The following is a 55,809-nucleotide window of genomic DNA, read 5'->3' on the forward strand; positions in this document are numbered from 1 at the left end:
CTTGGCGTCGGCCGCCTTTGCGTACGGGGCGATGGTTGCCACGCACCGCCGCCAGGGGCTTGAAACGATCCGCCCGGGCTTCCACGCCTGCAGGAGCCGCCCCACCGACTGCGCCTGCCGCATGCCGGTAGCAGCCAGCGGGCGGTCACCCTCGGCCTTGGACCACGAAGAGCGGGGCTTGGCCTTCGCATGGCGCACGATCAGCAGCGGCCAGGTCTCCAGTTCCCCGCGGTCGTGGGCGTTCACGAGGTGCTGGAGTGGTTCGATGTCGCCCGGGTTGCTCAGGAGGCGGGCGGCTTTCTCGGGCGGGCACCACATGACGCTGTCGACTTCAGTGCCGTCCGGCAACAAGGCAGCGCCGTCGACGTCGACCGCCCAGTAGTGGACCACCTTCAGCCCGGCCGGCACATGGTAGTGGATGGGCGGAAGCGGGATCCCCAGGGGCGCGATGAGCCCGATCTCCTCCTCCACCTCGCGGACGGCGCACTCCGGGATGGTCTCGCCCGGGTCGATCTTGCCCTTCGGCCAGGACCAGTCGTCATACCGCGGGCGGTGAATCAGCAGGACCTCGAGCTGGTCCTTGGTTGCCGAATTGAGGCGCCACGGGATGGCGCCTGCCGCCGTGACGGCAACCTCTTCGCCGGGCTGGTCGGCCTGGTCCTCAACCAGTTCATCGCTGCTCACACTCACGGTCCCTACCGCAGGCTGGTCGAGCGCTGGCGGGAGCGGGAAGCGAGCAGCCAGGACTGGACGTCCTTGAGGTTCTCGCCGTCTTCTGCCAGGTGGTGGCGGGTCCATTCGCCCTGCTTGTCCAGGTGCCAGCTGGCGGTTTCGGGCACCATGTAGCGGTTGAGCAGGTCCAGGACATAGCTCGTGTCGTCGCCGCTGGTCAGCTGTACCAGGGCCTCCACCCGGCGGTCGAGGTTGCGGTGCATCATGTCGGCAGAGCCGATGTAGACCACCGGGTCGCCGGCATTGGCGAAGGCGAAGACGCGGGAGTGCTCCAGGAAACGGCCCAGCACGGAGCGGACCGTGATGTTCTCGCTCAGGCCGGGAACGCCGGGCCGCAGGGAGCAGATGCCGCGGACAATGACGTCCACCTGCACCCCGGCCTGGGACGCGCGGTACAGGGAATCGATGATGGCCTCGTCCACCATCGAATTGACCTTGATCTGGACGCGGGCGGCGATGCCGGCCCGGGCGTTCCTGATCTCGGTTTCGATCCTGTCGATCAGACCGGACCGGACCGAGCGCGGCGCTACGAGCAGCCTCTTGAACGTGGACTTCGGTGCGTAGCCGGAGAGCTGGTTGAACAGCTTCGAAAGGTCTTCGCCGACCTGTTCGTTCGCCGTCAGCAGGCCCAGGTCCTCGTAGTAGCGGGCCGTGCGCGGGTGGTAGTTGCCGGTGCCGATGTGGCAGTAGCGGCGCAGGCCGTCCACTTCCTGGCGGACCACGAGGGAGAGCTTGCAGTGGGTCTTGAGGCCCACGATGCCGTACACCACATGGACCCCGGCCTGTTCCAGTTTCCGGGCCCAGGAGATGTTGGCCTGCTCGTCGAAGCGGGCCTTGATCTCCACGAGGGCCAGGACCTGCTTGCCGGCCTCAGCGGCGTCGATCAGTGCATCGACAATCGGGGAGTCCCCGGAGGTGCGGTACAGGGTCTGCTTGATGGCCTGGACTTTGGGGTCCGCGGCCGCCTGTTCCAGGAACGCCTGGACGGACGTGGAGAAGGAATCATACGGGTGGTGCAGGAGGATGTCCCGTCGCCGCATGGCGGCAAAGACGTTGGCCGCCTTGGAGGTTTCCGATTCGTTGAGGTACCGCGAGGTGTGCGGGACGTGCTTGGGGTAGTGCAGGTCTGCCCGGTCGATCCCGGCAATCACCGAGAGCCCGCGCAGGTCCAGCGGTGCCGGAACGGAGTAGACCTCGGATTCCTCGACGCCGAGCTCGCGGATCAGCAGGGCACGGATGTTCGGGTTGATGTCGTTGGTGACCTCCAGCCGGACCGGCGGGCCGAACCGGCGGCGCAGGAGTTCCTTCTCCAACGCCTGCAGGAGGTTCTCGGCGTCGTCCTCTTCGACCTCGACGTCCTCGTTGCGGGTCACGCGGAAAGTGTGGTGCTCCAGGACCTCCATGCCGGCGAACAGCTGGTCCAGGTGCACGGCGATGACTTCTTCGAGCGCGATGAACCGGGCCACACGCCCTGGGACGGAGCCGGCGCGGGCGCCGTCGATGGAGATCAGGCGGGGGAGCTGGTCAGGGACCTTGACACGGGCGAAGAGTTCCTTGTCGCTGACCGGGTTGCGGACCACCACGGCGAGGTTCAGGGACAGCCCGGAAATGTAGGGGAACGGGTGCGCCGGATCCACGGCCAGCGGCGTCAGGATCGGGAAGACCTTTTCCGCGAACATGGCGCTGAGCTGGTCCTTGGCCTGCGAGTCGAGTTCCTCCCAGTGCATGAGGTGGATGTGCTCGTACGCCAGGGCGGGACGGATCTGCTCGGCGTAGACGCGGGCGTGGCGCTGCTGGAGCCGGTGGGCCTCCTCGCCGATCTGCTCCAACACCTGCATGGGGCTTAGCCCGGCGGGGGAGGGGACCGCGAGGCCTGTGGCGATCCGTCGCTTCAGGCCGGCCACCCGGACCATGAAGAACTCGTCCAGGTTGGAGGCGAAGATGGACAGGAAGCTGACCCGCTCCAGCAGGTACAGGTTGGGGTCCTCGGCCAGTTCCAGGACCCTGGCGTTGAAGGATAGCCAGCTCAGCTCACGGTCCAGGAACCGGTCGGGGCGGATGTCGCCTTCAGGTTCCAGGTTCGGCGCGAACTCCGGAATGTCGATCCGGTCCTGGGTGGCGCGTGAGGCCGGCACTTCGGAGGAGCCAAAGCGGGCTCGTACCGGACGCGCCCCCTTTTCCGACGTAGCTGGTTCAGACGTGGATGTCCGGGCAGTATCCCGTGGCATGGGGTCTCCTCAATGCTGGCGCGATGTAGCTTCAACCTTACAAGCAATCATGGCCGGATGACCCCAGATTTCGGCCCGGCCGCGGTGGTCATCCGCCGACTTGACTAACGCCGTCCGGCGCGGGAGTCACGGCCGGTGGTTGCTGCTGCGCCAGCGGCGCGTACATGACATCGACATCCCAGCGCGTGAATCCGAGGCGGCGGTAGAGGGCGACGGCGGGCGCGTTGTCGGCATCGACGTAGAGCATCACGGCGCGGAGCCCGAGGTCCTGCAGGTGCCTGATGCCGGCGACCGTGAGGACCTTGCCCAGCCCGGCGCCCTGGGCATCCGGGGTCACGCCCACCACGTAGACCTCGCCGATCGCGGGGTGATCGCCGTGCCGGGGGTGCACCTTGGTCCAATGGAACCCCAGGAGCCGGTCCGCCGGGTCCACGGCCAGCAGGAAACCCGCAGGATCAAACCAGGGTTCGGCCATCCGGGCGTCCAGATCGGCGCGCGTCATGTTGCCCTGTTCCGGGTGGTGGGCGAAGGCGGCCTTGTTTGCGGCCAGCCAGGCGTCCTCGTCCCGGCCCGCCACGAAAGTGCGGAGCTGTACGCCCTCCGGGAGTTGGACCTCCGGCAATGCCGCTGCCGCCGTCATCAGCCGCATCTTCCACAACTCGCGGACGGCGCCGTAGCCGTAGCGGGCCGCGAGGTCCGCCGCGGCCTCGTGGTTTCCGTGGGACCAGGCTTTCAGGCCTGTAAAGCCGCGGACGCTTTTAAGTTCGCTCACCAGGCGGTCGCCCACGCCCTGGTTGCGGTAGCTGGGGTGGACGGCAATCTCAAGGACCCCTGTGCCGTCGGGCTCCTCGATGACGACGGCGACGCCGGCGAGGTCCTGCGCCGTCGCGGGATCCAACTTGTCGTCCGGGGCGTAGAGGGCCAGGGCCAATACCGAATGCTCGCCCGCGTCGGCGGCGCGCAGCGTGACAAGGGTCTGTTCGGACAGCGGCGGATTGCCGTCGGACTCCTCCGCCGCGGCGACCAGGGCGGCGACGTCCCGCAGCAGCCTGCCGCCCACGGTTCCTTTGACGGCAAGTACGGGCCAGTTTTCCGGGTGCGCAGGGCTCATGGTGCAAGGCTATCGGGTGCATGGCTGTCAGCGGCCGATTTTGTTGAACTCCGGACGGCGGCGTATAGTCGTTATCTCGTCCGGCGTTGAGCCAGATGCGAGGGGGATCCACCGCTGGGGTGGCCTCGATACGTTCGACCCGTATGTCCTCCACTGAGAATATTTACTGAGAGTATTTGCGCCGATGGATTGGTGCACCACGAAGGCCCCGGACTCCAGAGTCCGGGGCCTTCTGTGTTTAGTGCTATTTGGGTTTCAGTGCTGCTGGGTTCGGGCGGCCTTGGTGCTCAGGCCTCGGTGAGTTCGTCCTCGGGCTGGCGGACCAGGGTCAGGCGGTAGCCGACGTTGCGGACGGTGCTGATCAGGTTCTCGTGGTCGGCGCCCAGTTTGGCGCGCAGCCGCCGGACGTGGACGTCCACGGTGCGGGTGCCGCCGTAGTAGTCGTAGCCCCAGACTTCGGTCAGCAGCTGCTGGCGGGTGAAGACCCGGCCGGGGTGCTGGGCGAGGTATTTCAGCAGTTCAAATTCCTTGAAGGTCAGGTTGAGCGCGGCGCCGTTGACCCGTGCGGTGTAGCTGGCCTCGTCAATTACGACGCCGGCGGCCCGGATTTCGGTCGGCACGTCCTCCTTCTCCGGAACGGCGCGCGCGACGCCGAGGCGGATCCTGGCTTCGACTTCTGCCGGGCCCGCGGATTCCAGGAGGATGTCGTCGACGGCCCACGCCGAGGAGACGGCGGCCATGCCGCCTTCGGTGAGGATGAGCATCAAGGGGGCGCTGAGGCCGGTGGCCTTGAGCAGCTGGGTGAGGGAACGTGCGCCGACCAGGTCCTTGCGGGCATCCAGCAGGACGATGTCGCAGGGGTCGGTCTCGAGCAGTGCGGTGGGCTCGGCCGGCAGGATATGCACCCGGTGGTTCAGCAGTTCCAGAGCAGGCAGGACGTCCACGGATGTTCCGGTGCTGTTCGTCAATAGCAGGATGTGCGACATTGTTCCTCCAAGGGGTGTCCGCGCATCGTTGGGCGTCTTGTTGCTGATCCCGAGTATACCTAAAGGCCCCATTCCGGCCATGGTCCCGTCACCTCCGCCCACTGCTTTTGCGACACAAATCGTTCATATAAGGCAGGATTGAACCGTCAGGGCCCGCGGCCCGTTGAAATTGAGCCGAGTCGAATTGGGGTCCGCAGTGAGCGAAGATACGGCCATGGTGGGTCTGCCGATGGCGAGTAGACCGTGAAGCCGTGGAGCGTCGGGATCATTGGCCTGGCCGGCCTGGCGGCCATTGTTGCCGGCGCCTATTCCTCGCCCGAGGTCCTCCTGGCCGTCGCGGCCCTCTTCGCGGCCGGCATCGGCATCGGCTGGCCCTACTTTCTCGGCATCCCCGCCAAGAAGACCCTCGCAGCCTTGATTGGCCTGCCAGGTGTGGGGTCGGCGGTGGCCGCAACCTATCTTCCGGCTCCCGGCTTCCTGGACTGGACGCCGTCGTTCATGGCGGTCGGGGTCATGGCCATCTTCGTCATGCAGCTGATCCGGGGCACCGGGCAGGCCCAGCGCCTCGAATCCACCCTGGGCTCCTGCGCGGGTGTCCTGCTGTCCTGCCTGGGCGCCGGCTGGATTGCGAGCTCGCGCTTCAACGGAGTCCGCGAAATGATCCTCGTGGCCGCCGTCAGTGCAGCCATCGCCCTGATGGCGGGGCTGATCCGTTTACCTGACCGGATCGTTGCGCCGCTGGGCATCGTCAGCGCGGGGCTCGCCGGGCCGCTCGCCGGCCTGGTGTTCTCCGACATTGCCGTGCTTCCGGCCGCCCTCGCCGGCGTCGTAGTGGGGGCGGTGCTGGTGAGTTTCCGCCGCCTCGTCATCCTCAGCGGTGAGAGCCTGAACGTTTTGGCGGCCGTGGGCATGGGGCTGGGGCCGGTGTCGGCGGTCGGTTCCCTGGCCTACTTCATAGACAAACTACTCATCTACTAAGGGTTAGGATGGCATCATGTCCGTACTTGCATATGAGATCTTTTTCCTTGTCCTGCTTGGCGTGGCCAGCCTGTCCATGGCGTGGTTTGCCGGCTTTGTCGTGTACCGCCTCTTCAAAGGCCAGAAGTAACACGTTCCAGACCCCGTAGCTTCCAGAGGTAGATGCTGTGCCGATTGAAATCCCTACTGATCTGACCCCCGAAATCGTTCCGCTGTCCTGGCTCATTGGTGAGTGGGAGGGCAGCGGCCGGTTGGGGGCCGGGGACGAGGACTCCGAGCACTTCCTGCAGCACGTGTCGTTTACGCACAACGGCCTGCCGTACCTGCAGTACCGTGCCGAGAGCTGGCTGACGGACGACGAGGGCACCAAGCTGCGTCCCCTGACCGTCGAGACCGGCTTCTGGGCCCTCGAGCGCAAGCAGCGCGAGGAGGACGGTGGCCCCGGCCTGATCCCGGCGGACATCGTCCCCGTGCTTAGGAGCGCCGACGAGGTGGAGGCCCTGCGTAACAGCGACGGCGGCTTCGACATCTCGGTCTCCATTGCCCACCCCGGCGGGATCTCGGAGCTGTACTACGGTCAGATCAAGGGACCCCAGATCCAGCTCAGCACCGACATGGTGATGCGCGGCAGCCACTCCAAGGAGTACACGGCGGCCACCCGGATCTTCGGACTCGTGGAAGGGAACCTGCTGTGGCGCTGGGACGTGGCCACCGGCAAGGATTCGGCGTCCGGGGGCGGCCTGGAAGCCCACGCATCGGCCATCCTCGCCAAAGTAGGCTAAAGGCGCGGTCTCACTGATTTTTTCCGTTGTCAGCATCGACCTAGGAGAAACGCCGTGACCGACGAAGTCAGCTCAGCCCCCAGCCAAGCCCCCGGTAGCACCAGCTACGCCGACCTCAAGGCCGTGTACTTCAACGGCACCCTCAAGAAGTCCCCGGACGTGTCCAACACCCAGGGCTTGATCGAGGTCAGCCGCCGGATCATGGAAAAGCAGGGCGTCACCACCCGCGTGATCCGCACGGTGGACCACGACATCGCCAGCGGCGTCTACCCGGACATGCGCGACCACGGCTGGGCGACCGATGAATGGCCGGAAATCTACCCGGTCGTCCAGGAAGCGGACATCGTCGTCGTCGCCGGGCCCATCTGGCTGGGGGACAACTCCTCGCAGACCAAGAAGCTCATCGAGCGCCTCTATGCCCACTCCGGGCAGCTGAACGCGAAGGGCCAGTGGGCTTACTATCCCAAGGTGGGCGGCTGCCTCATCACCGGCAATGAGGACGGGATCAAGCATTGCGCCATGAACGTCCTGTACAGCCTCCAGCACGTCGGCTTCACCATCCCGCCGCAGGCCGACGCCGGATGGATCGGCCCCGTGGGTCCCGGGCCGAGCTATCTCGACGAGGGGTCCGGGGGTCCGGACAGTGATTTCACCAACCGCAACACAACCTTCATGACCTGGAACATGCTGCACCTGGCCCGGATGCTCAAGGACTCCGGCGGCATTCCCGCCTACGGAAACCTCCCCGACGCCTGGAAAGCGGGCACCCGCTTCGATTTTGAAAATCCGGAATACCGCTAGGGCCGGCCGGCCCCACGGTCCGACAAAGGCCGGCCGGCACCGGCACTCGATGCCGGGGCCGGAATACGCGCAGAGCTAAGGACGTTCCTTTCAATATGACTATCAAAAGCCCCCTGTTGTCGCGCCCGGCCGCGGTTGAGGCCAGCGGTGCCGACGCCGGCGTCGCCGCCCACTACGGCGAGCCGCTTCGGGAGCAGCGGGCGCTGGCCGCAGGCACCGCCGTCGTCGATCTCTCAAACCGCGGCGTGGTCACGGTCAGCGGACCGGACCGCCTCAGCTGGCTGAACACCCTGTCCTCCCAGCAGCTCACTTCCCTGGCCCCGGGCCAGTCCACCGAACTGCTGTTGCTGAGCGTTCAGGGCCGGATCGAGTTCGACGCCCGGGTGGTGGACGACGGCGCCACGACCTGGCTGATTGTTGAGGGAGCCGAAGCCGGCCCGCTCGCCGAATGGCTGAACAAGATGAAGTTCATGCTCCGGGTCGAGATCGCCGATGTCTCCGCGGACTGGGCCGTGCTCGGCTCCACCCAGCCCATCCCGGAATGGTCGGCGCTGCACGTCTGGGAAGACCCGTGGCCGCATGTCGGTGCCGGCGGCTACTCCTACGCGGTGGTGGGCGAGGACGCCCACCCCGGACTGGAACGGCCGTGGTTCGAGTACCTTGTTCCCGCGCCTGAGCTGGTCGCAACGGTGGGCGAGCGTGCCCTCGCCGGCACCATGGCGTCCGAGGCGCTGCGGATTGCCGCGTGGCGGCCCCGGTGGGGCGCGGAAACCGACGACAAGACCATCCCGCACGAGCTCGACCTCCTCCGCACCGCCGTGCACCTGGCCAAGGGCTGCTACAAGGGCCAGGAGACGATCGCCCGCGTCCACAACCTGGGCCACCCGCCGCGGCGGCTCGTGTTCCTCCAGCTCGACGGCTCCCAGCACACCCTGCCCGCGCCCGGCAGCGAGGTGCGTGCCGGCGACCGTAAGGTGGGCACTGTGACGTCCGTGGCGCAGCATTACGAAATGGGCCCCGTGGCCCTGGCCGTGATCAAGCGCTCCGTCGCCCCGGACGATGTCCTGACCGTGGTGGACGGTGACGAGCCCTATGCCGCGGCCCAGGAAGTCATTGTGGCTCCCGACGCCGGCCAGGTAGTGGGCCGCCAGACCGGCTTCCTGCGGGGCACCCGATGAGCGGCGAGTCGCCGCTGGGTTCGTCCCCGCTGGAAGGTGCAGCCGCGCCCGACGACGAGACCCTGGCGCTTGCCCACGCGCTCTTCGACGCCGCCCGCGAGGGCAACTCCGCGCTGCTGGGCGGCTATCTCGCCGCCGGCGCGCCGGCCACGCTGACCACGTCCTCCGGCGACTCACTGCTCATGTTGGCGGCCTACCACGGTCACGCCGGCACTGTCCGGCTGATCCTGGAGCACGGCGGCGACGTTAACGCGCCTAATGACCGCGGCCAGACGCCGCTGGCCGGCGCTGTCTTCAAGGGCTACACGGACGTCGCCCGGGAGCTGTTGGAGGCCGGGGCCGACCCCGACGCCGGCACCCCCACCGCGCGGGCCGCCGCGGAAATGTTCGCCCGCACGGAGATCCTGGCCCTCCTCGGCTGACGAGACCCGGTTCGGGCCCGCTGGAGGCCCGGCCGGCGCGGATCCGGGACGATTGCCGCCAAATACTCCACGTGGAATAATCTATAGTGGAGTAATCGCAGTCCAGACCGAAGAGGACAGTTCTAGACCGAAGAGGACAGCGCCATGGCCCGGGCAATCGCACTGACACCGCTGGGTGTCGCCGCACTCTCCCTGCTCGTTGAAGAGCCGATGCATCCCTACGAGATGTACCAACTCCTGATCGCCCGGCACGAGGACCGCCTGGTCAAGGTCCGGCCAGGAACTCTCTATCACGCCATCGGGCGGCTCGAAGAGCAGGGTCTCGTCGCAGCAACGGGAACGGACCGGGGAGGCAACCGCCCGGAGCGCACCACGTACACGATCTCGGCGGCCGGCCGCGAGGCGTTCACGAAGTGGCTGCAGGACATGCTCGCGGCCCCGGTCAACGAATACCCGTCCTTCCCGCTGGCCATCTCCGAGGCCTACAACCTGCCCGCCGGCGTCGTCGTCGAACTCCTCGACCGCCGGCTTCAGGTGCTGCAGGAGCAGCTCGACTTCCTGGTCTCCGGCGAGGAACTGCTCAAGAAGAAGGGCGTGGAGCGCAAGTACTGGATCGATGTCCAGTACCAGCAGTGCACGCTGCAGGCCGAAATCGCCTGGATCCGCGGCCTTCAGGACCAGCTCCGCTCCGGCGAACTGCCGTGGTGAGCCCTTGCGCCCCCGGCCGGGACCCGGCCGCCCCAACACTTAGCCCGTCCAACGTTCACACCAGCCCCTAAGGAACCCCATGGAAAACGTAGCCCGGCCATGGCCGGCACTCTGGTCCCTGGTGATCGGCTTCTTCATGATCCTGATCGACACCACCATCGTCTCGGTGGCCAACCCGAGCATCATGGAGGGCCTCAACACCGACATCAACTCGGTGATCTGGGTGACCAGTGCCTACCTGCTCGCCTATGCCGTGCCGCTGCTTATTACCGGCCGGCTCGGTGACCGCTTCGGACCGAAGAAGCTCTACCTCTCCGGACTCGTCGTCTTCACCATGGCATCGCTGTGGTGCGGCCTCTCCGGCGACGTCCAGACCCTCATTGCGGCCCGCGTGGTCCAGGGCCTCGGTGCGGCCATGATGACGCCGCAGACCATGGCCGTCATTACCCGGATCTTCCCCCCGGACCGCCGCGGGGCGGCCATGGGCATCTGGGGCGCTACTGCCGGCGTCGCCACCCTGGTCGGCCCGATCCTCGGAGGCGTGCTGGTGGACGGCCTCGGCTGGGAGTGGATCTTCTTCATCAACGTCCCCGTCGGGATTGCCGGCTTCATCCTCGCCCAGCGTTTCGTCCCCTCGCTGACCACCCACCCGCACAAGTTCGATATTCCCGGGGTTCTGCTCAGCGCCCTCGGCCTGTTCCTCCTGGTCTTCGGCATCCAGGAGGGCGAGACGTACGACTGGGGCACCATCGCCGGCCCCATCACCGTCTGGGGCCTGATCATCAGCGGCATCGCCGTGCTGGTGGTCTTTGTCCTGTGGCAGAAATTCAACAAGGGTGAACCGCTGCTGCCCCTGTCCCTTTTCAAGGACCGTAACTTCTCGCTCGCCAACATTGCGATCACCACGGTGGGCTTCACCGTCACAGCGTTCAGCCTGCCGCTGATCTTCTACTACCAGATCGTCCGCGGCCTGACCCCGACCCAGTCTGCGCTCATGATGGTGCCCATGGCGCTGATCTCAGGCGGCCTCGCGCCCGTGGTCGGCCGGATCATTGACAAAGTCAACCCGAAGTTCATCACAGCGACCGGCCTGGTCCTGATGTCTGTGGCGCTGTTCTGGAACGCCCTGCTCATGCACCCGGACACCCCCATCTGGCTGTTCCTGCTGCCGAGCGCAGTGCTGGGCTTCGCCAATGCGGGCATTTGGGCGCCGTTGAGCTCCACCGTCACGCGCAACCTGCCGCCGCGGCAGGCCGGAGCCGGCTCGGGCGTCTACAACACGACCCGCCAGATCGGCGCCGTGCTCGGCAGCGCCGCCATCGCCGTGCTCATCCAGGCGCGGCTGGCGGCAGAGCTCCCCGCCCGGCCCGGAGAAGGCGCGGAGGCCAGCCCGATGGGCTTCGGCGGCGCCCTGCCCGAGGCACTTCATGAGGGGTTCTCGACGGCGATGGGCCAATCCATCCTGCTGCCGGCGGCGGTCATCCTGATCGGTGCTGCCGTGGCGCTCTTCTTCGCCAAACCCAAGCCGGTCCAGGGCTGGGGAGAACCGGGCCCCGCCGCAGCTGCCGGCGCGGACCTGGACAAGGCCGCCGCGGAGCGTGGCTAGCCTGGCGGGCATCCGGATCAGCCCAGCAGCACGCTGGTCTGGATGCCGCCCGCGGAGAAGCCCAGGCTCCGGGCCAGGGCCAGCGAACCCTTGTTGCTGACCTCTGAACGCCACTGCAGCGTCAGCCCGGCGGCGAGGGCCTCGTGGGCGGCTATCGATGCGGCCAGCTTGCCCAGGCCGCGGCGCCGCCATTCGGGCGCAACCAGCACGCCAAGATGGGCCAGGAGCCCTTCCCATTCGGCGTAGGCCCCGCAGGCCACGGGGGTCCGGCGGCCGTCTTCCAGATGCAGGACAGTGAAGCGGTGTGCCAGGCCGGCGAGGCCCACCTCGTTGACGTCATCGGGCGGGCAGAACGTTTCCAGCTCGATCGCTTCCGGGTTCCCATGCGAGACGGTCAGCTCCTCGGAAGGCTGCTGCAGGGGGAGGTCGTCGGCGAAGAAGAGTGCGGCTGCGCCCAGGCCGTGGCCACCGTGCCCGCGGGTGATGGTCAGCAGTGTCACGTGCTGGGCCAGTTCCTCGTCGGAGAGCCCGACGGCGGCGTCCAGCGCCCATTGCGGGCCCACCAGGGCGGAGTTGCCGAACAGGCGGACGAACTGCACCGCCCGGGCAGTCTCGTCCGCCCGGGTGAGCCGCACGCCGGCGGCGGCCGCGAAGGCGCCGTCGTCGAACCCCAAGCGGCGCGCCCAGGCAAGCTGGACTATTTCAGCGGAACCGGGCTCAAGAGTCATGAATCAACCCTACCCACCGCGCGGCCCACGGGCCGCTTAGCCGAAGAGGCCGCTTAGCCGAAGAGTACAGCGGCCTCGTCATAGCGGCTCTGCGGTACGGATTTGAGGTTGCCGAGCGCGGCGTCGAAACCGACGTGCACAATGTCCGTGCCGTGCAGCGAGACCATCGTGCCCCAGCGCTTCTCCACCACCGAATCGATGGCCGCCATGCCCAGGCGGGTGGCCAGGACACGGTCAAACGCAGTCGGGACGCCGCCGCGCTGGATGTGGCCAAGGACCGTGGCGCGGGTCTCGATGCCGGTGCGTGCCTCCAACTCGGGCGCCAGCATTTCGGCGATGCCGCCGAGGCGCGGGCGGCCAAACGTATCGAGGCCGCGCTCCGAATGCGGGGACTCCTGGCCTTCGGGCACAAACCCCTCGGCGACGACAAGCAGCGGGGCGCGGCCACGGTCGTGGGCGGAGACCACCCACTCGGCGATCTGATCCATGGAGGCCTTCTGCTCGGGGATCAGGATGGCGTGGGCGCCCGAGGCCATGCCCGCGTGCAAGGCGATCCAACCCACGTGCCGTCCCATGACCTCCGCAATCATGCAGCGGTGGTGGGACTCTCCAGTGGTGCGCAGCCGGTCGATTGCCTCGGTGGCGATTTCCACGGCGGTGTCGAAGCCGAAGGTGTAGTCCGTGGCGTCTAGATCGTTGTCGACCGTCTTGGGCACGCCCACGATCTTGAGGCCGGCGTCGGTAAGTCGCTTTGCGGCGGCCAGGGTGCCTTCGCCGCCGATCGCGATGATGGCGTCGATCCCGAGCCGGTCCATGTTGGCCTTGATGACCTCGGGACCGCCGCCGTTCTCGAACGGGTTGGTGCGGGACGTGCCGAGGATGGTGCCGCCCTGCTTGGCGATGCCGCGGACCATGGTGCGGGGAATTTCCACGATGTCGCCCTCGACAACGCCGCGCCAGCCATCCCTGAATCCTACGAACTGCTGGCCGTGGACCGCGATTCCCTTGAGGACGGCGCCACGGATGACGGCGTTCAGGCCGGGGCAGTCTCCGCCGCTGGTGAGGATTCCAATTTTCATATCTCGGCTCAAATCCTGGTTTGAAGGGGTACAGGCAGAGCGCCACGCTGAGCTCACCTAGAGTCTAGTGGCGCGTGTGGGGCAGGACACAAACGGTTACAAAAGGGTGCCCCCGCCGTGAAGGCAGGGGCACCCTTTTCGTGGTGTGGCGCTACTACCGGGCGCCGAATGCCGCCCGGCCGGGACGGCCTGTGATGGCCGGCTTCTGTGATCGAGGTCAGGGCCGGGAGGAACGCTTCGAGAGGAAGCTTTCGAGGACGATTGCGTTGCGCTGGTCCGGGAGGAGCAGCCACGCCACGACGTAGAACACGAACGCCGGCCCGGGGAGCAGGCTCAGGAGCAGGTAGGCGATCCGGACATACGCCACATCAACATTCAGTTTGGCGGCAATTCCGCCGCAGACGCCGCCAAGCCAGCGCTGCGGACCACGTTTCAGGCCGAAGCCACGGATGGTGTCGAAGAATTTATCCATGGTTCAAGACTTCCCTGTAGTTGACGTATTGTCACGCCTGCGCGCCGAGACCAGTCCGCCCACTATCAGGGCGGCCCCGGCCCCGATCATCAGGCCGATCAGGACGTAGGTGCCGTTGAGGGCCACGATGCCGAGCCCGGAAATGATGATCAGCGCGGCCAATGCCACCACTGTCAGCCCCCAGACCACTGTGCCCACCCGGGCGGGGGAACCCGCCTCGGGGTCCTGCCAGGCCGCGGCAGGCCGCGAGTCGTCATAGCTGCTCATGTCAGTTGCCTTCCTTAATGGTCACGTTGCTGACGGTGCCGGAGATCTTCAGGACCAGCCGGGCGCCTGGCATCGAGGTGTTGTAGTCGCTTTGCTGCTTCGTGATGCCGCCGCGGTCCTGGTTGCCGTCGTGGATGTTGCCCATGGTCATGTCCGCCTGGACCTGGACCGGGACGGTGGCGGGGATGACGACGGTGAGGTTGCTGGCCGTCGCGTCGATCGGAACGACGACGTCGGAGCCCAGGGGCGGATTCAGCGCCAGCTTGGTCAGGTCCACGGTTCCGGCGCCGCCGGTGATCTCGAAGCCGCCATTGGCCTGTTCAATGCTCGTCGGCGTCCAATCGGCGTTCTGGAAGCGGAACCGGTCCCCATGCGGGACCACGCTGAAGATTGCGCCGATCAGCAGCGCGACGACCGCGAAGAAGCCCAGGATTCCGGAAGTCCGGCCCCGCAACCCTACGAACAGGATCCCGAGACCCAGGATGGCCGCGCCGAAGGCCCAGACCAGCGCGTTGCCGGCGTCGCCGAGATCGATCACATTGGCGGCGTCGAGGGCCTTGATGCCGCCGCCCACCAGGAGGGCGGAGCCGACGGTGACGAGGACAGCCGGAGTGCCAGGGCCAAGGTTGCGGGGCGCAGCGGGAGGGGGCGGGGTGGCCCCGGATCCCGGGCCATAGCCGCCGGGGGGAACAGGGCCGGGCGGGATGGGGCCGGACGGCGGGGGCGGACCCCAGACCGGGCCGGTTCCGAAGCCGTCGTCGGGGTGGCCATAGGCCGGCCCGCCGCTCTGCGGGAAGCTTTCGGTGGACTGCTGCCCGTCACCGGTGCGGGAGCTACCCGCGAATGCCGCGGCGCCGGCCGGGCTGCTGGACTCGTAACGCGGTGGCATGGGAGTGGCTCCGTTCCGGATCTTATTGCGTTGGGTCAGGTAGTAGACGAGGTAGATGGCGCCGCCCACCCAGAAGACGGTCCAGACGAAGGCGCCAAAGCCGAACCGGTCCCAGCCCCAGACACCGTTGCCCAGGCTGGGGAAACCGATAACCGAGGTGATGAGGGCGCCGGTCATGCCGGCCGTCCACCGCCCTGCGGCGGCCTCCTGAACGTGAATGCGGCCGTCAGGCTCGGGCAGCAGTGCCCAGGCCAGGCCATAGGCGAGAACGCCAATTCCGGCGAAAACGGTCAGGACGATCAGGACGCCGCGAATGATCAGGGGGTCGACGCCGAGTCGGTGCGCTATGCCACTGGCCACGCCACCGATCCAGCGGTCGCGTCCGCGGTAGATGCCCTGGCTGCGGATCCAGTCGAAGAAATTTTGCCCCTGTCGGCCGGGCAGCGGTCCATTCGGGTCGCCCGGCGCGTAAAGCGGCGGCGGCTCCGTCGGCAGCGGCTCCGTCGGCGGCGCTCCTGCCGGCCCGGAGCCGGCCGGAGAGGCATCGGACTGGCCTGTGCCTGGAAGTTCTGTGTCCGGAAGCTCGGTGTCAAGTTCTGAGTCCGGAGCTTTTGAGTCCGGAAGTTCAGGGTCTGGACGTTCTGTGTCCGGAAATTCTGCGGAGGGTCGATCCGTGGCCGGCCGGTCTGCGGAGGCCTGGCCTTCATCGGGGTGCGGAGTGTGCGGGTTCATACTTCGATCCTTCCCGTTCCAGGCGCCGGGCTCTACTGGGGAATACCCTGAACGGCCCCTGAGTGGCCCCCGGTTGGGCCCCCAAACGCGTCCGGGGAACCCCGATCCGTGCTTGGATTGATGCATGACAACCGTGCCCGCCCGCCCGCCGCTGGTCCGCAGCAGCGATCGCGTGATTGCCGGCGTTTGCGCGGGCCTCGCCAACCATCTGGGCTGGCCGGTGCGCATGGTCAGGATCGGCATGGTGGTGGCTGCGCTCGCGGGCGGCGCCGGAGTGGCCTTTTACGCCTGGCTCTGGATCATGGTCCCCACGGCGGATGAAAGCGCCCGGCGCAACGCCCGCCGCCCGGCGTCGCCCATCGCTCCGGCAGTCAGCTCCCCGGACATCCTTGGAGTCCCCGGCACCCCGGCAGCCCCCGGCGTTCCGGGAGGCCCCGGAACCCTTGGCGCGTCCGGGACCCCAGCCCCGGGGTCCTGGTGGTCCAAGGTGCCGGGCATGCCCTTCGGCAAGGAGATCCTGCTGGGCGCAGGCCTGTTGCTGGCCGCCGGGATTCTGATCGCCCGGCTTCTCGGCGTCGACGTGCCCCTCGGCACGCTGATCCCGGTTGCGGCGATCCTGGGCGGTGCGGCGATCGCCTGGATGCAACTGGACGAGACCCGCCGGGCGGGGCTGGTGGACAAGACCAAAGCGGACCAGGCCGGCGGCTGGGCGCGCCTCGCAGCCGGGCTCGCCCTCGTCGTGGCCGGCGTCCTGGTCATGGTGTCCGGCTCGGGGTCCTGGGAACAGACCTGGCTGGCCCTCCTGGCCTCGGTGGCCGTGCTCGGCGGCGTGGCCCTGGTGCTGCTGCCTTGGGGGCTGAAGTTCTGGCGCGACCTGGAAACGGAGCGAGCGGGGCGGGTGCGCGCCACCGAGCGTGCCGAGATCGCAGCCCACCTGCATGACTCCGTGCTGCAGACCCTCGCCCTGATCCAGCGCCGCGCCGGCAACGAGCACGACGTCATCCGGCTGGCCCGCGCGCAGGAGCGCGAACTTCGGGGCTGGCTGTACCGGGACGCCGACAAGGAATCCGGGCAGCTGTCCGAAGGCATCACGGCCGCCGCCGCAGAGGTCGAGGACGCACTGGGCCACGCGGTCGAAGTGGTCAGCGTGGGGGACTGCGTCATGACCCAACGCCACGAGGCCCTCGTCCAGGCAGCCCGCGAGGCCATGCTCAACGCCGCCCGGCACGGCGGCGGTGCCGTGTCCGTGTACCTGGAAGTCACGGACGCCGCCGCAGAAGTTTTCGTCAAGGACCGGGGCCCGGGCTTCGATCCGGATTCGGTCCCCCCGGACCGGCTCGGTGTCCGGGAATCGATCATCGGCCGGATGAACCGCCACGGCGGCACCGCCGCCATCATCAGCAGCCCGGACGGCACCGAAGTGCGGCTCCGGCTGCCCGCCGCCGCATCTGCCGGAACTGCGGCGGCTGCCGCCAACCACGCCAACGGAGAGGCCAAGCCGTGACCAGCCCAGCACCAGGAAACCAGTCACCAGGAAGCCACACACCAGGAAACCCTGCCCCGGTTCGGGTGGTGATCGTGGACGACCACGCCATCTTCCGTTCCGGGTTGAAGGCGGACCTGGACGCGGACATCGTCGTCGCGGGGGAGGCCGGAACCGTGGAGGAGGCAATCGCCGTCATCGCGGCCCAGCTGCCTGACGTCGTGCTGCTTGACGTCCACCTCCCAGGCGGCCGGGGAGGTGGCGGACGCGAGGTCCTGGCCGGCTCGGCGCCGCTGCTGGGCACCACACGGTTCCTGGCGCTGAGCGTCTCCGACGCGGCGGAAGATGTCGTGTCCGTGATCCGGGCGGGCGCGCGCGGCTACGTCACGAAGACAATTTCCGGCGCGGAGATCAGCGGTGCCGTCCGCCGCGTGGCCGGCGGCGACGCCGTCTTCTCGCCGCGGCTGGCGGGCTTCGTCCTGGACGCGTTCGGAACGGCCCCCGCGGACATCGCCGACGACGAGCTGGACAAGCTATCGGCGCGGGAGCTCGAAGTGATGCGCCTGATCGCCCGCGGCTACAGCTACAAGGAGGTGGCGAAGGAACTGTTCATCTCGATCAAGACCGTTGAAACCCACGTCTCGGCCGTGCTGCGCAAGCTCCAGCTCTCCAGCCGCCACGAGCTGACCCGCTGGGCCGCCGAACGCCGCCTCCTCTAGCCAAGGATGCGCTATCACTTAGGGTCCTTATCGCACTGGAATAAGGACCCTAAGTGATAGCGCATCGGGGGTTGGGGGTGCTACTTCGCCTTGCCGAGGAAGTCCTGCAGGCGGGCGACGCCCGTGGCCAGGTCGTCGTCGCCCAGCGCATAGGACAGGCGCAGGTAGCCGGACGGGCCGAACGCCTCGCCCGGAACCACAGCGACCTCGACCTCGTCCAGGATCAGCGCCGCGAGTTCGGCAGAGGTGGCCGGCCGCACCGGTCCGTTTGCTGACGGGAACTCCTTGCCCAGCAGCGCGCGGACGTCCGCGTACACGTAGAAGGCGCCCTTCGGCGTCGGGCAGTCAACGCCCTCAATCGCGTTCAGGCCCGCGACGATTGCCTTGCGGCGGCGGTCGAATGCCACCTTCATCTCATCGACGGCGGTCAACGGCCCGGAGACGGCCGCGAGGGCGGCGACCTGGGGGATGTTGGAGACGTTCGACGTCGCGTGGGACTGCAGGTTGGTGGCGGCCTTGATGACGTCCGCCGGCCCGATCATCCAGCCCACCCGCCAGCCGGTCATGGCATAGGTCTTGGCGACGCCGTTGAGGATGACCACCTTGTCGCCGAGCTCGGGAACTGCGGTGGCGATAGAAGTGAACGGCACGCCGTCGTAGGTCAGGTGTTCGTAGATCTCGTCGGTGACAACCCACAGGCCCTTGGACGCTGCCCACTGGCCGATCTCCTTGACCTGCTCGGGCGAGTACACGGCACCGGTGGGGTTCGAGGGGGAGACGAAGAGGAGGATCTTGGTGCGCTCCGTGAGGGCCGCTTCCAGCTGGTCCACGGTGACCAGGTAGCCCTGCTCCGGGCCCGCGAAGACCTCCACCGGCACGCCGCCGCCCAGCCGGATGGCCTCGGGGTAGGTGGTCCAGAACGGGGTGGGAACAATGACCTCGTCGCCCGGGTCCAGGAGGGTGGCGAAGGTGTTGTAGACGGCCTGTTTGCCGCCGTTGGTCACCAGCACCTGGGATGCCTCGGCCTTGTAGCCGGAATCCCGGAAGGTCTTGTCCGCGATGGCCTGCTTCAGCTCGGGCAGCCCGCCGGCGGGGGAGTAGCGGTGGTACTTCGGCTGGCTGGCGGCCTCGATGGCGGCCTGCACAATGTAGCCGGGCGTCGGGAAATCGGGTTCCCCGGCACCGAAGCCGATGACCGGGCGGCCGGCTGCCTTCAGCGCCTTCGCCTTGGCATCGACGGCCAGAGTGGCGGATTCGGCTATGGCGGAAATGCGCTGGGAAATGCGGGCAGCAGACATGGGCGGGTCCGTTCTTCGCTGGCAGCTGGAAGGCTGGATGTGGGATTCGACGAAATCTACTCTATGCTGTTCAGCGGATCCCCCGGGGTGCCTGAACGCGAATATGACTGACGGCTGTCAGTTGATTTGCGAAGGCACGCAGGGGTCCGGAAGAGGGCCGGTTCGACGTAGGCGCAGTTGTTGCGTAGACTGGTTCTCCGGTGTTGAAAACACGATGATGGCCTGCGCCTCAGGGAAGCCTGGGGTTGCGTCGGCCGGAGCGGATTTTCTCCCCGAAGGGTAGTGGCGCAATTGGTAGCGCAGCGGTCTCCAAAACCGCAGGTTGCAGGTTCGAGTCCTGTCTGCCCTGCGCATGCTGTTCCGGGTCATCCGGAACAAGCGCAGCAACCATGGTTCAGTTCAGAGCCGGGTATCCGATCATTGCGAGGATGAGTGAGGACCAGGTGACCGAAACAGCTGCCAGCAGCTCCAAAGGCCGCCCCGCCAAGAATGCCGCCAAGCCCGGCTTCTTCGCTCGCATCGCGATCTTCATCCGCCAGGTCATTGGCGAACTGAAGAAGGTCGTCGCACCGACCCGTAAAGAACTGATCAATTACACGCTCGTGGTGCTGGTGTTCGTGTCCATCATGATGGTGATCGTCACCCTGCTGGACTTGGCCTTCGGGACCGCGGTCAGCTGGGTCTTCGGCGGCAGCGGCCCCACGGACAACTAAGGCGACCGGTCCGCAGACTGCGTGGATGCCCCGGGAAACCGGAGATTCCGCGGGGTGTGCGGAATTGAGTCATTTAAATAGGCATGTTAGGCAATGAGGAAGCAGGAGACCAAGTGTCTGAGCAGGAGCTCGAGGTAACTGAGACTGAGCTGGATAACAGCCAGGGCGCCGCGGTGGAAGCCGCGGAAGAGTCCGAGGCTGTGTCTGCTGCGCCCGAATCCGACGTCACTGACGAGGCCGAAGCCACAGAAGAAGTAGCCTTGGAAGAAGACGCAGAGGCAGCAGTTGCCGAAGCCGTCGACGCCGAAGAATCCGACGCTGAAGAATCCGACGCTGAAGAATCCGACGCTGAAGAATCCGACGCTGAAGAATCCGACGCTGAAGACGCCGACGCTGAAGAAGCCGACGCGCTGGCAGCGGCGGCCGCCAAGGCCGACGTCGACCCCGCCGACGAGTTCAAGGCCAAGCTGCGCCGCCAGGAGGGTGACTGGTACGTCATCCACTCCTACGCAGGCTACGAGAACCGCGTCAAGGCCAACCTTGAGACCCGCATCCAGACCCTGGACATGGAAGATTACATCTTCGAAATCCAGGTTCCGATGGAGGAAGTCGTTGAGATCAAGAACGCTCAGCGCAAGGTCATCAACCGCGTCCGCATCCCCGGTTACGTCCTGGTCCGCATGGACCTGACGGACGCTTCCTGGGGCGCCGTCCGCCACACCCCCGGCGTCACCGGCTTCGTGGGCAATGCCCACAACCCGGTCCCGCTGCGCCTCGATGAGGTCTTCTCCATGCTCGCGCCGGTCTTCGAAGAAGAGCAGGCCGAGAAGGGCAAGCCGGTCAAGCACGCCGCAGCGCAGGTCGACGTCGACTTCGAGGTTGGCGAGTCGGTCATCGTCAAGGAGGGCCCGTTCGAGACCCTCCCCGCCACGATCTCCGAGATCAAGATCGATTCCCAGACCCTCGTGGTGCTGGTGTCCATCTTCGAACGCGAGACTCCGGTCACCCTGGCGTTCAACCAGGTCAGCAAGATCTAGCTTTTCCCTAAGAATTCGCCCCGGGCTGCCCGCTTAGCAGCCACGGAGCGGCAGGCCGCCTTGCCATGGCGGCCACCAACCTGAGGCACGCTCCTGTGCCCCAGGACGTATTTGAGAGAAGGACCTACATTGGCTCCCAAGAAGAAGGTCACCGGCCTCATCAAGCTGCAGATCCAGGCAGGTGCCGCTAACCCGGCCCCGCCGATCGGTCCTGCGCTCGGCCAGCACGGTGTCAACATCATGGAATTCTGCAAGGCGTACAACGCTGCGACGGAAGCCCAGCGCGGCAACGTTATCCCCGTGGAGATCACGGTCTACGAAGACCGTTCCTTCACGTTCATCACCAAGACCCCGCCGGCTGCAGAGCTCATCAAAAAGGCTGCAGGCGTCGCCAAGGGTTCGGCTACCCCGCACACCGTCAAGGTTGCCAAGCTGACCCAGGCCCAGGTCAACGAGATCGCCACCACCAAGATGGAAGACCTCAACGCCACGAGCCTCGAAGGCGCAGCGAAGATCATCGCCGGCACCGCCCGCTCCATGGGTATCACCGTCGAAGGCTAATAGCCTTCCCCGCCGGGCAACCGGCACCACCTAAACATTGAGATGTTGGGAACCCGGCACGGACAAACCGTTCGGAATCCCGACTGTGGCAGGGCCCAGCGCGGTCCGCAGACCACAACTGCACAAGGAGAAATAAGCAGCATGGCAAAGCGCAGCAAAGCATATGAGGCAGCCGCGGCCAAGATCGACGCGGAGAAGTTCTACGCGCCGTTCGAGGCAGTGACGCTCGCCAAGGACACCAACCCGTCCAAGTTCGACGCCACCGTTGAGGTCGCTTTCCGCCTGGGCGTTGACCCTCGCAAGGCTGACCAGATGGTCCGCGGCACCGTCAACCTGCCCCACGGCACCGGTAAGGTCGCCCGCGTCCTCGTCTTCGCAACGGGCGACAAGGCTGAGGCTGCAATCGCAGCCGGCGCCGACTTCGTTGGTTCCGATGACCTGATCGAAAAGATCGCAGCCGGCTGGACCGACTTCGACGCCGCCGTTGCCACCCCTGACCTCATGGGCAAGGTTGGCCGCCTCGGTAAGGTCCTGGGTCCGCGTAACCTGATGCCGAACCCGAAGACCGGCACCGTGACCGCTGACGTCGCGAAGGCTGTCAACGACATCAAGGGCGGCAAGATCGACTTCCGCGTCGACAAGCACTCCAACCTGCACTTCATCATCGGCAAGGTTTCGTTCGACGCCATCAAGCTGGCCGAGAACTACGCGGCAGCACTGGAAGAGGTCCTTCGCCTCAAGCCGTCCGCTTCCAAGGGCCGCTACATCCAGAAGGCCACCGTCGCCACCACGTTTGGCCCGGGCATCTCGGTTGACCCCAACGTCACCAAGGTCCTGACCGAGGTCTAGTCCACACCGGATCCACGGATCCTCGGCGTCGCCAGCAACACGGGCGTCACCGGTTTCCAGCGAAAGGCCGTCCCGCAACCGCGGGACGGCCTTTTCGTCGTCTCTGCGCCTGACATTCTTGGCGCCTGAATAGCGGATGCCCGTACATCATCGGCGTCCCGACGCCCCAAAGCCCCAAAGTCCCGAAGCCTTGGAGCCGCCGGACTTGCCGGTTAGGCTGTGCCGGTGACTACGCCGTCGTACCTCATCGAGCAACTCTCCCTGCCCGCCAGCCTTGATGCTGACGCAGCGGAGTTCCTGGAATTCATGGAACTCTGCGACGAACTCGAGTTGCAGACCTGGGGCAACCTTGACCGGGCTTCGTCCGCGGCGGCACGCCTTCAGTACTGGCGGGACACTGCCTACACCCGCACGCGGCTCTTCTTCGTCCGTGTCGACGGGCGCATGGCGGCCAGATCCTGGGTCCGCTGCGAATTGCAGGAGAATCGGGGCAGTGCGCTCCTGCACGTAAGCGTCTTGGATTCCTTCACCGGCGCAGGGATCGGCCGGGCCCTGCTGGAGCACGCCGAGGCGCTGGCCGCCGCCGACGGGCGGACCATACTGCAGACCTTCACTGAGCACCCGGCCGGCTTCGACGTCGACGCCCCGTTTCTCATCAAGCCCGCCACGGGAACCGGAGCGCTGCCAGCCGGCGCGCGCGGCGTCCGCTTCGCCGGTCTGGCCGGCTACCGGCTGGAGCAGGTCGAACGGTTTAGTTCGCTCGACATCCCGCCCGTTGCCGACCTCGACAGCCTGGAACGGGACGCCCTGGCCAAGGCGGGGGAGTACGAACTGCTGCACTGGACCGATTCATGCCCGGAGGACCTTGCCGCCCAGCTCGCGGTGCTGATGTCGCGCATGAGCACCGATGCCCCCGCTGGTGCCCTGAGCTATGAGCCGGAGATCTGGGACGTCGCCCGGGTCCGTCACGTCGAGGACACCTGGCGTCGGGCCGGCCTGTCCGCCCTGGTGGTCGCGGCACGGCACCTGGCCACCGGTGAACTTGCCGCCTATACCGTCCTCCAGACAACAGCCGACAAACCATGGTTGGCCAGCCAGGACGACACCCTCGTCGCGGCGGGCCACCGCGGCCACCGGCTCGGCATGCTTATCAAGATCCTCAACCTGCGCCTGCTGCAGGAGGCTTACCCGGCTGTGCGGCGCGTCCTGACCTATAACGCCGCCGAAAACGATCACATGCTCAGCATCAACATCGCGCTGGGCTTCAAGCCGGCGGGCTACGACGGCGAGTGGCAGCGGACCGCGGCCGGTGACGGCACCGTGAGTGACGGCACTGTGAACTGACGGCACCGTGAACTGACGGCCCTGTGAACTGGCGACCGTGTGAACAGGCGCCTGCGGCGCCAGGGCGCCGGACGGGGCGGAAACTGCCCGGCGTCACCAATGGAACAGCGGCCCAAACCAGCATATGCTGGCGGTTGAAAGCCCGGTTTGAGCCGGGCCGTACCGACGGTGGGTGGCACAACGGCTGAAATGATGCCCTCTATGGCAAACGATGTACGGATTGAGCAGGTGTGGATCCCCGATTCCCTTGACGCGCCCGACGCCGCCGATTTCCTCGCCGCCATCGAAGTGGGGCGACGGGTCCGGATGCAGACCTGGGGCACGGACGACCTTGCCTACGCGCCGCAGGAGAAGCTACTAGAGATGGCGGACCCCTACGAACGCCAGGTGATCCTGGTGGCCAAGATCGACGGCGTGATTGTCGGGACGGCAGACATTGCCTTACCGCTCGTGGACAACCTCGACCTCGCCGAATTCACGCTCGACATCCTTCCGGAATTCCGGCGCCAGGGCGTGGGCAGGCATCTGCTGGAGGCCGCGGAGCACTTCGCCCGGGACGAGGGCCGCCACACCATCCTGATCGACACCAACCATCCGGGATCAACCCTGACGGACCCGGATGCCGAACAGCTCGTGCCCGGCAGCGGCGTCGGGTTTGTTCCGATGGGAAGCCGTGACGTGGAATTTGCCCGCCACGCCGGCTACACGCTCCAGCACATCGAACAGTTCAGTTCCTGCGCACTGCCGCTGGACACCAAACTCGTCGCCGAACTTGAGGCCGAGGCCGAGGAAGCCAATGCCGGCCGCTACCGTCTGCACCACTGGACGGACCGGTGCCCTGACCGGTGGCTGGAGGCCGTCGCCGCCCTGGAGAATCAGGCAGGCGAGGACGAAGTGCCGGGGCCGGATGCCCAGGAAATGGTGTTCGACGGCGGCATCCTCCGGGAGGCGGAGGAGGTCACCATTGCCCAGGGCCGGCGCACGGTGGTCACCGCCGTCGAGCACATCGCCAGCGGAACGCTCGCGGGCCTGACCACCATCAGTGTCCTTGCCCTGCGCCCGGACGTCGTCTTCCAGGACGACACCGTGGTGCTGCAGGAACACCGCGGCAACAAACTCGGGCTGCTGATCAAGGTCGCCAACATGGAACGGCTGAGCGAACAGTTCCCGGACGCCCGCGTCCTGTACACCTGGAACGCCCCTGAGAACCGCTACCTCCTGAAGGTCAACCAGCAGCTCGGATTCACCACAGCGGGCGTGACGGGTCTCTGGCAGAAAGAACTCCCCAACTTCGGCCCGGCGGTCAGCTGAGGGCTGTTCGCGTAACCCTGCCCGCTGGGCCCGATTTGGAACAGGCGCGCCGCGTCCCGTAAGCTTGAAGGACCAAAGACCGTCGGTTGTTGGAAATCCACTCTCCCAAGCAAGACTCACTTCTGCAGTCGCGCCGGGAGAGCGCAGTGGATTTCCGGACGAAGGACCCTGAACATAGGGCGGCCGGCGCAGGTGAACGAAGCAAAGCTCCGTGGTCATGGACCGCGTCGAGACAAGCCCCGTGCATCTGCGCGGGGCGTTTTTTAGTTTTAGCTCTTTTTGAGCGGGGACCCGGACACACCGGCACTATCCCCGGAAGGAGGGTTATGGCAACGCCTAGCAAGGTTTCAGCAGTAGCTGAGATCACTAACGATTTCAAGGAATCGAACGCCGCTGTCCTGACCGAATACCGTGGGCTCACCGTTGCACAGCTCAAGCAGCTGCGTGTTTCTCTCGGCCAGGAAACCAAGTTCTCGGTCGTCAAGAACACCCTGACCGCTATTGCAGCCAAGGAAGCTGGTGTCGAAGCATTCGACGGTCAGCTCGCCGGCCCCACTGCAATCGCGTTCATCAAGGGTGACGCAGTTGCCGCTGCCAAGAGCCTGACGGATTTTGCCAAGGCTAACAAGCAGCTGGTCATCAAGACCGGTTACTTCGAAGGCAAGGCACTGAACGCCAGCGAAGTTGCTGCCCTGGCAGCACTCGAGTCCCGTGAGCTGCAGCTCGCTAAGGTTGCAGGTATCCTCAAGGCTCCTGCTGCCGCTGCTGTACGCATCATCGACGCACTGCGCCTCAAGCTTGAAGAAGAGAACGGTGCCCCGGCAGCAGCCGAAGCACCCGCCGCTGAAGAAGCTCCCGCAGCAGATGCAGCAGCCGAGGCCGAAGCACCGGCCGAAGCCGCAGCCCCCGAAGAGAACTAGTCCTCTTCTCCATAAGACTCCGGTGCGACAGCGAGCCTCAGGGCCGCCGCGCACCACTATAGGAAGGACGCCACACCATGGCGAAGCTCACCAACGAAGAGCTCATTGAAGCTTTCAAGGAACTGACCATCATCGAGCTCTCCGAGTTCGTCAAGCTCTTCGAAGAGACCTTCGAAGTTACTGCTGCTGCTGTTGCCGTTGCCGGCCCCGCCGCTGCCGCAGAAGAAGCTGAAGAGAAGACTGACTTCGACGTCATCCTCGAAGCTGCTGGCGACAAGAAGATCGCAGTGATCAAGGAAGTTCGCGCCATCACCTCCCTGGGCCTCAAGGAAGCCAAGGACCTGGTTGACAGCGCACCCAAGGCTGTTCTCGAAGGCGCCACCAAGGAAGCCGCCGAGAAGGCAAAGGCTCAGCTCGAAGAAGCTGGCGCCCGCGTTACCCTCAAGTAACTCTCGCCGTCCGGATCCATCGCGATCCGCACTGCTCGAAGGAAACCCCGTCCACTCAGGTGGGCGGGGTTTCCTGCGTTCCCGGGACCGGAAACCCGAAACCCCCGGACCGGAAGCCGGCGCCGGTGAACGGTACCCAAGGATTCGGCAAAGTTTTTCTGATACCCCTGTCGCACTTGATGGCGCGACCCTAGACTTTGGATTTGTGCCCACCGGCCCCCAACGTTCAGGAGTTCACCCACAATGATGGACCCAAACACTTCCCCCTCCCGCCGCGCCATGCTCGCGGCAGCCCTCGTGGGCGGCGGCGCGGCCGCCGCCGCGCTGGCCGGAGCCCCGGCGGCGCAGGCCATCCCCGGCGAAGCCAGTGGCAGGGCAACCGCCAAGAAACAGTTCACCCTGACGGTGCTCGGCACCACGGATCTGCACAACAACGTCTTCAACTGGGACTACTTCAAGAACGTCCCCTATGCCGACGCCGCCGGGAACAAGATCGGGATTGCCCAGGCCGCGACCCTGATCAACGCCATGCGGGCCGAGCGCGGCGCGGCCAGCACCCTGACCATCGACGCCGGGGACACCATCCAGGGCACGCCCCTGGCCTACTACTTCGCCAAGATCAACCCCATCTCGGCAACCGTGAAACACCCCATGGCGCTGGCCATGAACGCGATCGGCTACGACGCCGTGGGGCTGGGCAACCACGAGTTCAACTACGGCATTGGGCTCCTGCGCACCTGGGAGCGGCAACTGGACTTCCCGCTGTTGGGCGCCAACGTGCACGACGCCGTGTCGGGCGGGCGCGCCTTCACCCCCTACGTCCTGAAGCGGATCAAGACGGACAACGGCTGGCTGACGGTCGGCCTGGTCGGCCTGGTGACGCCGGGCTGCGCACTCTGGGACCGGGACAACGTCCAGGGCAAGCTCGATTTCAACGGCATCGTAGAAGAGGCCAAAACCGTCATCCCTCAGGTGAAAGCGGCCGGGGCAGACGTCGTAATCGTCACGAGCCATTCGGGGGCGACTCCCGGGTCCTCCTACGGTGACGCCCTGCCCTTCCCCGAGAACGCGTCCACCCAGCTGGCAGAGGAAGTCCCGGGCATCGACGCCATCCTGGTCGGGCACGCCCACCTGGAGATCCCCGAGCGCTTCGTCACGAACAAGGCCACGGGCAAGCAGGTGCTCCTGACCGAGCCGCTCAAGTGGGGCATGCGCGTCTCCGTCATGGACCTCGATCTCGTCAAGGAAAAGGGGCAGTGGACCGTCACCGCGGCGCATTCGCTCCTTTTGGACGCCAAGACCGTCGACCCCGATCCCGCCGTCGTCCGGGCCGTTCAGGCCGGGCACGAGGCCACGGTGAACTACGTCAACGAGGTCATCGGAACTTCCACGGCGCCGCTCAGCACGGCCACCGCCTGCTGGGAGGACTCCGCCGCGATCGACGCCATCAACTACATCCAGGCCAGCACCGTCAAGGCCGAGCTGGCCAACACTCCCGCGGCAGGGCTGCCCGTATTGTCCATTGCGGCGGCGTTCTCCCGTGCTGTGGACGTCAAGGCCGGACCGCTGACCATCCGCGATGTCGCAGGACTGTACATCTTCGACAACACCCTGCTCGCCATCAAGGTCACCGGCGCGCAGGTCAAGGCATACCTGGAGTGGTCCGCCCAGTACTTCAAGCCGGTGACCGCCACGACGGCCAGGGCCCAGGACGTCACCAACGCTGTGACGGCCACGGCCCCGAACGGCACGCCCGACTACAACTACGACGTCGTCTACGGACTCGACGCGCCGCTGAACTATGAGATCGACCTCGCCCGGCCGGCGGGGGACCGGATCGCCAAGCTCAGCTACGGCGGCCAGCCGCTGGCGCCCGAGCAGGAATTCGCTTTGGCCATCAACAACTACCGGCAGAGCGGCGGAGGCAACTTCCCGGCCGTGAAGAGCGCGCCGGTGCTCTCGAACAGCCAGCAGGAGATCCGGCAGCGCATCATCGACTATGTCGTGGACCGCGGAACCCTGGACGTCGCCGTGTTCAGCCAGGCCAACTGGCGGCTCACCGTCAACGGGACGCCACTGACGGTCACCGCCTAACCCAACTCCAACAACAACGCGGGCAACAACAAAGACGGGGTCACTCAGGGCCCATCCCGGCCGTCGGGATGGGCCGGGGAGTGAGTCCGCGTTGCTTTTAACCCGGGCGGGCTAGTTTGGTTCGGTGATGTCGGCGACGACGGCGCCCAGGGCCGCCGTCAGGGCGTCCGCGTCCACGAACGCGCTGTAGCCATGTTCCCCGGCGCCCATGGAGATCCGCCGGCCTGTGATGGTCTGGTCGGCGTAGACAGGCCAGGGGCGGGTGCTGCCGAGCGGCGTGATGGTCCCGCGCTCGTACCCGGTGGCCTCGAAGGCGGTATCCGCCGCGGGCAGCGAGAGCTTGTTGACGCCCAGCAGCGCCCGCAGCTTGGGCCAGGAGATCTGACGGTCGCCCGGGACCAGGGCGAACAGGAAACTGCCGTCCTTGTGCTTGACCACGAGCGACTTCACGATGTCCGCGGGCCGGATCCCCAGGATTCCGGCCGCCTCCTCCAGGCTGCGGGCGGCGAGGCGTTCCACGATCTCGACGTCCAGGCCGCGGGCCGCGGCGTCGGCCAGGAACCTCTCGCGGCCGCCGCTGGTTGCTCCCTGCTCCGTCATCCCCGTCAAACCTTTCCCTGGCTCCTCGTGGCAGCTCCTCGTTCCCTGTGTCGCGCGGTCCCCCCGATTTCCTGTGTCGCGCGGGTTCCGCGGTTTCCCGGTTCGCCGGGTGCCGGTTCAGTCGCGGTACAGCAGCAGTGCCTCGCCCTGGCCGCCGCCGCCGCACAGGGACACGGCCGCCTTGCCGGTGCCCCGGCGTTTGAGTTCGTGGGCCGCGTGCAGGGCCAGGCGGGCGCCCGAGGCCCCGATCGGGTGGCCCAGGGCGATGGCCCCGCCATGGATGTTGCACTGCTCCAGCGGATAGTTGAGGTCCTTCAGGGACTGCACCGCGACGGAGCCGAAAGCCTCGTTGATTTCGATGAAGTCCAGGTCCGCGGCGGACCAGCCGGCCTTGTCCAGGGCGTTCTTGATGGCGTTCGACGGCTGGGAGTGCAGTGAGTTGTCCGGCCCGGCGACCTGGCCCGGCTTGCCGACAACCGCCAGGTACTCGAGGCCGTTGTCCTCGGCGAACTGCCGGCTGGCCAGCACCAGGGCGGCGGCGCCGTCGGACAGGGGAGAGGAGTTGCCCGCGGTGATGGTTCCGTCCGTGACGAACGCGGCTCGCAAACCGGCCAGCGATTCGACTGTCGTGTCCGGCCGGATGCCCTCGTCGGAGGTGACGGCGATCGGATCGCCCTTGCGCTGCTTGACGCTCATTGCGGCGATCTCGCCGTCGAAGACGCCGTCCTTGGCAGCCCGGGCGGCACGCTGGTGCGACTGGGCCGCCACCTCGTCCTGGGAGGCCCGGTCGATGCCGAGGGTCAGGTTTTTGGTCTCGGTCGACAGTCCCATGGACTGCCCGTCGAAGGCGTCGGTCAGGCCGTCGTGCGCGGCCACGTCGAGGGCCTGGACCGTGCCGTACGCCCAGCCCTGCCGGGAACCGGGCAGCACGTGCGGTGCGCGGGTCATGGACTCCTGGCCGCCGGCGACCACCACCGTGGCGTCGCCGCTGCGGATCATCCGGGCGGCGTCGATCACCGCGGTGAGGCCGGAGAGGCAGACCTTGTTGATGGTCACCGTGGGAACGTTCCAGCCGATGCCGGCGCCGATGGCGCTCTGGCGCGCCGGGTTCTGGCCCGCTCCGGCCTGCAGGACCTGGCCCATGATTACGCTGTCCACCTGGTCGGCTTTGACGCCGCTGGCGGCAAGGGCCGCCCGGATGGCGTGGGTGCCGAGTTCGACGGCGGTGAAGCTGGCCAGCTGTCCGTTCAGGCGCCCCTGGGGGGTGCGGGCGGCTGCGAGGATGACAACATCGTTGTTGTCCGCGGGATTGCTCATGGTGTTTTCTTCCGATCTACTTTCGACTTATGTCTACGTTATCGTGAGCCCCGTCACCTATCCATTCGACGGCCCCGGTCACGGTCTCGGTCAGGTTCCGCCCACTGTCTCGGGCGCCGTCCGGCGGGACTTCGCCAGTAGTCCAGCAGAACTCCGGCAGAACTCCAGAAAAACCCCGGCAGAACTTCGTGCTTGCAATCCCGCCGGAAGTGGGGTAGACAAGTAGGTTGCTTTGCCGTATCGTAGATATTTGCGTCTTCCCTGTTTACCTTCAGCCTTCATATAGCGGTGGGCTTAGCCTGACAGCTGTTCCATCAATGTGCCGTCTACAACGTGCACCAGCATGGACAGCGCGGGTCCCGGGTCATATAGCGGAACCGGACTGGTAGCGCTGCGGAGTCATTCTGCAGAGTGCATAACGGGGGAGATCTGACAACGCCTGAAGGTCTGTGGAAGGATCCCTCTTGGTCGCCTCGAGCACCTCTAATGTAAACAACGCTACCGCTATCAATGCCGACAGCACCGACGGTGCAACCCGCCGGCTCTCATTCGCAAAGATTCACGAACCTCTTGATGTTCCGAATCTGCTCGCCCTGCAAACCGACAGCTTTGACTGGCTGGTCGGAAACGAACGCTGGCAGGCGCGCGTTGCGAAGGCCGTCGAAGAAGGCGACCTCAGCGTCGCCACCTCCTCGGGTCTGTCCGACATCTTCGAAGAGATCTCCCCGATCGAAGACTTCCAGGGCACCATGTCCCTGAGCTTCTCCGAGCCGGAGTTCGCTGACCCCAAATACACCATGGCCGAGTGCAAGGACCGGGACGCAACGTACTCCGCTCCGCTGTACGTCAAGGCCGAGTTCATGAACAACAACACGGGCGAAATCAAGCAGCAGACCGTGTTCATGGGTGACTTCCCGCTGATGACCGAGAAGGGCACCTTCGTCGTCAACGGCACCGAGCGTGTCGTCGTCTCCCAGCTGGTCCGCTCGCCGGGCGCCTACTTTGAGCGCACCGCCGACAAGACCAGCGACAAGGACATCTTCACCGCGAAGATCATCCCGTCCCGCGGCGCCTGGTTCGAACTCGAAATCGACAAGCGCGACCAGGTCGGCGTCCGTCTTGACCGTAAGCGCAAGCAGTCCGTCACCGTGCTGCTGAAGGCCCTCGGCTGGACCGAAGGCCAGATCCTCGAGGAATTCGGCCAGTACGACTCCATGCGCGCCACGCTGGAGAAGGACGCCACCGAGACCCGCGAAGACGCGTTGCTAGACATCTACCGGAAGCTGCGACCGGGCGAGCCGCCCACGGTTGAGGCTGCCCAGTCCCTGCTGGACAACCTGTACTTCAACTCCAAGCGCTACGATCTGGCCAAGGTTGGCCGTTACAAGATCAACCGCAAGCTTGGCATCGATCGCTCCCTTGGCGACAAGGAAGCTTCGGTCCTGCACGTTGAAGACATCGTGGCCATGATCAAGTTCCTGGTTGCACTGCACGCCGGCGAGAAGACCCTCACGGGCAAGCGCGACGGCCAGGACCACGAGCTGCGCGTCGAGATCGATGACATCGACCACTTCGGCAACCGTCGCATCCGCGCCGTCGGCGAGCTCATCGAGAACCAGGTCCGCACCGGCCTGTCCCGCATGGAGCGCGTTGTCCGCGAACGCATGACGACCCAGGACGTCGAGGCCATCACGCCGCAGACCCTGATCAACATCCGTCCCGTCGTGGCAGCCATCAAGGAGTTCTTCGGAACTTCCCAGCTGTCCCAGTTCATGGACCAGAACAACCCGCTCTCGGGTCTGACCCACAAGCGCCGCCTGTCCGCGCTTGGTCCGGGTGGTCTGTCCCGTGACCGTGCCGGCATGGAAGTTCGTGACGTGCACCCGTCCCACTACGGACGTATGTGCCCCATCGAAACTCCTGAAGGCCCGAACATTGGTCTGATCGGTTCGCTGGCTTCCTACGGACGCATCAACCCGTTCGGTTTCATCGAGACCCCGTACCGCCTGGTCGCCGAGGGTGTCGTCTCCGATGAGGTCAAGTACCTCACGGCCGACGACGAGGCCGAGGTCCTGATCGCTCAGGCCAACGCCCCGCTCGACGAGAACAAGCGTTTCGCGGAAGAGACCGTCCTGGTCCGTGCCCGCGGTGGTGGAGGCGAGCCCGTGCTGGTTCCCGCCGCCGACGTCGAGTTCATGGACGTTTCCCCGCGCCAGATGGTGTCCGTGGCTACCGCCCTGATCCCGTTCCTCGAGCATGACGATGCCAACCGTGCACTCATGGGTGCCAACATGCAGCGCCAGGCCGTGCCGCTGGTCCGTTCCGAGGCACCGTTCGTCGGTACCGGCATGGAGCGCGCCGCTGCTGTCGACGCCGGTGACGTCACCATCGCCAAGAAGGCCGGTGTGGTCACCGAGGTCTCCGCTGAGCTCGTCATCATGCTTAACGACGACGGTACGGAAACCAACTACCGCATCAACAAGTTCGCCCGCTCCAACCAGGGCAACTGCTACAACAACCGTGTCCTGGTGAACGAAGGCCAGCGCCTGGAGGTCGGCGGCATCATCGCTGACGGCCCGGCAACGGACCAGGGCGAGCTCGCCCTCGGTAAGAACCTCCTCGTGGCATTCATGTCATGGGAAGGCCACAACTTCGAGGATGCCATCATCCTGTCCCAGCGCATCGTGGCCGAGGACGTCCTGTCCTCCATCCACATCGAGGAGCACGAGATCGATGCCCGCGACACCAAGCTTGGTGCCGAGGAAATCACCCGTGACATCCCCAACGTGTCTGAGGAAGTCCTGGCAGGCCTGGACGAGCGCGGCATCATCCACATTGGTGCCGAGGTTGAAGCCGGTGACATCCTGGTCGGCAAGGTCACCCCCAAGGGCGAGACCGAACTGACCCCGGAAGAGCGCCTGCTGCGCGCCATTTTCGGTGAGAAGTCCCGCGAAGTGCGCGACACCTCCCTGAAGGTGCCGCACGGCGAGTCCGGCACCGTGATCGGTGTCCGCGTCTTCGACCGCGACAACGACGACGAGCTGCCCCCGGGCGTCAACCAGCTGGTGCGCGTTTACGTGGCTGCCAAGCGCAAGATCACCGACGGCGACAAGCTCGCCGGCCGTCACGGCAACAAGGGTGTTATCTCCAAGATCCTTCCGATTGAGGACATGCCCTTCCTTGCCGACGGTACCCCCGTTGATATCGTCCTGAACCCGCTGGGTGTTCCGGGCCGTATGAACGTCGGCCAGGTGCTGGAAACGCACCTCGGCTGGGTTGCCAAGACCGGCTGGAAGATCGAGGGCGAGCCCGAGTGGGTCAAGCAGCTGCCGAACCTGCCGCGCGAGAGTGGCCAGACCACTGTGGCGACGCCGGTCTTCGACGGTGCGCGTGAAGAGGAAATCACGGGCCTGCTCGATTCCACCAACGTCACCCGCGACGGCGACCGCCTGATCAACTCCTCCGGCAAGACCCGTCTGTTCGACGGCCGCTCCGGCGAGCCGTTCCCGGATCCGATCTCGGTCGGCTACATGTACATCCTGAAGCTCCACCACCTGGTGGACGACAAGATCCACGCCCGCTCCACCGGCCCGTACTCCATGATCACGCAGCAGCCGCTGGGTGGTAAGGCACAGTTCGGTGGCCAGCGCTTCGGTGAAATGGAAGTGTGGGCGCTCGAGGCTTACGGCGCCGCTTACACGCTCCAGGAACTGCTGACGATCAAGTCGGATGATATCCACGGTCGTGTGAAGGTCTACGAAGCCATCGTCAAGGGCGAGAACATCCCCGAGCCGGGCGTTCCTGAGTCCTTCAAGGTCTTGATCAAGGAAATGCAGTCGCTGTGCCTGAACGTGGAAGTGCTTTCCACGGACGGAACCACAATTGAAATGCGTGACTCTGATGACGCAGTCTTCACGGCTGCGGAAGAACTGGGCATCGATCTGTCTCGTGCAGAGCCCAGTTCCGTAGAAGAGGTTTAGCAGGGGCCCGGAGAGAAGCAGGCGGCCCACCGGCCCAACCTGCTTTTCTCCGGCTCCTCCCTCTTCCCGTAACCCAAGACTTCAGAATTTAGAGAACAAGAGAGAACAGGGACCATATGTCCAGCGAATCCTCCTTCGGCCTCATGCAGATCGGCCTCGCCACCGCGGAAGACATCCGTGGCTGGTCGTACGGCGAGGTTAAGAAGCCGGAAACCATCAACTACCGCACGCTCAAGCCCGAGAAGGACGGCCTCTTCTGCGAGAAGATCTTCGGCCCGTCCCGCGACTGGGAATGCTACTGCGGTAAGTACAAGCGCGTGCGCTTCAAGGGCATCATCTGCGAGCGGTGTGGCGTTGAGGTCACCCGCGCCAAGGTCCGCCGTGAGCGCATGGGCCACATCGAGCTCGCCGCCCCCGTTACGCACATCTGGTACTTCAAGGGTGTTCCCTCCCGCCTGGGCTACCTCCTTGACCTGGCACCGAAGGACCTCGAAAAGGTCATCTACTTCGCCGCCTACATGATCACGAGCGTCGACGCCGACAGCCGCCACGAAGAACTGCCCAACCTCCAGGTTGAGCACGACATCGAGAAGAAGCAGCTGATCGACAACCGCGACTCCGACATCGCCACGATCGCCCGCGACCTTGAGAACGAGCTCGCCCGTCTCGAAGGCGAAGGCGCCAAGGCTGCCGACAAGAAGAAGGCCCGCGACTCCGCTGACCGCCAGATGGCGAACGTCCGCAAGCGCGCCGACGCCGAAATCGAGCGCCTCGAGCAGGTCTGGGACCGTTTCAAGAACCTCAAGGTCGCTGACCTCGAAGGTGACGAAGGCCTGTACCGCGAACTGCGCGACCGTTACGGCATGTACTTCGAAGGCTCCATGGGTGCCGAGGCCATCAAGAAGCGTCTTGAGAACTTCGACATGCAGGCCGAGTCGGACATGCTGCGCGACATCATCGCCAACGGCAAGGGCCAGCGCAAGACCCGCGCCCTGAAGCGGCTCAAGGTGGTCAACGCGTTCCTGACGACCAACAACAGCCCGCTCGGCATGGTGCTGGACGCCGTCCCGGTGATCCCGCCGGAACTGCGCCCGATGGTCCAGCTGGACGGTGGCCGCTTCGCGACCTCCGACCTCAACGACCTCTACCGCCGCGTGATCAACCGCAACAACCGCCTCAAGCGCCTGCTTGATCTCGGTGCTCCGGAGATCATCGTCAACAACGAGAAGCGCATGCTTCAGGAAGCTGTTGACAGCCTCTTCGACAACGGCCGCCGCGGCCGTCCGGTCACCGGACCGGGCAACCGTCCGCTGAAGTCCCTGAGCGACATGCTCAAGGGCAAGCAAGGCCGTTTCCGCCAGAACCTCCTTGGCAAGCGCGTCGACTACTCCGGCCGTTCGGTCATCGTCGTCGGCCCGCAGCTGAAGCTGCACCAGTGTGGTCTGCCGAAGCAGATGGCCCTGGAGCTCTTCAAGCCGTTCGTGATGAAGCGCCTGGTTGACCTCAACCACGCCCAGAACATCAAGTCGGCCAAGCGCATGGTGGAGCGTTACCGTCCGCAGGTCTGGGATGTCCTCGAAGAGATCATCACCGAGCACCCGGTGCTGCTGAACCGTGCACCTACTCTGCACCGTCTCGGCATCCAGGCGTTCGAGCCGCAGCTCGTTGAAGGCAAGGCAATCCAGCTGCACCCGCTGGTTTGTGGCGCGTTCAACGCCGACTTCGACGGCGACCAGATGGCAGTTCACCTGCCGCTGAGCCCCGAAGCCCAGGCCGAGGCCCGCATCCTGATGCTGTCCTCGAACAACATCCTGAAGCCGTCCGACGGCCGCCCGGTGACCCTGCCGTCGCAGGATATGATCATCGGTCTTTACCACCTGACCACCAAGCGTGTCGGTTCAGCTGGCGAAGGCCGGATCTTCTCCTCGGTCGCGGAAGCCATCATGGCCTACGACCTCCACGAGCTGCACCTGAACTCCAAGGTCAAGATCCGCCTCGAGGGCTTCGTGCCCTACGCAGGCTGGGAAGCCCCGGAGGGCTGGGAGCCCGGTCAGACCGCACTGGTCGAGACCTCCCTCGGCCAGGTCATCTTCAACCAGACGCTGCCCGCGGACTACCCGTGGGTTGAGGATGTTGCCGACAAGGGCGAGCTGTCCCGGATCGTCAACGACCTCGCCGAGCGCTACCCGAAGGTGATCACGGCGGCAACGCTGGACAACCTGAAGGATGCCGGTTTCTACTGGGCCACCCGGTCCGGCGTCACCGTTGCCATCTCCGACATCGAGGTGCCCACGGACAAGCCGCGGATCCTCGCCGGTTACGAGACCATGGCCGCCAAGATCCAGGGCCAGTACGACAAGGGCCTGATCGACGACGACGAGCGTCGCCAGGAACTGATCGAGATCTGGAACAAGGCAACCAACGAGATCGCCCAGGCGATGCGTGACAGCCTCTCCCCGATGAACACCATCAACCGCATGGTGTCCTCGGGCGCACGTGGTAACTGGATGCAGGTCCGTCAGATCGCGGGTATCCGTGGCCTGGTGGCCAACCCTAAGGGTGAAATCATCCCGCGTCCGATCAAGTCCTCCTACCGTGAGGGCCTCTCGGTGCTGGAATACTTCATCGCCACGCACGGTGCCCGTAAGGGTCTGGCTGACACCGCCCTGCGTACCGCCAACTCGGGTTACCTGACCCGTCGTCTGGTGGACGTTTCGCAGGACGTCATTGTCCGCGAAGAGGACTGCGGCACCGAACGCGGCCTGATGACCGCCATCGCGGTGGCCGACGCCAACGGCGTCCTCGTCCTGGACGAGAACGTCGAGAACAGCGCCTACGCCCGCACCCTGGCCGTGGACGTCGTCGACTCCAAGGGCAAGGTCCTGGCAGCGGCCGGCACCGACTGCGGCGACGTCGTCATTGCCGAACTGTTCGCAGCCGGCATCACCGAGGTCAAGGTCCGCTCCGTACTCACCTGTGAGTCCAGCGTCGGCACCTGCGCCCTGTGCTACGGCCGTTCGCTGGCCACTGGCAAGACCGTCGACATCGGTGAGGCCGTGGGCATCATTGCCGCGCAGTCCATCGGTGAGCCGGGCACCCAGCTGACCATGCGTACGTTCCACACCGGTGGTGCTGTTTCCGCCAGCGGCGGCGACGACATCACCCAGGGTCTGCCCCGTATCCAGGAGCTCTTCGAAGCCCGTACTCCGAAGGGTGTCGCACCGATTGCTGAAGCAGCCGGCCGCATCACCATCGAAGAGTCCGAGCGCCAGATGCGCCTGGTCATCACCCCGGATGACGGATCCGAAGAGATCGCTTACCCGGTGCTGCGCCGTTCACGTCTCCTCATCGAAGACGGCGATCACGTCAGCGTCGGCCAGAAGCTCATCAACGGCCCGGTCGACCCCAAGCAGGTGCTGCGCATCATGGGCCCCCGTGCCGCGCAGAAGTTCCTGGTGGACGAAGTCCAGGGCGTGTACCGCAGCCAGGGCATCGGTATCCACGACAAGCACGTCGAGGTTATCGTCCGCCAGATGCTGCGCCGCGTCACGGTCATCGAGTCCGGCGAATCGGATCTGCTGCCCGGCGAGCTCGCCGAACGCAGCCGCTTCGAAGAGGCCAACCGCCGCGTTGTGTCCGAGGGCAAGACGCCGGCCTCCGGCCGTCCCGAGCTCATGGGCATCACCAAGGCGTCCCTGGCGACCGAGTCCTGGCTGTCCGCAGCTTCCTTCCAGGAAACCACCCGCGTCCTGACGCAGGCGGCCATGGAAGGCAAGAGCGATCCGCTGCTCGGCCTCAAGGAAAACGTCATCATCGGTAAGCTCATCCCGGCCGGCACGGGTCTCCCGCGCTACACCGAGGTCACCGTGGAACCCACTGAAGAAGCAAAGGCCAACCTGTTCACCGGCCCCAGCGCATTCAGTGACTTCTCCTACGACACGCTGGGCGGCGACGGAGCTCCCGAGTTCCACGCCATCCCGCTGGATGACTACGATCTCGGCAGCGACTTCCGCTGAACTGAGTGACTGACAGGCCCCGTTCCCACCTCGGTGGGGGCGGGGCCTTTCCAGTGGTAAACCCCGCCGATTAAGGGCTGGGAGCCGTCCGTGTTAGACTTGAGACTAATTGTTATTGTGGCAGTGGATGAGTGCGCCGGTTGCAGCTGAAAGGTTCAACCAGGACGACGTTTCCGGTTTGCAGGGTTCTTGTGCAACGTATGCCACATTTTCGCATGCCTAGGGGCAATTCAGGTCGAAAGTCCTTGGACCCCGGCGTGCGGTCCGACTATTAAGGCTTCGCCTCAGCTGCTCTGGAGAGAACTTCAAAGCTCGGGCGGCGAGGCGCAGCGACAAGAGAGCGGCCGCCAACGGCCGCTCCGGATAAAACGGAGAACACGAGAGTGCCTACGATTAACCAGCTGGTCCGCAAGGGCCGCACGCCTAAGGTCAAAAAGACCAAGGCTCCCGCGCTTAACGGCAGCCCGATGCGCCGCGGTGTTTGCACCCGCGTTTACACGACGACCCCGAAGAAGCCGAACTCGGCTCTGCGTAAGGTTGCTCGCGTGCGCCTCAACGGCGGCATTGAAGTCACCGCATACATCCCCGGTGTAGGCCACAACCTGCAGGAGCACTCCATTGTGCTCGTCCGCGGCGGCCGCGTGAAGGACCTTCCGGGTGTCCGCTACAAGATCGTCCGTGGCGCCCTCGATACCCAGGGTGTCAAGAACCGTAAGCAGGCTCGCAGCCGCTACGGCGCAAAGATGGAGAAGAAGTAATATGCCTCGCAAGGGTCCGGCCCCCAAGCGGCCGCTAGTTCTAGATCCCGTTTACGGCTCCCCGCTGGTCACCCAGCTCATCAACAAGGTGCTGGTTGACGGCAAGAAGTCCACCGCAGAGCGCATCGTTTACGGTGCACTCGAGGGTGCTCGCGCCAAGTCCGGCGGCGACCCCGTTGCAGCCCTCAAGAAGGCCATGGAGAACGTCAAGCCTTCGCTTGAGGTCCGCTCCCGCCGCGTTGGTGGCGCCACCTACCAGGTTCCCGTTGAGGTCAAGCCGGGCCGTTCCACGGCCCTCGCCCTCCGCTGGCTGGTTGGCTACTCCAAGGCCCGCCGCGAAAAGACCATGACCGAGCGCCTCCAGAACGAAATCCTGGATGCCTCGAACGGTCTCGGTGCCGCTGTGAAGCGTCGCGAAGACACCCACAAGATGGCCGAGTCCAACAAGGCCTTCGCACACTACCGCTGGTAATACTTCCCGGACGCCGCCGGCTCGACTGAGCCGGCGGCGAACGTGCAGTCCATCCGAAAGGGAGACACCGTGGCACAGGACGTGCTTACCGACCTTAGCAAGGTCCGCAATATCGGCATCATGGCCCACATCGATGCCGGCAAGACCACTACTACCGAGCGCATCCTCTTCTACACGGGTGTGAACCACAAGATCGGCGAAACGCACGACGGCGCTTCGACGACTGACTGGATGGAACAGGAAAAGGAACGCGGCATCACCATCACGTCTGCCGCCGTGACCTGCTTCTGGGAAAACAACCAGATCAACATCATCGACACCCCCGGCCACGTTGACTTCACGGTCGAGGTTGAGCGCTCCCTGCGCGTCCTCGACGGCGCAGTCGCAGTGTTCGACGGCAAGGAAGGCGTGGAGCCGCAGTCCGAGACTGTTTGGCGCCAGGCCGACAAGTACAACGTTCCGCGCATCTGCTTCGTCAACAAGATGGACAAGCTCGGCGCTGACTTCTACTTCACCGTCGACACCATCATCGGCCGCCTCGGTGCCAAGCCGCTGGTCATGCAGCTGCCGATCGGCGCCGAGAACGACTTCATCGGCGTAGTCGACCTTCTCTACATGCGCGCGCTGGTCTGGCCCGGCGACGCCAAGGGTGACGTCACCATGGGTGCGAAGTACGAGATCCGCGAGATCCCGGCTGACCTCCAGGCGAAGGCCGAAGAGTACCGCGCAACTCTCGTTGAGACTGTTGCCGAGGCCTCCGAAGAACTCATGGAGAAGTACCTCGAAGGCGAAGAGATCAGCATCGATGAGCTCAAGGCCGGCATCCGCAAGATGACGATCAACTCTGAGCTGTACCCGGTCTTCTGTGGTTCCGCATTCAAGAACCGCGGCGTCCAGCCGATGCTCGACGCAGTCGTGGACTACCTGCCGAACCCGCTCGACGTCCCGCCGATGATCGGTCACGATCCCCGCGACGAAGAGAAGGAACTTACCCGTAAGCCCTCCTCTGAAGAGCCCTTCTCCGCACTGGCCTTCAAGATCGCCGCGCACCCCTTCTTCGGCCAGCTCACCTTCATCCGCGTGTACTCCGGTCACGTGGAAGCAGGCTCGCAGGTGGTCAACTCCACCAAGGGCAAGAAGGAGCGCATCGGCAAGCTGTTCCAGATGCACGCCAACAAGGAAATGCCCGTCGAGGGCGCTACCGCCGGCCACATCTACGCAGCGATCGGCCTGAAGGACACCACTACCGGTGACACCCTGTGCGATCCGGCCAACCAGATTGTCCTCGAGTCCATGAGCTTCCCGGAGCCCGTGATCTCGGTTGCGATCGAGCCGAACACGAAGGGTGACCAGGAGAAGCTCTCCACGGCCATCCAGAAGCTCTCCGCTGAGGACCCGACCTTCCAGGTCTCCCTCAACGAAGACACCGGCCAGACCATCATCGCCGGCATGGGCGAGCTCCACCTGGACATCCTGGTGGACCGCATGCGCCGCGAATTCAAGGTTGAGGCGAACGTTGGCAAACCGCAGGTTGCTTACCGCGAAACCATCAAGCGTGCTGTAGAGCGTCACGACTACACGCACAAGAAGCAGACCGGTGGTTCCGGCCAGTTCGCAAAGATCCAGATCGCGATCGAGCCGCTGGACACTGCGGAAGGCGAGCTGTACGAGTTCGAGAACAAGGTCACCGGTGGCCGCGTTCCGCGCGAGTACATCCCGTCGGTTGACGCCGGCATCCAGGATGCGCTGAACGACGGCGTCCTGGCCGGCTACCCGGTTGTCGGCATCAAGGCAACGCTGATTGACGGCGCCTACCACGATGTTGACTCCTCGGAAATGGCGTTCAAGATCGCCGGCCGTATGGCTTTCAAGGAAGCCGCACGCAAGGCGAACCCTGTCCTGCTCGAACCGCTGATGGATGTCGAGGTCCGCACCCCTGAGGAATACATGGGTGAAGTTATCGGTGACCTCAACTCCCGCCGTGGCCAGATGCAGTCCATGGAAGATGCCCAGGGCGTCAAGGTTATTCGCGCACACGTCCCGCTGTCCGGCATGTTCGGCTACATCGGCGACCTGCGCTCGAAGACCCAGGGCCGCGCTGTGTACTCCATGACGTTCAACAGCTACGCCGAGGTCCCGAAGGCAGTTGCCGACGAGATCATCCAGAAGAACCGCGGCGAGTAGTCCCTAGGACGCATCGCAGCAGCAAGAACTCGGATGCGTCTCCGCCAACGGAGATTCATCTGGTGCAAGTGGCCGGGCTCCGGTCCAGACCGAAGTCCGGCCGCCTGCACGAACAGGCTCTAGGCACTAGCATTAGTACCTGAATCTGCAATTTCACCAATCCAAAGCCCCCCAAGTAGACTTACTGGAGTTTCTGCCGCGACAAGCGCGGCCGAAGGGTAAGTCATTTGAAAACGTTCTAGGAGGAACCTGTGGCAAAGGCAAAGTTCGAGCGGACTAAGCCGCACGTTAACATCGGTACCATTGGTCACGTTGACCACGGTAAGACGACGCTGACGGCCGCCATTTCCAAGGTGCTGTACGACAAGTACCCGACTCTCAACGAGAAGCGTGACTTCGCGTCGATTGACTCTGCTCCCGAAGAGCGTCAGCGCGGCATTACCATCAACATCTCCCACGTTGAGTACCAGACCGAGAAGCGCCACTACGCACACGTAGACGCTCCGGGTCACGCTGACTACATCAAGAACATGATCACCGGCGCTGCTCAGATGGACGGTGCAATCCTCGTGGTTGCCGCCACTGACGGCCCGATGGCTCAGACCCGCGAGCACGTTCTGCTCGCCCGCCAGGTTGGCGTTCCCTACCTGCTGGTCGCGCTGAACAAGGCTGACATGGTCGATGACGAGGAACTCCTCGACCTCGTCGAAATGGAAGTTCGCGAGCTGCTCAGCTCGCAGGGCTTCGATGGCGACGAAGCACCGGTCATCCGCGTTTCGGGCCTGAAGGCTCTGGAAGGCGACCCGGAGTGGGTCAAGTCCATCGAGGACCTCATGGAAGCTGTCGACAACTCGGTTCCGGACCCCGTACGTGACCGTGACAAGCCCTTCCTGATGCCGATCGAAGACGTCTTCACGATCACCGGCCGTGGCACCGTTGTTACGGGCCGCGCCGAGCGTGGAACCCTCGCCATCAACTCCGAGGTCGAGATCGTCGGCATCCGTCCGGTCCAGAAGACCACGGTTACCGGTATCGAGATGTTCCACAAGCAGCTCGACGAAGCATGGGCCGGCGAGAACTGTGGCCTCCTGCTCCGCGGTCTGAAGCGCGACGATGTCGAGCGTGGCCAGGTTGTCGTCAAGCCGGGTTCCATCACCCCGCACACCGACTTCGAGGCTAACGTCTACATCCTCTCCAAGGACGAAGGCGGACGTCACAACCCGTTCTACTCCAACTACCGCCCGCAGTTCTACTTCCGCACCACGGACGTAACCGGCGTTATCACCCTGCCGGAAGGCACGGAAATGGTTATGCCCGGCGACAACACTGAGATGACCGTTGCGCTCATCCAGCCGATCGCAATGGAAGAGGGCCTCGGCTTCGCTATCCGCGAAGGCGGCCGCACCGTTGGTTCAGGACGCGTCACCAAGATCGTCAAGTAATTACTTGCTGATCTGATGCTTGACCACTGATCGGCCGGCCGTCTGGCAGCTGTTCAGAGGATCGGGAACAGCCCCGCTGCACTTGCAGCGGGGCTGTTCTTTTTAAGTTCCTGATACCTTTGCAGGAAGGGAAAGGAGCTCACCATGGGCTGGTTCATTTTTCTACTGATCGTCGTGGCGGTTGTCGTCGCATTCTTTTGGGCGAAGAGGCACTTCCGCCAGGAGATCGAGCGCGCCAAGCGCATCAATCGGGCAAACCGGAACCAGTAGGCCCGGCCCGGGCGGGACTCAGGCCCGCCGGGCACGCGCGAGGGCCTGGTACCAGTAGTACGAGTCTTTCGGCGTGCGCTGGAGGGTCGTGAAATCCACATGTACCAGGCCGAAGCGCTGGGAGTAACCGGCCGCCCATTCAAAGTTGTCCATGAGCGTCCAGACGTAGTAGCCGAGCAGATCGACGTCGTGGGCCACGCCCCCAGGGGAGGTGGCCTCCACCGCCTGGCTGAGGTGGGCGGCGAGGTAGCTGATCCGCCCGGCGTCGGGAATGGGACCGCTGACGTGGTCCGGTTCGGGGAAGCTCGCCCCGCTCTCGGTGATGTAGAGCGGGGGCAGTGACTCGCCGTACCTGTCCTTCAGTTCCCGGAGCAGGATCCCCAGATGGTCCGGGGCAACCGGCCAGCCGAATCCCGTGAGTTCGTACTCCGGGAACGCGGCCATGTGGAACGGGACTTTCAGCATCGCCGCCGCGGTTGCGGCAGGGCTGTCGATGCCGCCCCCCGTGGCCACCTTCACGGGGTAGTAATAGTTCAGGCCGTAGAAATCCAGCGGCTGGTGGATCGTGGCCAGGTCCGCGTCGGTGATCCTGCCCAGCGAACGAAACCATGGCCGGGCGATCAGAGGCGGCCGGGGAAAGCGGCCCAGGAGGATCGGGTCCGCGTAGAGCCGGTTCAGCACGAGGTCGAAAACCCCGGCCAGCAGCCTGTCGGTTAGCGAGCCGGACGCCGGGCGGACGGGGGAATGCAGGTTCGAGACGCCAACGGCGCCGGACACGCCCTCCGCCCGCAGCGCCTGCACCGCCAGGCCGTGACCCAGGAGCTGGTGGCGCACCGACGGCAGGGCGTCGAAGAGCAGGCCATGGCCGGGCGCGTGGACGCCCAGGGCGTAGCCGTTGAGGGTGACCGAGGCGGGCTCGTTCAGCGTCACCCACTGCGCCACGCGATCGCCGAACCTCTTGCCGGCGGCCGCGCTGTACTCGGCAAACCGTTCCGCCGTCGAACGGTTCATCCAGCCGCCGCGCTGCTCGAGGGGGAGCGGCGTGTCCCAGTGGTAGAGGGTGGCCATGGGCGAGATGCCGGCGGCGAGCAGCCGGTCGATCAGGCGGTCGTAGAAGTCCAGCCCCGCCCCGTTGAAGCGGCCGGTGCCCTCAGGCTGGACCCGCGGCCACGAGATCGAGAACCGGTAGGAATCGATCCCGAGCTCGCGCATGAGCGCGATGTCTTCCTCCGCGCGGTTGTAGTGGTCGCAGGCCACTGCGGGGGAGTGTCCGTGCAGGATGTTGCCCGGCTTTTCGGCGAACGCGTCCCAGCCGGAGGGCCCACGGCCGCCGGCCGCGAGGTTCCCCTCGATCTGGAACGCCGCGGAGGCCACGCCGAGGGTGAATCCGGGGCTCAGGCGTGCGGCGAGGGCCTGAACTGCTACAGAGTCCTGCACAGTCATGCCCTAATCATCCATTCGACGGCGATTCAGGACAATGGGCCCACCGGCCCCTTCGGTGGGCTGATTCGCTTCTGCCCGCAAATTCCGGCATACTAGATGAGTTGTTCAAGCGCTCTTTCGCGTCCCGATCCGGATAATGCCGGGTGCCAGGGTCCAAGTGAGAGACCAAACATAACCCACTCCCCATGGAATTGCGGACGCGTACGTGTGAAAACGTACGACACGCCCGACCGCGGGGGTCGGTTACGCCGGCAGGTTGAGGAACCCGGATCCTTCCGGATTCAGCTTGTGCGGCGGGTGGTAGTCACGACTTCAAATGCTTCGGCAGCCACATACAACAGGCAAGTAAACAGAGCAGCATTTACTGAAAGAGAGTCAGGCGACATGGCGGGACAAAAAATCCGCATCCGGCTGAAGTCATACGACCACGAGGTCATTGACGTTTCAGCACGGAAGATCGTTGAGACGGTCACGCGCGCAGGCGCAACTGTAGTTGGCCCCGTGCCGCTGCCGACGGAGAAGAACGTTTACTGCGTTATCCGCTCTCCGCACAAGTACAAGGACAGCCGCGAGCACTTCGAAATGCGCACGCACAAGCGTCTTATCGACATCATCGATCCCACGCCCAAGGCTGTTGATTCGCTCATGCGTCTCGACCTGCCGGCCGACGTGAACATCGAAATCAAGCTGTAGGGAGGTGCTGAGAGACTATGACCGCAACCCGTAACGTAAAGGGCCTGCTGGGCACGAAGCTCGGCATGACCCAGGTCTGGGACGAGAACAACAAGCTCATCCCCGTCACTGTGGTCCAGGCTGACTCGAACGTCATCACGCAGCTGCGCAACGCAGAAACTGATGGCTATGTCGCCGTTCAGATCGGCTACGGCCAGATCGATCCCCGCAAGGTCACCAAGCCGCTGGCTGGTCACTTTGAAAAGGCAGGCGTTACGCCTCGCCGCCACGTCGTAGAACTGCGCACTGCAGATGCTGACTCTTACGAGCTGGGCCAGGAGCTCTCCGTAGAGCTCTTCGAAGCCGGCCAGAAGATCGACGTCGTTGGCACCACCAAGGGTAAGGGCTTCGCCGGTGTTATGAAGCGTCACGGCTTCCACGGCGTTGGAGCTTCCCACGGTGCCCACAAGAACCACCGTAAGCCCGGTTCAATCGGTGGCGCATCCACCCCGAGCCGCGTCTTCAAGGGCATGAAAATGGCCGGCCGCATGGGCGCCGTTCGTCACACCACGCTGAACCTCACGGTCCACGCGGTTGACGTCGAGAAGTCGCTGCTCCTGATCAAGGGCGCCGTCCCCGGCGCCCGCGGCCAGGTCGTACTCGTACGCACCGCCGTGAAGGGAGCCTAGTTCAATGACTAGCACTGTCAAGGTTGACCTGCCTGCAGAGATCTTCGACGTACAGACCAACGTGCCGCTGCTGCACCAGGTTGTCGTTGCCCAGCTCGCTGCTGCTCGCCAGGGTACCCACAAGACCAAGACCCGCGCCGAGGTTTCCGGTGCAGGTCGCAAGCCGTTCAAGCAGAAGGGCACCGGCCGCGCCCGTCAGGGTTCCATCCGTGCTCCTCACATGACCGGTGGTGGCGTTGTCCACGGCCCCACGCCGCGTGACTACAGCCAGCGCACCCCCAAGAAGATGATTGCTGCTGCACTGCGCGGCGCACTCTCGGACCGCGCCCGCAACGGCCGCGTCCACGTCATTGCTGACCTGGTTGCCGGCTCCAAGCCGTCCTCCAAGGAAGCACTGGCAACCCTGCGCGGAGTCTCCGAGCGCAAGAACCTGCTCGTTGTCATTGAGCGCGCCAACGATGTTGCTGCACTGTCCGTGCGCAACCTCGAGGAAGTTCACGTTCTGTACGCAGACCAGCTGAACACCTACGACGTTCTCGTTTCCGACGACGTAGTCTTCACCAAGGCTGCCTACGAAGCATTCGTTGCTGACAAGGTTGCAAAGAACGAGGAGGATGCCAAGTGAGTGCAGCCACCATCAAAGACCCGCGCGACGTCGTGCTTGCACCTGTCGTCTCGGAAAAGAGCTACGGCCTGATCGATGAGGGCAAGTACACCTTCCTGGTGGACCCCCGCTCGAACAAGACCGAGATCAAGCTGGCCGTGGAGAAGATTTTCTCCGTCAAGGTCGAATCGATCAACACCATCAACCGTGCCGGTAAGCGCAAGCGCACCAAATTCGGCTGGGGTACCCGCAAGAACACCAAGCGTGCCATTGTGAGCCTCAAAGAAGGCACTATCGACATCTTCGGCGGTCCGCTTTCATAAGCGGAGACCACTTTAACGAGGAAATAAATTATGGGAATCCGTAAATACAAGCCGACTACCCCGGGCCGTCGCGGCTCGAGCGTAGCGGACTTCACTGAAATCACGCGGTCGACGCCGGAAAAGTCGTTGGTACGTCCCCTCCCAAAAAAGGGTGGCCGTAACAACTCCGGTAAGATCACGACCCGTCACAAGGGTGGTGGACACAAGCGCCAGTACCGTCTGATCGACTTCCGTCGCCACGACAAGGACGGCGTCAACGCCCGCGTTGCCGAAATCGAGTATGACCCGAACCGTACGGCTCGGATCGCGCTCCTGCACTACGTTGATGGCACCAAGCGTTACATCATCGCCCCGAACAAGCTGTCCCAGGGCGACTTCGTAGAGGCCGGCGCCGACGCTGACATCAAGCCCGGCAACAACCTTCCGCTGCGCAACATCCCGGTCGGTACCGTAATCCACGCAGTCGAACTGCGTCCGGGTGGCGGCGCCAAGATGGGCCGCTCCGCCGGCGCATCGATCCAGCTCGTTGCAAAGGAAGGCCGTTTCGCCCAGCTGCGTCTGCCTTCCGGCGAAATCCGCAACGTTGACGTGCGCTGCCGCGCAACCGTCGGCGAGGTCGGCAACGCCGAGCAGTCGAACATCAACTGGGGCAAGGCCGGCCGTATGCGCTGGAAGGGCGTTCGCCCGACTGTCCGTGGTGTCGCCATGAACCCGGTTGACCACCCCCACGGTGGTGGCGAGGGTAAGACGTCCGGTGGACGTCACCCCGTCAACCCGAACGGTAAGCGCGAAGGCCGCACCCGCCGTCCCAACAAAGAGAGCGACAAGCTTATTGTTCGTCGCCGTCGTACTGGCAAGAACAAGCGATAGGAGCCTGGACACATGCCACGCAGCCTGAAAAAAGGTCCTTTCGTTGACCAGCACCTCTTTGTAAAGGTAGCCAGGGAAAACGAAAAGGGCACCAAGAACGTCATCAAGACCTGGTCCCGCCGTTCGATGATCGTCCCCGACATGCTCGGCCACACGATCGCCGTACACGACGGACGCAAGCACATCCCCGTGTTTGTCACTGAGTCGATGGTCGGGCACAAGCTCGGCGAATTCGCTCCCACGCGGACATTCCGCGGCCATGTCAAGGACGACCGTAAGGGCAAGCGCCGCTAGGCGCCTGCACTTACGTCAAAGACGAGAGAAGGAAAGCAATGGAAGCCAAGGCAATTGCGCGTCACATCCGCGTAACGCCTATGAAGGCCCGGCGCGTCGTCAACCTTGTTCGTGGTAAGCAAGCGAATGAGGCTCTGGCAATTCTGAAGTTTGCCCCCCAGGCAGCTTCGGAGCCGGTATTCAAGGTAGTTCAGTCGGCAATCTCCAACGCCCGGGTCCTCGCGGACCGCGACGGCGTGGCGTTTGACGAAGGTGACCTCATCATCAGCGAAGCGTTTGTTGATGAAGGCCCGACCATGAAGCGGTTCCAGCCGCGAGCCCAGGGTCGTGCATTTCAGATCAAGAAGCGCACGAGCCACATCACCGTGGTAGTCGCTACCCCGGAGAAAGAGGAGGCTCGCTAAGTGGGACAGAAAGTTAACCCGCACGGGTTCCGACTCGGCATCACCACCGATCACGTATCGCACTGGTTTGCTGACAGCACCAAGGCCGGCCAGCGGTACAAGGACTTCGTTCGCGAAGACATCCGTATCCGCCAGCTCATGTCCACGGGCATGGAGCGCGCCGGTATCGCCAAGGTCGAAATCGAGCGCACCCGCGACCGTGTCCGTGTGGATATCCACACGGCACGTCCGGGCATCGTCATCGGCCGCCGCGGCGCTGAAGCAGACCGCATCCGCGGCGAGCTTGAGAAGCTCACGGGCAAGCAGGTCCAGCTGAACATCCTCGAGGTCAAGAACCCCGAGATGGAAGCCCAGCTTGTTGCCCAGGGCGTTGCAGAGCAGCTGACTTCCCGCGTGGCGTTCCGCCGCGCGATGAAGAAGGCCATGCAGTCCGCACAGCGTGCCGGTGCCAAGGGCATCCGGATCGCTTGCTCGGGTCGACTGGGCGGCGCAGAAATGTCCCGCTCGGAGTTCTACCGCGAAGGCCGTGTGCCCCTGCACACCCTGCGTGCGAACATCGACTACGGCTTCTACGAGGCCAAGACCACCTTCGGCCGCATCGGCGTGAAGGTCTGGATCTACAAGGGCGACGTCACTGCCAAGGAACTGGCTCAGCAGGCAGCTGCTGCTCCGTCCCGCGGCCGTGCCGGCGACCGCCCGGGCCGCCCGGGTGGCGCCGACCGTGGTGACCGCCGCCGTCGTACCGACCGCCCCGCAGCTGAGGCAGCACCTGCTGCTGCCGAAGCTCCGGCTGTCGAAGCAGCTGCACCGGCAGTAGAAGGAGGACAGGCTTAAATGCTTATCCCACGTCGAGTCAAGCACCGTAAGCAGCACCACCCGGGTCGTTCCGGCGCTGCTACGGGCGGCACCCAGGTCTCCTTCGGTGAGTGGGGCATCCAGGCTCTGAGCCCGGCCTACGTCACGAACCGTCAGATCGAATCTGCCCGTATCGCGATGACCCGCCACATCAAGCGTGGCGGAAAGGTCTGGATCAACATTTACCCGGACCGTCCGCTGACGAAGAAGCCGGCCGAAACCCGCATGGGTTCCGGTAAGGGTTCTCCGGAATGGTGGGTCTCAAACGTCAAGCCGGGCCGGGTTCTCTTCGAACTCTCCGGTGTCAGTGAAGAGGTAGCTCGCGAGGCCCTGCGCCTGGCAATCCACAAGCTGCCGTTGAAGGCACGCATTGTGCGTCGCGAAGGTGGTGAGTAGAAATGGCAGTAGGATCCAAGGAACTTGCATCCGCACAGCTGGACGGTTTCGACAACGAGCGTCTCGTTGAAGAACTCCGCAAGGCCAAGGAAGAGCTGTTCAACCTGCGTTTCCAGTCCGCCACCGGTCAGCTGGAGAACCACGGTCGTCTGCGCGCGGTAAAGAAGGACATCGCCCGCATCTACACCGTTCTCCGTGAGCGCGAGCTGGGCATTCGTGCCGAGGTTGCCGCACCGGTTGTGGAAGCCAAGGAAGAGAAGAAGTCCAAGAAGGCTGCAACCAAGAAGGCCGAGAAGGCTGAAACGGTTGAAACCGAGGAGGATGCCAAGTGAGTGAAAAGGACGAGAACGTGACGGAAACTGTTTCCGACGCAGCCAAGGCTGACGAGCGCGGTTACCGTAAGACGAAGCGCGGCTACGTCGTCTCGGACAAGATGGAAAAGACCATCGTTGTCCAGGTCGAAGACCGCGTGAAGCACGCCCTCTACGGCAAGGTCATCCGCCGCAACGCCAAGATCAAGGCTCACGACGAAGAGAACAGCGCCGGCATCGGCGACCTCGTGCTCCTCGCCGAGACCCGCCCGCTCTCCGCTACCAAGCGGTGGCGTCTGGTCGAGATCCTCGAGAAGGCCAAGTAACACCTGCACTTGTTGCCTGGTGATACAGCAGAAGCCCTCGTTCCCCTTTGGGGGAGCGGGGGCTTCCGCGTTGCCGGCAGCCGTACCAGCGGCGTCGCCCGTCACGCGGAGCAGGCTTTGGGGAGTCCTTCGACGTCGGCCGGCCGGGTTTCCGCAGGTGCCCGGCGGCAGGCGGGCCCACAGCCTGTCCTGAGTGACGCCGCCGCCGGGAGATGCGGTGCAGTGGTGCGTGGCGCCGCCGTGTGATGCCACCGCGGGCGCGGGCTGACGTGTGCTGGCGCCAGGGCTGTGATATGGGGATACGCCCAAAACGTGCTAAGATTTTGAGTTTGTATGGCGCCTTTAGCGCGCCGTCATCAACCTCGTAAACAATCGTGCCACGGCATAGTGCCCCCTTGCGCCCCGACCCGTCGGGAACCGCCTGGGAAGCAAATGTTTTTGGCACGGGCGTTTAGGCCTGGTCTGGCAAAATCCAGGCAGGTCAAGAGACACCCCGATCAACCGTTCCGCAAGGCTCATTCCGTAGGAAGATTTTCGGTCTGAGAACCAGCGCGACGCAAGGAGTAAATAGTGATTCAGCAGGAGTCGCGACTCAAGGTCGCCGACAACACGGGTGCTAAGGAAATCCTTACCATTCGCGTTCTCGGTGGATCTGGCCGTCGCTACGCAGGCATTGGCGACGTAATCGTCGCTACCGTCAAGGACGCAATTCCGGGCGGCAACGTAAAGAAGGGCGACGTCGTCAAGGCTGTCATCGTCCGTACCAAGAAGGAACGCCGCCGTGCGGATGGTTCCTACATCAAGTTTGACGAGAACGCAGCCGTCATCCTGAAGAACGACGGTGACCCCCGCGGTACCCGTATCTTCGGACCGGTTGGTCGTGAACTTCGTGACAAGAAGTTCATGAAGATCGTTTCTCTGGCTCCGGAGGTGCTCTAGTCCATGGCTAAGATCAAAAAGGGTGACCTCGTTCAGGTCATCACTGGCGCCAAGGCTGAGCGCGGCGGCGACAAAGGCAAGCAGGGCAAGGTTCTGCGCGTATTCCCGGAGACCAACCGCGTGTTGGTTGAAGGCATTAACCGCGTAACCAAGCACACCAAGGTCGGTCAGTCGCAGCGCGGCACCAAGACCGGTGGCATCGAGGTCGTCGAGGCTTCGATCCACATCTCCAACGTGGCCCTGGTTGACCCGTCCACCAAGAAGCCCACCCGCGTCGGTTTCCGCACCGAGACCGTTGAGCGCGATGGCGTGAAGCGTGAAGTGCGCGTCCGCGTGGCCAAGAGCTCAGGGAAGGACATCTAATGACTGAGACTCTCGAGACTCCGGCAAGCAAGATCGTTCCTCGTCTGAAGACCAAGTACGCCGATTCCATCAAGAACTCGCTGACTGAGGAATTCAAGTACCAGAACGTCAACCAGGTTCCCCGCCTGGTCAAGGTCGTTGTGAACATGGGTGTTGGAGATGCCGCCAAGGACTCCAAGCTGATCGACGGCGCTGTCCGCGATCTGACCCTGATCACCGGCCAGAAGCCGCAGGTAACCAAGGCCCGCAAGTCGATCGCACAGTTCAAGCTGCGCGAAGGCATGCCGATCGGTGCACACGCAACTCTGCGTGGGGACCGCATGTGGGAATTCCTGGACCGTCTGGTCACGCTGGCTCTGCCGCGTATCCGTGACTTCCGTGGCCTCAGCGGCAAGCAGTTCGACGGCAACGGCAACTACACCTTCGGTCTGACCGAGCAGGTTATGTTCCACGAGATCGACCAGGATTCCATCGACCGCGTTCGCGGTATGGACATCACCGTCGTGACCACTGCCAAGACCGACGACGAAGGCCGTGCGCTGCTCAAGGCGCTTGGCTTCCCGTTCAAGACCGAAGACTAATCTAGCTACGTAAAAGGTCCGCCCGCTGGTTCCGAATTCTGTTCGGGACAACCGGCACGGCGGAAACCGTTATGAGGAAGGGCAAGAGCCCACATGACAATGACAGATCCCGTCGCAGACATGCTTACGCGTCTGCGCAACGCTAACTCGGCATACCACGACTCCGTGACCATGCCGTACAGCAAGCTCAAGGCACGCGTTGCCGACATCCTGAAGGCTGAAGGTTACATCGCCTCCTGGAAAGAAGAAGACGCTGAGGTTGGCAAGAAGCTGACCCTCGAGCTCAAGTTCGGTCCGAACCGCGAGCGTTCAATCGCTGGCGTTCGTCGTATTTCCAAGCCGGGACTGCGCGTTTACGCAAAGTCCACCAACCTGCCGCACGTGCTCGGTGGCCTGGGTGTCGCAATCCTGTCCACCTCTTCCGGCCTCTTGACTGACAAGCAGGCCGGCAAGAAGGGCGTGGGCGGCGAAGTCCTCGCTTACGTCTGGTAACGGGAAAGGAAGAGAATAATGTCACGTATTGGACGTCTCCCCATCACCGTTCCTGCCGGCGTTGAGGTCAAGGTTGACGGCTCTGTCGTCAGCGTCAAGGGTTCCAAAGGCGAGCTGAGCCACACTGTGGCCAGCCCGATCGAGGTTTCCCTGGAAGATGGCACCCTGACTGTCGCCCGCCCGAACGATGAGCGCGCCTCACGTTCGCTGCACGGCCTGACCCGCACCCTGATCGCCAACATGATCCAGGGTGTCACCGCAGGCTACGAGAAGAAGCTTGAGATTGTCGGTACTGGTTACCGCGTCCAGGCCAAGGGATCTGACCTGGAGTTCGCTCTGGGCTACAGCCACCCGGTCAACGTCTCGGCACCGAACGGCATCACCTTTGCAGTTGAGACCCCGACCAAGCTCTCTGTTTCAGGTATCTCCAAGCAGCAGGTCGGCGAGGTTGCTGCCAACATTCGCAAGCTGCGGAAGCCGGACCCCTACAAGGGCAAGGGCATCCGTTACGCAGGCGAAGTCATCCGCCGCAAGGTCGGAAAGGCTGGTAAGTAACCATGGCGATCGCAATTAACAAGAAGCGTACGAACAAGAGCAAGTCTGCCCAGCGCAGCCGCCGCCAGCTTCGTATCCGCAAGCGCATCTCCGGTACGGCTGTACGCCCGCGTCTGGTCGTCAACCGCTCCGCACGTCACGTATTCGTCCAGGTTGTCGATGACACCAAGGGCCTGACCGTGGCAAGCGCCTCCACACTGGAAGCCGACCTTCGTGCATTCGACGGTGACAAGACCGCCAAGGCCAAGCGCGTTGGCGAACTGGTCGCCGAGCGTGCCAAGGCTGCCGGTATCGAAGCAGTTGTCTTCGACCGCGGTGGTAACAAGTACCACGGCCGGATCGCCGCCGTCGCTGACGGCGCACGTGAAGGTGGGCTGGCACTGTGACCGAAAATAACGAAAAGGACATTCAGGTGACTGAAGCTGTAGCTGCTCCGGCAACTGAGACCGCTGCGCCTGCTACCACTGACGACCGCCGTGGTGGCGCCCGTCGTGGCGAGCGTGGCGACCGCGGCCAGGGCCGTGGCGACCGTGGCGGCCGTGGTGGCCGTGACGGCGGCCGCGAAGCCGAGAAGAGCCAGTTCGTAGAGCGCGTTGTAACCATCAACCGTGTTTCCAAGGTCGTCAAGGGTGGTCGTCGCTTCAGCTTCACCGCCCTCGTCGTCGTCGGTGACGGCAACGGCATGGTCGGCGTCGGCTACGGCAAGGCCAAGGAAGTTCCCGCCGCCATCGCGAAGGGCGTTGAAGAGGCCAAGAAGTCCTTCTTCCGCGTTCCCCGCATCGGCAGCACCATCCCGCACCGCGTTCAGGGTGAGGCCGCCGCAGGCGTCGTCATGCTGCGTCCGGCTTCCGCCGGTACCGGTGTTATCGCCGGTGGCCCGGTCCGTGCAGTACTGGAGTGCGTGGGCATCCACGACATCCTCTCCAAGTCGCTCGGTTCCTCCAACGCCATCAACATCGTTCACGCGACCGTTGATGCCCTGAAGCGCCTCGAAGAGCCGGCAGCAGTGGCAGCACGCCGCGGCCTCCCGCTCGATGAGATCGCTCCGCCGGCAATGGTGAAGGCTCTCCTGAACCAGAAGGCAGGTGTCTGAGTCATGGCTAAGAACGTGCTTGTCTCCGATGCAAAGTTGGAGATCACTCAGATCAAGTCCGCCATTGGCGGCAAGCAGAACCAGCGCGACACCCTGCGGTCCCTCGGCCTGAAGCGGATTGGACACACCGTTGTCCGCACCGCCGACGCCGTGACCGTCGGGATGCTCAACACGGTTCCGCACCTGGTAAAGGTAGAGGAGGCGAAGTAAATGGCAGAGAAGAACACCGCCGAAAAGGCACAGGGCGCCGCTGAAAAGCAGAACGCACTGAAGGTTCACCACCTGCGTCCCGCCCCGGGTGCCAAGACCGCCAAGACCCGTGTTGGTCGTGGTGAAGGTTCCAAGGGTAAGACCGCTGGCCGCGGTACCAAGGGTACGAAGGCCCGCTACCAGATCAAGGCTGGCTTTGCCGGCGGCCAGCTGCCGCTGCACATGCGCCTGCCGAAGCTGCGCGGCTTCAAGAACCCGTTCCGGGTTGAGTACCAGGTTGTAAACCTGGACAAGCTCAACGAGCTGTTCCCGGAAGGTGGCGCAGTCACCGTGGAGAACCTGGTCGAAAAGGGTGCCGTTCGCAAGAACCAGCCCGTCAAGGTGCTGGGCACCGGCGACATCACCGTCAAGGTTGACGTCACCGTCCACGCATTCTCGGCCAGTGCCGCTGAAAAGATTGCCGCAGCAGGCGGAAGCACCACCGCCCTCTAACGAGGCGGCGGGGCAGTTGCCCGTTGTTGAAAACTCCCGGTACCAGGGGCCCAGGCCCCCGGTGCCGGGAGTTTTTTTCATTTTCCTGGCCCTGCCGATTGTTCGCCGGGCGCATCCACCCGTTAGACTCGGTTGTTGGGTTTATTTGACCTGTCTCACACGACTTTACTTATTACTCAGGAGGACGCTTGCTTAGCGCATTTGGCCGGGCCTTTCGCACGCCTGATCTGCGACGCAAGTTGTTGTTCACGCTGGGAATCATCACAATCTTCCGCTTGGGTGCCTTCATCCCCTCGCCTGGTGTGAGCTACCAGAATGTCCAGCAATGCTTGCAGAACGGTCAGACCTCGGGCGGGATCTACCAGCTCGTCAACCTGTTCA

The 55,809-nt window shown here is 64.6% G+C and carries 59 protein-coding genes and 1 tRNA gene (2 of these 60 running past the window's edge); 47 read left to right on the top strand and 13 right to left on the bottom strand.

The window, feature by feature from the left end; genetic code table 11:
- The 4 genes from MRBLAR12_RS09365 to MRBLAR12_RS09380 all read right to left on the bottom strand — a co-directional run.
- On the bottom strand, positions 1-684 hold the 5' portion of the coding sequence (locus tag MRBLAR12_RS09365; RefSeq protein ID WP_364745476.1) for an NUDIX hydrolase. It extends 294 nt beyond the left edge of the window; the window shows 684 of its 978 coding nt (coding positions 1-684); its start codon is at positions 682-684; its stop codon lies off the left edge, out of view.
- 11 nt (positions 685-695) lie between these two features.
- A complete protein-coding gene (locus tag MRBLAR12_RS09370; protein ID WP_229995668.1) occupies positions 696-2,960 on the bottom strand; it encodes an RNA degradosome polyphosphate kinase in 2,265 nt (754 codons plus the stop codon).
- 88 nt (positions 2,961-3,048) lie between these two features.
- On the bottom strand, positions 3,049-4,071 hold the full coding sequence (gene mshD, locus MRBLAR12_RS09375) for a mycothiol synthase (protein ID WP_229995667.1): 1,023 nt from the start codon (positions 4,069-4,071) through the stop codon (positions 3,049-3,051).
- Between the two features lie 287 nt (positions 4,072-4,358).
- The gene (locus MRBLAR12_RS09380; protein ID WP_028276526.1) at positions 4,359-5,057 is read right to left on the bottom strand and encodes a winged helix-turn-helix transcriptional regulator; all 699 of its coding nucleotides are present in this window, start codon (positions 5,055-5,057) and stop codon (positions 4,359-4,361) included.
- A 243-nt stretch (positions 5,058-5,300) separates the two neighbouring features.
- Between MRBLAR12_RS09380 and MRBLAR12_RS09385 the strand changes: the two genes are divergently transcribed.
- From MRBLAR12_RS09385 to MRBLAR12_RS09415, 7 genes are all read left to right on the top strand, one after another.
- Positions 5,301-6,035: a permease gene (locus tag MRBLAR12_RS09385; RefSeq protein ID WP_229995666.1), complete on the top strand. Its 735-nt coding sequence runs from the start codon at positions 5,301-5,303 to the stop codon at positions 6,033-6,035.
- A 167-nt stretch (positions 6,036-6,202) separates the two neighbouring features.
- A complete protein-coding gene (locus MRBLAR12_RS09390; protein WP_229995665.1) occupies positions 6,203-6,817 on the top strand; it encodes an FABP family protein in 615 nt (204 codons plus the stop codon).
- A 54-nt stretch (positions 6,818-6,871) separates the two neighbouring features.
- The gene (locus MRBLAR12_RS09395; protein ID WP_229995664.1) at positions 6,872-7,618 is read left to right on the top strand and encodes a flavodoxin family protein; all 747 of its coding nucleotides are present in this window, start codon (positions 6,872-6,874) and stop codon (positions 7,616-7,618) included.
- A gap of 95 nt (positions 7,619-7,713) precedes the next feature.
- Positions 7,714-8,796, top strand: a complete 1,083-nt coding sequence (locus MRBLAR12_RS09400; protein ID WP_229995663.1) for a YgfZ/GcvT domain-containing protein — start codon at positions 7,714-7,716, stop codon at positions 8,794-8,796.
- Positions 8,793-9,218 carry an ankyrin repeat domain-containing protein gene (locus MRBLAR12_RS09405; RefSeq protein WP_229995662.1) on the top strand — a complete coding sequence of 142 codons (426 nt, stop codon included), beginning with the start codon at positions 8,793-8,795 and terminating at the stop codon, positions 9,216-9,218. The genes MRBLAR12_RS09400 and MRBLAR12_RS09405 overlap by 4 nt, the downstream gene beginning before the upstream one ends.
- Positions 9,219-9,362: 144 nt before the next feature.
- The gene (locus MRBLAR12_RS09410; protein ID WP_229995661.1) at positions 9,363-9,926 is read left to right on the top strand and encodes a PadR family transcriptional regulator; all 564 of its coding nucleotides are present in this window, start codon (positions 9,363-9,365) and stop codon (positions 9,924-9,926) included.
- Positions 9,927-10,005: 79 nt separating this feature from the next.
- Positions 10,006-11,532 carry an MFS transporter gene (locus MRBLAR12_RS09415; protein WP_229995660.1) on the top strand — a complete coding sequence of 509 codons (1,527 nt, stop codon included), beginning with the start codon at positions 10,006-10,008 and terminating at the stop codon, positions 11,530-11,532.
- A gap of 17 nt (positions 11,533-11,549) precedes the next feature.
- Here the strand turns inward: MRBLAR12_RS09415 and MRBLAR12_RS09420 are convergent, their stop codons facing one another.
- The 5 genes from MRBLAR12_RS09420 to MRBLAR12_RS09440 form a co-directional block, all read right to left on the bottom strand.
- A complete protein-coding gene (locus tag MRBLAR12_RS09420; protein WP_229995659.1) occupies positions 11,550-12,260 on the bottom strand; it encodes a GNAT family N-acetyltransferase in 711 nt (236 codons plus the stop codon).
- A gap of 53 nt (positions 12,261-12,313) precedes the next feature.
- Positions 12,314-13,339: a 6-phosphofructokinase gene (locus MRBLAR12_RS09425; protein ID WP_229995658.1), complete on the bottom strand. Its 1,026-nt coding sequence runs from the start codon at positions 13,337-13,339 to the stop codon at positions 12,314-12,316.
- A 217-nt stretch (positions 13,340-13,556) separates the two neighbouring features.
- Complete coding sequence (locus tag MRBLAR12_RS09430) at positions 13,557-13,811, bottom strand: PspC domain-containing protein (RefSeq protein ID WP_364745484.1); 255 nt, start codon at positions 13,809-13,811, stop codon at positions 13,557-13,559.
- A gap of 3 nt (positions 13,812-13,814) precedes the next feature.
- On the bottom strand, positions 13,815-14,078 hold the full coding sequence (locus MRBLAR12_RS09435; protein ID WP_229995656.1) for a hypothetical protein: 264 nt from the start codon (positions 14,076-14,078) through the stop codon (positions 13,815-13,817).
- 1 nt (position 14,079) lies between these two features.
- On the bottom strand, positions 14,080-15,699 hold the full coding sequence (locus MRBLAR12_RS09440) for a PspC domain-containing protein (protein WP_364745487.1): 1,620 nt from the start codon (positions 15,697-15,699) through the stop codon (positions 14,080-14,082).
- Between the two features lie 124 nt (positions 15,700-15,823).
- Here MRBLAR12_RS09440 and MRBLAR12_RS09445 point away from each other — a divergent pair, with 124 nt between their 5' ends.
- Together MRBLAR12_RS09445 and MRBLAR12_RS09450 are read left to right on the top strand one after the other, a co-directional pair.
- Entirely contained in the window at positions 15,824-17,203 is a 1,380-nt protein-coding gene (locus MRBLAR12_RS09445; RefSeq protein ID WP_229996006.1) for an ATP-binding protein, read from the top strand.
- Between the two features lie 65 nt (positions 17,204-17,268).
- A complete protein-coding gene (locus MRBLAR12_RS09450; RefSeq protein WP_229996008.1) occupies positions 17,269-17,901 on the top strand; it encodes a LuxR C-terminal-related transcriptional regulator in 633 nt (210 codons plus the stop codon).
- Positions 17,902-17,981: 80 nt separating this feature from the next.
- Here the strand turns inward: MRBLAR12_RS09450 and MRBLAR12_RS09455 are convergent, their stop codons facing one another.
- Positions 17,982-19,199 carry a pyridoxal phosphate-dependent aminotransferase gene (locus tag MRBLAR12_RS09455; RefSeq protein ID WP_364745491.1) on the bottom strand — a complete coding sequence of 406 codons (1,218 nt, stop codon included), beginning with the start codon at positions 19,197-19,199 and terminating at the stop codon, positions 17,982-17,984.
- Positions 19,200-19,475: 276 nt separating this feature from the next.
- Between MRBLAR12_RS09455 and MRBLAR12_RS09460 the strand changes: the two genes are divergently transcribed.
- The 10 genes from MRBLAR12_RS09460 (at position 19,476) to MRBLAR12_RS09505 (ending at position 28,477) form a co-directional block, all read left to right on the top strand.
- A tRNA-Trp gene (locus MRBLAR12_RS09460) sits at positions 19,476-19,548 on the top strand.
- A 79-nt stretch (positions 19,549-19,627) separates the two neighbouring features.
- Entirely contained in the window at positions 19,628-19,912 is a 285-nt protein-coding gene (gene secE / locus MRBLAR12_RS09465; RefSeq protein ID WP_229996004.1) for a preprotein translocase subunit SecE, read from the top strand.
- Between the two features lie 113 nt (positions 19,913-20,025).
- Positions 20,026-20,949: a transcription termination/antitermination protein NusG gene (gene nusG, locus MRBLAR12_RS09470; protein ID WP_414645480.1), complete on the top strand. Its 924-nt coding sequence runs from the start codon at positions 20,026-20,028 to the stop codon at positions 20,947-20,949.
- A 129-nt stretch (positions 20,950-21,078) separates the two neighbouring features.
- Positions 21,079-21,510, top strand: a complete 432-nt coding sequence (rplK, locus tag MRBLAR12_RS09475; protein ID WP_018773647.1) for a 50S ribosomal protein L11 — start codon at positions 21,079-21,081, stop codon at positions 21,508-21,510.
- 141 nt (positions 21,511-21,651) lie between these two features.
- Positions 21,652-22,359, top strand: coding sequence for a 50S ribosomal protein L1 (rplA, locus tag MRBLAR12_RS09480; RefSeq protein WP_091251962.1), 708 nt, complete (start codon positions 21,652-21,654; stop codon positions 22,357-22,359).
- 225 nt (positions 22,360-22,584) lie between these two features.
- Positions 22,585-23,703 carry a GNAT family N-acetyltransferase gene (locus MRBLAR12_RS09485; RefSeq protein ID WP_364745497.1) on the top strand — a complete coding sequence of 373 codons (1,119 nt, stop codon included), beginning with the start codon at positions 22,585-22,587 and terminating at the stop codon, positions 23,701-23,703.
- Positions 23,704-23,904: 201 nt separating this feature from the next.
- Positions 23,905-25,014: a GNAT family N-acetyltransferase gene (locus MRBLAR12_RS09490; RefSeq protein ID WP_229992781.1), complete on the top strand. Its 1,110-nt coding sequence runs from the start codon at positions 23,905-23,907 to the stop codon at positions 25,012-25,014.
- A gap of 326 nt (positions 25,015-25,340) precedes the next feature.
- Positions 25,341-25,934 (top strand): 50S ribosomal protein L10, encoded by a 594-nt coding sequence (gene rplJ, locus MRBLAR12_RS09495; protein ID WP_028276542.1) that lies wholly within the window; start codon positions 25,341-25,343, stop codon positions 25,932-25,934.
- 77 nt (positions 25,935-26,011) lie between these two features.
- Positions 26,012-26,383: a 50S ribosomal protein L7/L12 gene (gene rplL, locus MRBLAR12_RS09500; RefSeq protein WP_028276543.1), complete on the top strand. Its 372-nt coding sequence runs from the start codon at positions 26,012-26,014 to the stop codon at positions 26,381-26,383.
- A gap of 243 nt (positions 26,384-26,626) precedes the next feature.
- On the top strand, positions 26,627-28,477 hold the full coding sequence (locus MRBLAR12_RS09505; protein WP_229992782.1) for a bifunctional metallophosphatase/5'-nucleotidase: 1,851 nt from the start codon (positions 26,627-26,629) through the stop codon (positions 28,475-28,477).
- 111 nt (positions 28,478-28,588) lie between these two features.
- Here the strand turns inward: MRBLAR12_RS09505 and MRBLAR12_RS09510 are convergent, their stop codons facing one another.
- Both MRBLAR12_RS09510 and MRBLAR12_RS09515 read right to left on the bottom strand, forming a co-directional pair.
- Positions 28,589-29,077, bottom strand: a complete 489-nt coding sequence (locus tag MRBLAR12_RS09510) for an aminoacyl-tRNA deacylase (RefSeq protein WP_229992783.1) — start codon at positions 29,075-29,077, stop codon at positions 28,589-28,591.
- A 117-nt stretch (positions 29,078-29,194) separates the two neighbouring features.
- Positions 29,195-30,394, bottom strand: coding sequence for an acetyl-CoA C-acetyltransferase (locus tag MRBLAR12_RS09515; RefSeq protein ID WP_229992784.1), 1,200 nt, complete (start codon positions 30,392-30,394; stop codon positions 29,195-29,197).
- Between the two features lie 464 nt (positions 30,395-30,858).
- On the opposite strand from MRBLAR12_RS09515, the gene rpoB reads away from it, so the two are divergent.
- From rpoB to MRBLAR12_RS09550, 7 genes are all read left to right on the top strand, one after another.
- Positions 30,859-34,374: a DNA-directed RNA polymerase subunit beta gene (rpoB, locus tag MRBLAR12_RS09520; protein ID WP_090575285.1), complete on the top strand. Its 3,516-nt coding sequence runs from the start codon at positions 30,859-30,861 to the stop codon at positions 34,372-34,374.
- A 116-nt stretch (positions 34,375-34,490) separates the two neighbouring features.
- A complete protein-coding gene (locus tag MRBLAR12_RS09525) occupies positions 34,491-38,390 on the top strand; it encodes a DNA-directed RNA polymerase subunit beta' (RefSeq protein ID WP_229992785.1) in 3,900 nt (1,299 codons plus the stop codon).
- A gap of 383 nt (positions 38,391-38,773) precedes the next feature.
- Positions 38,774-39,148: a 30S ribosomal protein S12 gene (gene rpsL / locus MRBLAR12_RS09530; RefSeq protein ID WP_018773658.1), complete on the top strand. Its 375-nt coding sequence runs from the start codon at positions 38,774-38,776 to the stop codon at positions 39,146-39,148.
- Between the two features lies 1 nt (position 39,149).
- Positions 39,150-39,620: a 30S ribosomal protein S7 gene (rpsG, locus tag MRBLAR12_RS09535; protein ID WP_011692813.1), complete on the top strand. Its 471-nt coding sequence runs from the start codon at positions 39,150-39,152 to the stop codon at positions 39,618-39,620.
- Between the two features lie 69 nt (positions 39,621-39,689).
- On the top strand, positions 39,690-41,804 hold the full coding sequence (gene fusA, locus MRBLAR12_RS09540; protein ID WP_364745505.1) for an elongation factor G: 2,115 nt from the start codon (positions 39,690-39,692) through the stop codon (positions 41,802-41,804).
- A gap of 251 nt (positions 41,805-42,055) precedes the next feature.
- Complete coding sequence (tuf, locus tag MRBLAR12_RS09545; RefSeq protein ID WP_090575294.1) at positions 42,056-43,246, top strand: elongation factor Tu; 1,191 nt, start codon at positions 42,056-42,058, stop codon at positions 43,244-43,246.
- 144 nt (positions 43,247-43,390) lie between these two features.
- A complete protein-coding gene (locus MRBLAR12_RS09550; protein WP_290369328.1) occupies positions 43,391-43,516 on the top strand; it encodes a hypothetical protein in 126 nt (41 codons plus the stop codon).
- 18 nt (positions 43,517-43,534) lie between these two features.
- Here the strand turns inward: MRBLAR12_RS09550 and MRBLAR12_RS09555 are convergent, their stop codons facing one another.
- Positions 43,535-44,959, bottom strand: coding sequence for a GH1 family beta-glucosidase (locus MRBLAR12_RS09555; RefSeq protein WP_364745509.1), 1,425 nt, complete (start codon positions 44,957-44,959; stop codon positions 43,535-43,537).
- Between the two features lie 384 nt (positions 44,960-45,343).
- Between MRBLAR12_RS09555 and rpsJ the strand changes: the two genes are divergently transcribed.
- The 21 genes from rpsJ to secY form a co-directional block, all read left to right on the top strand.
- A complete protein-coding gene (gene rpsJ / locus MRBLAR12_RS09560; RefSeq protein ID WP_003803825.1) occupies positions 45,344-45,652 on the top strand; it encodes a 30S ribosomal protein S10 in 309 nt (102 codons plus the stop codon).
- Positions 45,653-45,669: 17 nt separating this feature from the next.
- Positions 45,670-46,320: a 50S ribosomal protein L3 gene (gene rplC, locus MRBLAR12_RS09565; RefSeq protein WP_003803812.1), complete on the top strand. Its 651-nt coding sequence runs from the start codon at positions 45,670-45,672 to the stop codon at positions 46,318-46,320.
- Between the two features lie 4 nt (positions 46,321-46,324).
- The gene (gene rplD / locus MRBLAR12_RS09570; RefSeq protein ID WP_090575302.1) at positions 46,325-46,945 is read left to right on the top strand and encodes a 50S ribosomal protein L4; all 621 of its coding nucleotides are present in this window, start codon (positions 46,325-46,327) and stop codon (positions 46,943-46,945) included.
- A complete protein-coding gene (gene rplW / locus MRBLAR12_RS09575) occupies positions 46,942-47,247 on the top strand; it encodes a 50S ribosomal protein L23 (protein ID WP_018773664.1) in 306 nt (101 codons plus the stop codon). The genes rplD and rplW overlap by 4 nt, the downstream gene beginning before the upstream one ends.
- A gap of 30 nt (positions 47,248-47,277) precedes the next feature.
- Positions 47,278-48,117, top strand: coding sequence for a 50S ribosomal protein L2 (gene rplB / locus MRBLAR12_RS09580; protein ID WP_026266473.1), 840 nt, complete (start codon positions 47,278-47,280; stop codon positions 48,115-48,117).
- Positions 48,118-48,129: 12 nt separating this feature from the next.
- Positions 48,130-48,411, top strand: a complete 282-nt coding sequence (rpsS, locus tag MRBLAR12_RS09585; RefSeq protein WP_018773666.1) for a 30S ribosomal protein S19 — start codon at positions 48,130-48,132, stop codon at positions 48,409-48,411.
- Between the two features lie 38 nt (positions 48,412-48,449).
- Positions 48,450-48,815, top strand: coding sequence for a 50S ribosomal protein L22 (gene rplV, locus MRBLAR12_RS09590; RefSeq protein WP_003803798.1), 366 nt, complete (start codon positions 48,450-48,452; stop codon positions 48,813-48,815).
- Positions 48,816-49,649: a 30S ribosomal protein S3 gene (gene rpsC, locus MRBLAR12_RS09595; protein WP_229992788.1), complete on the top strand. Its 834-nt coding sequence runs from the start codon at positions 48,816-48,818 to the stop codon at positions 49,647-49,649.
- Positions 49,650-50,066 carry a 50S ribosomal protein L16 gene (rplP, locus tag MRBLAR12_RS09600; protein ID WP_018773668.1) on the top strand — a complete coding sequence of 139 codons (417 nt, stop codon included), beginning with the start codon at positions 49,650-49,652 and terminating at the stop codon, positions 50,064-50,066.
- Between the two features lie 2 nt (positions 50,067-50,068).
- Positions 50,069-50,398, top strand: coding sequence for a 50S ribosomal protein L29 (gene rpmC, locus MRBLAR12_RS09605; RefSeq protein WP_066436863.1), 330 nt, complete (start codon positions 50,069-50,071; stop codon positions 50,396-50,398).
- Positions 50,395-50,703, top strand: a complete 309-nt coding sequence (rpsQ, locus tag MRBLAR12_RS09610; protein WP_051628707.1) for a 30S ribosomal protein S17 — start codon at positions 50,395-50,397, stop codon at positions 50,701-50,703. Before rpmC ends, rpsQ begins: the two co-directional genes overlap by 4 nt.
- 570 nt (positions 50,704-51,273) lie before the next feature.
- Positions 51,274-51,642: a 50S ribosomal protein L14 gene (gene rplN / locus MRBLAR12_RS09615; RefSeq protein WP_003803789.1), complete on the top strand. Its 369-nt coding sequence runs from the start codon at positions 51,274-51,276 to the stop codon at positions 51,640-51,642.
- Between the two features lie 3 nt (positions 51,643-51,645).
- Positions 51,646-52,005: a 50S ribosomal protein L24 gene (rplX, locus tag MRBLAR12_RS09620; RefSeq protein ID WP_024366125.1), complete on the top strand. Its 360-nt coding sequence runs from the start codon at positions 51,646-51,648 to the stop codon at positions 52,003-52,005.
- The gene (gene rplE / locus MRBLAR12_RS09625; protein ID WP_091563108.1) at positions 52,005-52,586 is read left to right on the top strand and encodes a 50S ribosomal protein L5; all 582 of its coding nucleotides are present in this window, start codon (positions 52,005-52,007) and stop codon (positions 52,584-52,586) included. Before rplX ends, rplE begins: the two co-directional genes overlap by 1 nt.
- Before the next feature lie 93 nt (positions 52,587-52,679).
- Positions 52,680-53,078, top strand: coding sequence for a 30S ribosomal protein S8 (gene rpsH / locus MRBLAR12_RS09630; RefSeq protein ID WP_018773673.1), 399 nt, complete (start codon positions 52,680-52,682; stop codon positions 53,076-53,078).
- An 18-nt stretch (positions 53,079-53,096) separates the two neighbouring features.
- Positions 53,097-53,633, top strand: coding sequence for a 50S ribosomal protein L6 (gene rplF / locus MRBLAR12_RS09635; protein WP_011692797.1), 537 nt, complete (start codon positions 53,097-53,099; stop codon positions 53,631-53,633).
- A gap of 2 nt (positions 53,634-53,635) precedes the next feature.
- The gene (rplR, locus tag MRBLAR12_RS09640) at positions 53,636-54,019 is read left to right on the top strand and encodes a 50S ribosomal protein L18 (protein WP_018773674.1); all 384 of its coding nucleotides are present in this window, start codon (positions 53,636-53,638) and stop codon (positions 54,017-54,019) included.
- Positions 54,020-54,045: 26 nt separating this feature from the next.
- Positions 54,046-54,726, top strand: a complete 681-nt coding sequence (gene rpsE, locus MRBLAR12_RS09645; protein WP_173403037.1) for a 30S ribosomal protein S5 — start codon at positions 54,046-54,048, stop codon at positions 54,724-54,726.
- A 3-nt stretch (positions 54,727-54,729) separates the two neighbouring features.
- Positions 54,730-54,936 (top strand): 50S ribosomal protein L30, encoded by a 207-nt coding sequence (gene rpmD / locus MRBLAR12_RS09650; protein ID WP_018773676.1) that lies wholly within the window; start codon positions 54,730-54,732, stop codon positions 54,934-54,936.
- A complete protein-coding gene (gene rplO, locus MRBLAR12_RS09655) occupies positions 54,937-55,428 on the top strand; it encodes a 50S ribosomal protein L15 (RefSeq protein ID WP_091563112.1) in 492 nt (163 codons plus the stop codon). It begins immediately after the preceding gene.
- Between the two features lie 188 nt (positions 55,429-55,616).
- On the top strand, positions 55,617-55,809 hold the beginning of the coding sequence (secY, locus tag MRBLAR12_RS09660; RefSeq protein WP_229992790.1) for a preprotein translocase subunit SecY. Its footprint extends 1,118 nt past the window's final position; the window shows 193 of its 1,311 coding nt (coding positions 1-193); it begins with the start codon at positions 55,617-55,619; its stop codon lies off the right edge, out of view.

This window comes from Arthrobacter sp. LAR12-1-1.1 (assembly GCF_040676555.1).
Lineage (GTDB): Bacteria > Actinomycetota > Actinomycetes > Actinomycetales > Micrococcaceae > Arthrobacter.

Excerpts from the sequence above, each read along its gene's own strand:
- rpsG (WP_011692813.1), top strand. The coding sequence starts at position 39,150 with ATGCCTCGCAAGGGTCCGGCCCCCAAGCGGCCGCTAGTTCTAGATCCC.
- rpmD (WP_018773676.1), top strand. The coding sequence starts at position 54,730 with ATGGCTAAGAACGTGCTTGTCTCCGATGCAAAGTTGGAGATCACTCAG.
- MRBLAR12_RS09490 (WP_229992781.1), top strand. The coding sequence starts at position 23,905 with ATGGCAAACGATGTACGGATTGAGCAGGTGTGGATCCCCGATTCCCTT.
- MRBLAR12_RS09380 (WP_028276526.1), bottom strand. The coding sequence starts at position 5,057 with ATGTCGCACATCCTGCTATTGACGAACAGCACCGGAACATCCGTGGAC.
- rpmC (WP_066436863.1), top strand. The coding sequence starts at position 50,069 with ATGGCAGTAGGATCCAAGGAACTTGCATCCGCACAGCTGGACGGTTTC.
- rplF (WP_011692797.1), top strand. The coding sequence starts at position 53,097 with ATGTCACGTATTGGACGTCTCCCCATCACCGTTCCTGCCGGCGTTGAG.
- MRBLAR12_RS09505 (WP_229992782.1), top strand. The coding sequence starts at position 26,627 with ATGATGGACCCAAACACTTCCCCCTCCCGCCGCGCCATGCTCGCGGCA.
- rplX (WP_024366125.1), top strand. The coding sequence starts at position 51,646 with ATGGCTAAGATCAAAAAGGGTGACCTCGTTCAGGTCATCACTGGCGCC.
- MRBLAR12_RS09405 (WP_229995662.1), top strand. The coding sequence starts at position 8,793 with ATGAGCGGCGAGTCGCCGCTGGGTTCGTCCCCGCTGGAAGGTGCAGCC.
- MRBLAR12_RS09425 (WP_229995658.1), bottom strand. The coding sequence starts at position 13,339 with ATGAAAATTGGAATCCTCACCAGCGGCGGAGACTGCCCCGGCCTGAAC.
- rplV (WP_003803798.1), top strand. The coding sequence starts at position 48,450 with ATGGAAGCCAAGGCAATTGCGCGTCACATCCGCGTAACGCCTATGAAG.
- rplE (WP_091563108.1), top strand. The coding sequence starts at position 52,005 with ATGACTGAGACTCTCGAGACTCCGGCAAGCAAGATCGTTCCTCGTCTG.
- rplB (WP_026266473.1), top strand. The coding sequence starts at position 47,278 with ATGGGAATCCGTAAATACAAGCCGACTACCCCGGGCCGTCGCGGCTCG.
- rpsS (WP_018773666.1), top strand. The coding sequence starts at position 48,130 with ATGCCACGCAGCCTGAAAAAAGGTCCTTTCGTTGACCAGCACCTCTTT.
- MRBLAR12_RS09440 (WP_364745487.1), bottom strand. The coding sequence starts at position 15,699 with ATGAACCCGCACACTCCGCACCCCGATGAAGGCCAGGCCTCCGCAGAC.
- rplR (WP_018773674.1), top strand. The coding sequence starts at position 53,636 with ATGGCGATCGCAATTAACAAGAAGCGTACGAACAAGAGCAAGTCTGCC.
- MRBLAR12_RS09510 (WP_229992783.1), bottom strand. The coding sequence starts at position 29,077 with ATGACGGAGCAGGGAGCAACCAGCGGCGGCCGCGAGAGGTTCCTGGCC.
- MRBLAR12_RS09555 (WP_364745509.1), bottom strand. The coding sequence starts at position 44,959 with ATGACTGTGCAGGACTCTGTAGCAGTTCAGGCCCTCGCCGCACGCCTG.
- rplD (WP_090575302.1), top strand. The coding sequence starts at position 46,325 with ATGACTAGCACTGTCAAGGTTGACCTGCCTGCAGAGATCTTCGACGTA.
- MRBLAR12_RS09415 (WP_229995660.1), top strand. The coding sequence starts at position 10,006 with ATGGAAAACGTAGCCCGGCCATGGCCGGCACTCTGGTCCCTGGTGATC.
- rplP (WP_018773668.1), top strand. The coding sequence starts at position 49,650 with ATGCTTATCCCACGTCGAGTCAAGCACCGTAAGCAGCACCACCCGGGT.
- MRBLAR12_RS09410 (WP_229995661.1), top strand. The coding sequence starts at position 9,363 with ATGGCCCGGGCAATCGCACTGACACCGCTGGGTGTCGCCGCACTCTCC.
- MRBLAR12_RS09430 (WP_364745484.1), bottom strand. The coding sequence starts at position 13,811 with ATGGATAAATTCTTCGACACCATCCGTGGCTTCGGCCTGAAACGTGGT.
- secE (WP_229996004.1), top strand. The coding sequence starts at position 19,628 with ATGAGTGAGGACCAGGTGACCGAAACAGCTGCCAGCAGCTCCAAAGGC.
- MRBLAR12_RS09525 (WP_229992785.1), top strand. The coding sequence starts at position 34,491 with ATGTCCAGCGAATCCTCCTTCGGCCTCATGCAGATCGGCCTCGCCACC.
- MRBLAR12_RS09455 (WP_364745491.1), bottom strand. The coding sequence starts at position 19,199 with ATGTCTGCTGCCCGCATTTCCCAGCGCATTTCCGCCATAGCCGAATCC.
- rplJ (WP_028276542.1), top strand. The coding sequence starts at position 25,341 with ATGGCAACGCCTAGCAAGGTTTCAGCAGTAGCTGAGATCACTAACGAT.
- MRBLAR12_RS09370 (WP_229995668.1), bottom strand. The coding sequence starts at position 2,960 with ATGCCACGGGATACTGCCCGGACATCCACGTCTGAACCAGCTACGTCG.
- rplO (WP_091563112.1), top strand. The coding sequence starts at position 54,937 with ATGGCAGAGAAGAACACCGCCGAAAAGGCACAGGGCGCCGCTGAAAAG.
- mshD (WP_229995667.1), bottom strand. The coding sequence starts at position 4,071 with ATGAGCCCTGCGCACCCGGAAAACTGGCCCGTACTTGCCGTCAAAGGA.
- rpsH (WP_018773673.1), top strand. The coding sequence starts at position 52,680 with ATGACAATGACAGATCCCGTCGCAGACATGCTTACGCGTCTGCGCAAC.
- MRBLAR12_RS09515 (WP_229992784.1), bottom strand. The coding sequence starts at position 30,394 with ATGAGCAATCCCGCGGACAACAACGATGTTGTCATCCTCGCAGCCGCC.
- rplL (WP_028276543.1), top strand. The coding sequence starts at position 26,012 with ATGGCGAAGCTCACCAACGAAGAGCTCATTGAAGCTTTCAAGGAACTG.
- rplC (WP_003803812.1), top strand. The coding sequence starts at position 45,670 with ATGACCGCAACCCGTAACGTAAAGGGCCTGCTGGGCACGAAGCTCGGC.
- rpsJ (WP_003803825.1), top strand. The coding sequence starts at position 45,344 with ATGGCGGGACAAAAAATCCGCATCCGGCTGAAGTCATACGACCACGAG.
- MRBLAR12_RS09445 (WP_229996006.1), top strand. The coding sequence starts at position 15,824 with ATGACAACCGTGCCCGCCCGCCCGCCGCTGGTCCGCAGCAGCGATCGC.
- MRBLAR12_RS09435 (WP_229995656.1), bottom strand. The coding sequence starts at position 14,078 with ATGAGCAGCTATGACGACTCGCGGCCTGCCGCGGCCTGGCAGGACCCC.
- rplA (WP_091251962.1), top strand. The coding sequence starts at position 21,652 with ATGGCAAAGCGCAGCAAAGCATATGAGGCAGCCGCGGCCAAGATCGAC.
- MRBLAR12_RS09420 (WP_229995659.1), bottom strand. The coding sequence starts at position 12,260 with ATGACTCTTGAGCCCGGTTCCGCTGAAATAGTCCAGCTTGCCTGGGCG.
- MRBLAR12_RS09400 (WP_229995663.1), top strand. The coding sequence starts at position 7,714 with ATGACTATCAAAAGCCCCCTGTTGTCGCGCCCGGCCGCGGTTGAGGCC.
- MRBLAR12_RS09550 (WP_290369328.1), top strand. The coding sequence starts at position 43,391 with ATGGGCTGGTTCATTTTTCTACTGATCGTCGTGGCGGTTGTCGTCGCA.